This is a genomic window from Micromonospora sp. WMMA2032, from assembly GCF_002688545.1.
In the GTDB taxonomy this organism is placed as follows: domain Bacteria; phylum Actinomycetota; class Actinomycetes; order Mycobacteriales; family Micromonosporaceae; genus Micromonospora; species Micromonospora sediminicola.
On record NZ_CP024052.1, the window covers coordinates 2,816,710 to 2,872,352 of the forward strand.

Consider the following 55,643-nt stretch of genomic DNA (forward strand, 5'->3'; position numbering starts at 1 on the left):
CGGGGCGGTGAGCCGCCACAGCAACGGCACCCGGGGCCGGTCCACCCAGCGGCCGAGCTTGGCCAGCAGCGCCGGCAGCACGGTCAGCGAGCCGATCACCGCGACCGCCACCACCAGGATCGAGCCGACGGCCAGCGACGAGAAGATCGCGTCCTGTGCCAGCAGCAGGCCGCCCATGGAGATGATCACGGCGGTGCCGGAGACCACCACGGCGTGCCCGGAGGTCTCCGCGGCGATCTCCACCGCGTCCAGGCCGGACCGCCCCTTGGCCCGTTCCTCCCGTTCCCGCCGCACGTAGAACAGCGAGTAGTCCACGCCGACCGCCATGCCGATGAGCAGGATGACGCTGGCCGTGGTGTCGGTGGCGGGCACCAGGTGCGAGGCGAGCGTGGAGAGCCCCATCGCGGCGGCCACCGAGGAGAGCGCGAGCAGCACCGGCACGCCGGCGGCGATCAGCGCGCCGAACGCGATGATCAGGATCGCCAGGGTCACCGGCAGGCTGAGCAGCTCCGCCCGCTTGAAGTCCTTGCCGAGGGTGTCGTCGAGCGCCTTGTCGATGGACGGGCCGCCGACCTGCTCCACCCGTAGCTGCGGGTGCGCCTCCTGCACCCGCGCGGTGGTGTCCCGCAGCGGCTGGACCCGGTCCCCCGCGGTCTCCGGGTCGCCGGCCATGGTGATCGGCACCAGCAGCGCGCTGCCGTCGCGCGACGGCAGCGGCGTACCGACCGAGGCGACGCCGTCGACCTGCCGCAGCCGGTCCGCCGCGTCCTGCGCGGCGGCCTTGGCGGCGGCCGGGTCGAGCGCGCCCGAGCGGGCCGTGATCAGCACGTTGTCGGTGGCCGGCTGGTGGAACCCGCCGCTGTCCACGATCAGCTCGGCCTGCCCGAACTCACCGATCGCCTGGTCGGCGTCGGTGGCCTCGTTCAGCCCGGCGGCGTTGCCGCCGACGAAGCACACCGCCACGAAGACCACCCACAGCGCGATGGCCCGCCACGGATGCTCCGCACTCCACCGTGCCAACCGCACGGTCACCGGTCGCCTGCCCATATCCGGGTCCCCCTCCAGACGTCGGCCCCGTGCCGACCTCTGGTGACGCTAGGCAGCGGGCGCGGCCCGGACATCGGGGAACGGCCCCGGCTCCTCCCCGATGGCCGAAGGTGGGGCCGGACGGTCGGAACCGGCCGCGCCGATCGGGCGGAAAGGGCATTTCAGGGTACGGTCCGGCGCGCCCCCGGGCGCCCGACGGCGATGCACACCGGCGCAACCCCGAGCCGACTCGGGGTCATCCCCGGAGGCTGCCCCGGGGCCGCGGCTGGCACCGCGGGCAACTGTAGGAGGAGCGGTTCATGAATCCCTCGCGCCGGATCGGCGCGCCGCAGCGCGGGCAGGGCTCCCCCTCCCGGCCGTACGCGTTCAGCGACCGGTCGAAGTAGCCGCTCTCACCGTTGACGTTGACGTACAGCTCGTCGAAGCTGGTGCCGCCCTGCTTGATCGCCTCACCGAGCACGTCCCGCACGTGGCCGAGCAGCCGCAGCGCCGCCGGACGGGTCAGCGCGTCCGCCGGGCGGGCGCCGTGCAGCTTCGCCCGCCAGAGCGCCTCGTCGGCGTAGATGTTGCCCACCCCGGAGATCAGCGTCTGGTCCAGCAGCGCCCGTTTGACCTCCGTGCGCTTGCGGCGCAGCGCCGCCACGAACGCCTCGTCGGAGAACTCCGGGTCCATCGGGTCGCGGGCGATGTGCGCGATCTCGGCCGGCAGCTCCGCGCCGCCGTCGGACACCGACAGCCCGCCGAACGTGCGCTGGTCGACGAAGCGCAGCTCCGGCCCGTCGTCGGCGAACCGGAACCGCACCCGCAGGTGCAGCTCGTCGGCCGCGCCGACCGGTTGCAGCAGCAGCTGCCCGGACATGCCGAGGTGGCCGATCACCGCGTCGCCGCTGTCCAGCGGCAGCCAGAGGTATTTGCCCCGGCGGCGGACGTCGGTGATCGTGCGGCCGGCCAGCACGTCGGCGAAGTGCGCGCCGCCGGGCGCGTGCCGGCGTACCGCGCGGGGGTGGCGCACCTCGACGGCGGCGATCCGGCGGCCGACGACCCACTGGGCCAGCCCCTGCCGGACCGTCTCCACCTCGGGCAGCTCAGGCACGGCCGGCGCCCGCCTCGGCGTCCGCCGGGTCGGCGACCTCCGCCTCGGCGACCTCCGCCTCGGCCGCGGCCCGCGCCTCGGCCTGCTCGGTCAGCGTCCGCCAGGCCGACTCGGCGGCCCGCTGCTCGGCCTCCTTCTTGCTGCGCCCCTCCGCGCCGCCGTAGCGGTTGCCGGCCACCACGACCCAGGCGGTGAACGTCTTCAGGTGGTCCGGCCCGGTGCCCTCGATCCGGTACTCCGGCACGCCCAGCCCCAGCGCGGCGGTCAGCTCCTGGAGGCTGGTCTTCCAGTCCAGCGCCGCGCCCCGCCCGGCCGACTCGGCCATCAGCGGGTCGAAGAGCCGGTGGATCACGATGGCCGCGGTGTCCAGGCCGTACTGCAGGTAGATGGCGCCGAGCAGCGCCTCCAGGGTGTCGGCGAGGATGCTCGCCTTGTCCCGCCCGCCGGTGGCCTCCTCGCCCTTGCCGAGCAGCAGGTAGGCGCCCAGCCCGTCCGGGCCCAGGCCGCGCGCCACGTCGGCCAGGGCGCGCATGTTGACCACACTGGCCCGCAGCTTGGCCAACTGCCCCTCGGGCAGGTCCGGGTGGTTGTGGAAGAGCGCCGTGGTGATCACCACGCCGAGGACCGAGTCGCCCAGGAACTCCAGCCGCTCGTTGGTGGGCAGCCCGCCGTTCTCGTACGCGTACGAGCGGTGGGTCAACGCGCGCTCCAGCAGCTCCGGGTCGAGCGACACCCCGAAGGCCGTCTCGAGGTGGCCGACGGGAGCACGCCGCCGCTTGTCGTTGGTCATGGTGCTACCTCGGTGTCGTTGCGGTCAGGTGCGGATTCGTGCGGGATCTCGGCGAGCAGGGCGCGGACCGTCCCGGCGGCGTCGCGACGCCAGAGGTGGGCGGCCAGGGCGATGCCCGAGGCGACGTCGTCCGACCCGGCCGCGCCGTGGCACACCACCACGGTGCCGGCCACCCCGAGCAGCGCGGCCGCGCGGGGCGCACCGCCGTTCGTCGGGGGTCCGCCGGCCATGGCGTACGCGCCCTCGATGGCCTTGAGCAGGACGTTGCCGGTGAAGCCGTCGGTGACCACCACGTCGGCGCGGGCGCCGAGGGAGATGTCGTAGCCCTCGACCAGGCCGACGTAGCGGGCGCCGCAGGGCAGCGGCACGGCGGCGAGCGCGGGGTCGGCGGAGCGGCGCAGCCGGTCGCCCTTGCCCGCCTCGTGGCCGACGGAGAGCAGCCCCACCCGGGGGGCGTGGACGGCGTGGGCCACGGCCGCGTAGGCGGCGCCGAGGACGGCGTGCCGGGCCAGCGTGGCGGGGCCGGGTTCGAGCGTGCCGCCGACGTCCAGCAGCACCACCGGTCCCTCGACGGCGGGGATCGTGGCGACCAGCGCGGGTCGGCGTACCCCGGTCCAGCGACCGAGGCCGAGCGCGGCGGCGGTGACGGTGGCGCCGGTGGAGCCGGCGGAGACGACCGCGTCGGCGAGCCCGTCGTGGACGGCCTGCACCGCGGTGCGCACGGTGCTGTCGCCGCGGGCGGCGGTGGGATGGTCGGCCATGCCGACGGCGGCCCGCACCGGGCGGACCGTGACCCGGGCGCGCTGCGCCGGGTCGAGGGCACCGATCAGCCCGTCGGCGACCTCGGTCGGACCGACGAGCAGCAGGTGCAGGTCAGGGTCGGCGCGCAACGCCCGCAGAGCGCCGTCAACCACGACGGCGGGAGCATCGTCCCCGCCGAGGAGGTCGACGGCGATCCGCGCGGTGCCCGGCTCCGACGGCACGCCGGCCGATGAGCGGCCGGTGTGGGAGGGAGCCGGGGCACCGGGCGAGAGCCTTGGTGCGCGCGCCGCCCGACCGGTGGTCGGGGGCGTCACTCGGCGGCCGGGTCAGACCTCGAGGACCTGACGGCCGTTGTAGGTGCCGCAGACGGAGCAGGCGGCGTGCGGCAGCTTCGGCGACTTGCACTGCGGGCAGGCCACGGTCGCCACCACCGAGGCCTTCCAGTTCGCCCGGCGGGCGCGGGTGTTGCTGCGCGACATCTTGCGCTTGGGGACGGCCACGGTTCTTACTCCTCTGTACGGGTCAGTTGCGACAGGCCCGCCCAACGCGGGTCGATCTGCTGGTGACTGTGGTCGGCCGGCAGATCGTCCCAGTGCACCCCACACTCGGGGCACAGGCCTGGGCAGTCCTCCCGGCAGAGCGGGTTCGTCGGCAGCATGAGCACCACCGCGTCCCGCAGCGCCGGCTCCAGGTCGATCAGATCGTCCTGCATCCGGCCCACCTCGTCCTCGTCGGTCGTGGTGTCCGTGGCGCTGTTCTCGTACGCGTACAGCTCCTGGACGTTCACGACCACCGAGTCGTCGATCTCGCGCAGGCAGCGGCCGCACTCGCCCTTGACGGGACCGGAGATGGTCCCGGAGACGAGCACGCCCTCGGACACCGACTCCAGCCTCAGGTCGAGGTCGAGGTCCGCGCCCTCCGGCACGCCGATCAACTCCACGCCGAGGTCCGCCGGTGCCGGCACGACCCGCTTGTGCGTACGCAACGCGCCAGGCCGACGCGGCAGGTCCCTCGTGTCGAGGACCAGCGGCGACCTGGGGTCGAGTGAGCGTGGCGAGTGTTTGGGCATAGTCAGACTCCGGCCGGTGAGAGGCCGACAAAAAAGGTTACCTGGGAGACGGGCGGACCGTCGAACCGGGGGCGCACCCGACGGCGGCCGGCTGTCGGCGACCGGCCCGCGCGTGGTCCTAGAAGGGTAGCGGGCGCTCCGCCTCGTCCCCCGCGAAGGTGCCGATCTCGCGCAGCGCGTGCATCTTGTCCCGGCCACGCTCTATCGAGGCCAGCGCCCGGGTGAGGAACTGCTCGAAGTTGGCCAGCGCGGTGTCGACGTAGTCGTCCACCTCCTCGCGGAGGCGCTGCGCCTCGGCCCGCGCCTCGGCGATGATCCGGGCGCCCTCGTGCTCCGCCGAGACGGTGATCTCGTTCACCGAGACCAGCCGGGCGTGTTCCGCCTCACCCTCGCTGATGATCCGGTCGGCCTCCCGCTTGCCGGCCTCCATGATCTTGTCCCGCTCCTCCAGGAGCGCGGCGGCCCGACGCAGGTCCGCGGGAAGCTCGACGCGCAACTCGTCCAGCGCGGCGATCATCTCGCCGCGGTCGACCATGCAGTTGTTGCGCGACATCGGGACGGAGCGGGCCTGCTCCACCATGGCGATCAGTTCGTCGATGCGATCGAGCGGGTCCACCGGTACCTCACTCCTGTCTTCGTCGGCCGCCCTCCATGATGCGGCCTGCGCCCGGTTTCGGCGCTGCACACATCATGTCGCGCGCCGGCCACCGCCGCCCCACCCGCCCCCACCCGGCGCGTCGCCCCACCCCTCGACTCCCGTCGATCTTGCACTTTCCGCCCCGGCATTCCTCGCGGAAAGGACGAGAACCGGGCCGCAACTGCAAGATCGGCGGGATGGGGGGTGGGGGTGGGGGTGGGTGGGGGGTCAGGGGCGGAGGCGGGTCTGGAGTTGGTCGCGGACCAGGTCGGGGACGTGGGCGGAGATGTCGCCACCCCACTTCGCCACGTCCTTGACCAGGCTGGAGGAGAGGAACGAGTAGAGCGGATTGGTCGGCATGAAGAGCGTCTCCACCCCGGCCAGGCCGATGTTCATCTGGGCCATCTGCAACTCGTAGTCGAAGTCGCTGACCGCGCGCAGGCCCTTGATCAGCACGCTCGCCTGCTGGTCCCGGCAGAAGTCGACGAGCAGGCCGCGGAACGACTCCACCCGCACGTTGTCATACGAGGAGGTCACCTCGCGGAGCATCTTGATCCGCTCCTCGACCGTGAACAACCCCTGCTTCGACTGGTTGACCAGCACGCCGACGATCACCTCGTCGAAGAGCCGGCTGGCCCGGCCGATGATGTCGAGGTGACCGTTGGTGACCGGGTCGAACGAGCCCGGGCAGACCGCACGTCTCATGATCGGCGACCGTACCAAAGGGTGGTCTCGCCGTAGCGGCGACTGCGCTCCGGCGTGACGCCCTCCACCCACTCGACCGGGCCGGAACGGCTGGACCGCTCGACGATCACCAGCGCGTCCGGGGCCAGCCAGCCGCCGTCGACCAGCGCGGCCAGCATCGCGGTGATCTCCGCGCCCGGCACCGCGTACGGGGGATCGGCGAAGACCACGTCGTACGGCCCGTCGTCCGGCCCGGCGGCGAGCACGGCGGCCACCTTGCCGGTGACCAGCCGGGCGGCCGGGGCGGCCCGCAGGGCGGCGATGTTCTCCCGGACGACCCGGGCGGCCCGGGCCTCGGACTCCACCAGCAACACGTGCGCCGCCCCCGGGACAGCGCCTCCAGACCGACCGCGCCGGAGCCGGCGTAGAGGTCCGCGAAGCGCGCCCCGTCCAGGTCGAGATCGGCCTGCACCGCGCTGAACAGCGCCTCCCGCACCCGGTCCGAGGTCGGCCGGGTGCCGGCACCGGGCGGCGCGGCGATCCGCCGCCCGCCGAGCGTGCCCGCCACGATCCGGGTCACCGTCGCTCCCTGCGCATGCCCCGACGCTACGCGACGCCCAGAACGGCCCGGCGGAGCACCCGGTGCACCGCCTCGTGACCCGACGTACATCAATGATCTCAACTTCATAACGGACCCTTTACGACCCGTCGATCGCGGTAACGCCCGTCGTGTCGATCTCGCTAGGGTCTGCCCGATTGTCGTGCGGACGCGTGGCTCCGGTCCGTCCGCCGCATCCCTCTCCCATCCTCCCCTCACCAGGAGAAGACGTGAACCGTCTCCACCTCCGGCGCGCCCTCGCGGTCGCCGCCGGTGCGCTGGTCGGCCTCGCGGGCGTCGCGGTAGCGGCAGCCCCGGCCAGCGCCCACCACAGCGAAGTCAAGGTCACCGCCGAGTGCGACACCGCCAAGGGCGAGTGGGTCACGACGTGGACCGTCCGCACCTACGCGCCGGGCGGCGTGGACACCTACCGGCTCACCAAGGCCGAGGCCACCAGCAACAAGGGTGAGGTCGCCACGCCCTTCACCATCGAGGGCATCCGGACCACCGACGGGGACTCCTACCCGTACCAGGTGTCCGAGCCGCTGGTCGGCACCGCCCGCCTCGCGGGCGACGTGACCCGGGCGTCGCTGACCGTCCGCGCCCAGTGGGACAACACCTGGAAGGAGAACGACGACAAGAGCGCGACCATCCGGTTCAGCGAAAGCTGCGACAAGGTGGTCACGCCCCCGCCGGCCAAGGCCAACCCGACCGCCACGGTCACCTCCGACTGCACCGGCGACGTCGCGGTGAAGCTGGAGAACGGCGCGGAGGCCACCAGGGACGCCTCCTTCACCGTCGCCGGCAGCGGCGACTTCACCAAGACCGCCGAGGTAGCGCCGGGCAAGAGCCTGTCGATCCGCGTCCCGGCGAAGAACGCGGCCCGCATCACGGTCACCGAGGCCGCCCAGAAGCAGCCCCTCTTCGACGACAAGCCGAGCGAGGCCAAGGACTGCGTCGAGCCGGGCGAGCCGTCGGGCAGCTACCAGTCCACCTGCGACGAGCTGATCTTCCAGGTGGAGAACCCGAAGGACGGCAAGACCGTCGAGATCACCTTCACCCCCAACAAGGGCGACGCGAAGAAGCTCGTCGTGCAGCCGGGTGAGACCAAGACCGTGGCGTTCAAGGCGTTCGAGGGCCTGAAGGTGACGCCGGCGGCCGAGGGCCTCGACGACACCGAGCCGATCGCCTGGGAGAAGCCGAAGACCTGCACGCCCGGTGCCGGCGGCGGCCAGCCGGAGGGCCCGACCCTGCCGCTGACCGGTGCGGCGACCGGCGGCATCGTGGCCGGCGCCGTCGCGCTGCTGGTCGCGGGCGCGGTCCTGTTCGTGGTGGCGCGTCGACGCAAGGTGCGCTTCACCGCCTGATCCGTCCGGTCCGAGGGCGCGTCGACCAGCAGGTCGGCGCGCCCTCGTCGTACGCCGCGCCGGTGCCGCCCGCGCGGTGGGATCACGCGGCCCCGAGCAGCGACGTGACGGCGGCCGGGTCGACCTCGGCCTGGTTGGCCAGCAGCACGAGCCGCTGGTCGGAGTCGGGCAGCCAGGCCGCGAACGCCTTGTAGCCCCCGTTGTCCCCGGAGTGGTGGACCGCCCGCCGGCCGGCCAGCGGGCCGACGAACCACCCGTACCCGTACGCCTCGCCGGGCCGGCCGGTGGGCGCGTGCGGCGCGGTCATGGCCGCCACCGAGGCCGGGGTGAGCAACCGGTTGCGGCGCGGCACGTCCAGCCAGGTCAGCAGGTCCGCCGCGGTGCACCAGACGTCACCCGCGCCCATGCTCACCGTCGCCAGGTCCCAGGACGGCACGGTCCGGCTGCCCTCGTGTCCGACCGCCAGGTCCGGCCGCCCGTCACCCGCGCCGGCGAAGCTGCCGGTCATCCCCAACGGCGCGAAGACCTCCTCGGCGAGGAACCCGGCGTACGGCCGGTCGGCGGCCCGCTCGACCGCGCGGGCCAGCAGCACGTAGCCCGGGCTGCTGTAGTGCCACCCGGCCCCGGGCGGGAACAGCGGCGGCACCGCGGCGAACCGGCCGAGCAGTTCGTCCGGCTCGGCCGGCCCGCAGATGTCGACCGCCGGGTACTCCTCCCAGTGGCCCAGGCCCGAGGTGTGGGTGAGCAGGTGGTGCAGCGTCATGCCGGACCATGCCGACGGCGGGTCGGGCAGCCACCGCACGACCGGATCGGTCAGGCGCCACACGCCGCGCTCGGCGAGCAGCAGCACCGCCGCGGCGGCCATCTGCTTGCTGATCGAGGCGATCTGGAACCGCGTCGCCGGGGTGCACGGTCGGCCGGACGTCTCGTCGGCAGCCCCGACGACCCGGTCCACCAGGAGTTCGTCACCCCGGGTCAGCAGCAGCACACCGCGTTCGAGTGATGGTGTCGACATCTGCGCGAGCCTAGGCACGCGGCCCGCGTGCCGCAGCCCCGTGACCCGCGCTCGGGCGTCAGCCCTTCTCCAGGTATTCGGCCCGTTCCTCGTCGACCAGGGCGGCGACCGAGGCGGCCAGCGCCGGGTGCCGGGCCAGCTCCGGGTCGTCCCCGACCAGCTCGATCGCCTCGGCCCGCGCGTCCCGGATCAGGTCGGTGTCCCGCAGCAGCGAGAGCAGCCGCAGGTGGGAGCGCCGGCCGGACTGGGTGGCGCCGAGCACGTCGCCCTCCCGGCGCTGCTCCAGGTCGAGCTCGGCCAGCTTGAACCCGTCGGTGGTGGAGGCGACCGCGTCCAGTCGCTCCCGCGCCGACGACCCCTCGGCCGCCTCGCTGACCAGCAGGCACAGCCCGGCCGCCGAACCCCGGCCCACCCGGCCGCGCAGCTGGTGCAGCTGGGAGACACCGAACCGGTCGGCGTCCAGCACGATCATCACGGTCGCGTTGGGCACGTTGACGCCCACCTCCACCACCGTGGTCGCGACCAGCACGTCCAGGTCGCCGTCGGCGAACGCGCGCATCACCGCGTCCTTCTCGTCGGCCGGCAACCGGCCGTGCAGCACCCCGATCCGCAGCCCGTGCAACGGCCCCTCGGCGAGCAGCGGGGCCACCTCGGTCACCGCCAGCGGCGGCCGGCGGCCGTTGTCGTCCTCCCGCGGCGCCTCCTCGTCGGAGACCGGCCCCTCTCCGATCCGCGGGCACACCACGTACGCCTGGTGGCCCTTGGCGACCTCCTCGCGCAGCCGGCGCCAGGCCCGGTCGAGGAAGGCCGGCTTCTCGGCGGCCGGGACCACGTGCGAGGCGATCGGCGACCGGCCCTGCGGCAACTGGGACAGCGTGGAGGTCTCCAGGTCGCCGTAGACCGTCATGGCGACCGTGCGCGGGATCGGGGTGGCCGTCATCACCAGCACGTGCGGCGGCTGCTCGGCCTTGGCCCGCAGCGCGTCCCGCTGCTCCACCCCGAAGCGGTGCTGCTCGTCGACCACCACCAGGCCCAGGTCGGCGAAGTCGACCCCCTCGTAGAGCAGCGCGTGGGTGCCCAGCACGATGCCGGCCCGCCCCTGCGCCACCTCGGCCAGCGCCCGCCGCCGCGCCGCCGCGCCCAGCGAGCCGGTGACCAGCTCCACCCGGGTGGCGTCGTCGGCGGCGTCCAGCTCACCGGCCCGGCCGAGCGGGCCGAGCAGGTCGAGGATGCCCCGGTGGTGCTGCGCGGCGAGCACCTCGGTCGGCGCGAGCAACGCGGCCTGCCCGCCGGCGTCGACCACCTGGAGCATGGCGCGCAGCGCCACCACCGTCTTGCCGGAGCCCACCTCGCCCTGGAGCAGCCGGTGCATCGGGTGCGCGGTGGCCAGGTCGGCGGCGATCTCCCGCCCGACGACCTGCTGGCCGGAGGTCAGCTCGTAGGGCAGCCGGGCGTCGAACGCGTCGAGCAGGCCACCGGCCCTCGCCGGCCGGGCCCGGGCCGGCGACGCCGCCGCCCGGTGCTTGCGCTGCACCAGGGTGAGCTGCACGGCGAAGGCCTCGTCCCACTTCAGCCGCCGGCGGGCCCGGTAGAGCGCCTCCTTGCTGGACGGACGGTGGATCTCCCGCAGGGCGGTGCCGATGTCGGCCAGGTTGCGGGTGGCCCGCACGGTGGCCGGCAGCGGGTCCTCCGGCGGGGTGAACGTGTCCAGCACCACCCGGACGCAGCGGGCGATCACCCAGGTCGGCACCGCCGCCGCGGCCGGGTAGACCGGGATCAGCGCCCCGGCGAACTCCTCGACCTCCTCGTTGGCCGCCGCCTCACCCTCACCGCCCTCGCCGAGCAGGACGTATTCCGGGCCGTTGAGCTGCCGCTTGCCGCGGAACTCGGTCACCTTGCCGGCGAACAGCCCCCACCGCCCCGGGCGCAGCTCCCGCTCCCGCCACGCCTGGTTGCCGAAGAAGGTGCAGGTGAGCACGCCGCCGGAGCCGTCGCCGACGGTGACCTCCAGCAGGTTGCCCCGCCGCTGCCGCATCGGCCGCACGGCGGTGCGCTGCACCTGGGCGAGCACGGTGACCTGCTCCCCCACGTCCAGCGAGCGGATGTCGGTGTGCTCGCCGCGCTCGTCGTAGCGGCGCGGGAAGTGGTAGATCAGGTCGCCGGCGGTGTGCAGGTCGAGGTGGCCGGCCAGCGCCTTCGCGGTGCGCTCGCCGACCAGCTTCTTCAACGGCGTGTCCACCGTGGTCGGTTCGCTCGTCATTCGACCCCCACCAGGAGCGGATAGTGCGGCTGCCCGCCCTCGTACGCCTGCACCTCGACGAACGGCCAGGACCGCTCGACGTGCGCGCGCACCCGGTCGGCCAGCCCGGCCGGGGCGTCCGCCCCGCAGAGCAGGGTGACCAGCTCCCCGCCGCCACCGAGCATCCGGTCGACCACGGCGGTGCAGGTGTCGGTGAGATCCTGCCCGATCAGGTGCACCTCGCCCTCGACCAGGGCCAGCACGTCACCCGGGCGGCACGGTCCGGCGACGGTGAGCGCCTCCCGGCCGGCGTGGCAGACCTCGGCGTAGCGGCACGCGCCGGCCGCCTCGGCCATCGCGATCACGTCGTCCTCGAAACGCCGCTTCGGGTCGCGGACGGCGAGCGCCGCGAGCGCCTGCACCGGGGAGCGGGTGGGCACCACGCTGACCTTGACGCCGAGGCCGTGCGCCTCCTTGGCCGCCGCGCTCGCCACCGACTGGGTGTTGGGGTCGTTCGGCAGCACCACCACCCGGGCCGCGCCGGTGGCCCGGATCGCGTCGAGCAGCTCGCCGGTGGACGGGTTGGCCGGCACGACGACGGCGCCCTCGGCGGCGAACAGCTCGGCGATGCCGGCGCCGGTGGCCACCACCACGGCGGCCCGGCCGTCGGGCCGGGCCACCGCCGGCGCGGGCGCCGGGGCGGTCTGGTCGGCGAACCGGGTCACGGTGATCCGGTGCGGCCGGCCGGCGACCACGCCCGCCTCGACCGCCGCACCGACGTCGTTGACGTGCACGTGCACGTTCCAGGTGCCCGAGCCGTCGCCGACGACCGCCAGCGAGTCGCCGAGCGCGGCCAGCTCGGCGCGCAGCCGGGTCACCGCCTCGTCGGTGGCGTCGAGCAGGTACTGCACCTCGTAGGCGTACGCGTCGGAGCCGGTCTCCCGCGCGGCGGTGGCGGCCGGGCGGCGGACGGGCGGCGCGGAAGCCGGCTGGCCGGGGCTCTCCCCGGTGATCACCTCGACCAGCGCGTCGAGCAGCAGGCACAGCCCGCGCCCGCCGGCGTCGACCACGCCGGCGCGGGCCAGCTCCGGCAGTTGCTCAGGGGTGCGGGCCAGCGCGTGGGCGGCGGCCTCGGCGGCGGCCCGGGCCACCGTCCGCAGGTCGTCGCTGTCCGCCCGCTCGGCCGCCCGGGCCGCCGCCGCGACCACGCTGAGCAGGGTGCCCTCGACCGGCCGGGCGACCGCGGCGTAGGCGGCGGCGGTGGCGTCGGCCAGCCCGGCGGCGAGCTGCCGGCCCCGGACCGCCGGCGCGGCGGCGAGCGCGTCGGCGAGGCCGCGCAGGATCTGCGACACGATCACCCCGGAGTTGCCCCGCGCGCCGAGCAGGGCGCCCCGGGCCATCAACCGCAGCGCGTGCCCGTGCGGGGTGTGCCCGTCGTCGGGCAGGGTGCCGAGGTCCATGGCCAGGGCCTGCTGGGCCGAGGTGAGCGTCAGCACCAGGTTGGTGCCGGTGTCGCCGTCGGGCACCGGGTAGACGTTGAGGCCGTCGATCTCGCCCTGGTGGCGCTGGAGCGTGGCGAGGCCGCTCGCGCACCAGCGGCGCACCGCGGCGGCGTCGAGGGTGTCCAGCACGTCGGGAAGCCTACTGGCGCACACCGACACGCGCCGGGGTCGTCCGGGTCCGCCCGGCGTGTCCCCGGGCCGGCGCGGCCGGTACGCTGGCCCGGCCCGCGACGGGCCGGTTGGGCATGCCCGGCCGTCATCGGGTAACCTGACCAGGTTGCCCGGGCAGCGCCTGGCGGCGACTTCATGAACGTTTCAATCCCAGGAGTATCCCGTGGCTAGCGTGTGCGACGTCTGTGGCAAGGGACCGGGCTTCGGCCACAACGTGTCCCACTCGCACCGGCGGACCAACCGCCGCTGGAACCCGAACATCCAGTCGGTGCGGACCCCGGCCGGTGGCGGCACCACCAAGAAGTTGCAGGTCTGCACCTCGTGCATCAAGGCCGGCAAGGTCACCCGCGCCTGACGCGGCAGCGCCACCGGAACATCGTCGGTCGCCGGCGGACCCATCGGGTCCGCCGGCTTCTGTCGTGCCCGCCGGCCCGCGCGGGCCGGCGGCGGTGACCGGCGCTCAGAGGGTACGGCCGAACGACAGGCAGCCGGGCTCGTCCTTGTAGAAGCCGAAGTTCGGGATCGGCTCGTAGCCGGCCGAGGTGTACATGGCGATCGCCTCGGGCTGCCTGTCGCCGCACTCCAGCACGATCCGCTTGCGGCCGTGGTCGCGGGCGGACCGCTCGACGGCGGCGAGCACCGAGCGGGCCACGCCCCGCCCGCGGGCGGCCGGCGCGGTGTACATCCGCTTCAGCTCCGCCGTGTCGCCGTCCTCGCCGTGACTGCGCCAGCCGCCGCAGCCCACCGGCCGCCCGTCCAGGTAGGCGACCAGGAAGGCGCCGGCCGGCGGGGTGAACTCGGCCGCGTCGACGGGCGTCTCGTCGCCACTGCCGCCGTACCGCTGCCCGAGGTCGGCCAGCGCCGCCCGGATCAACGCCTGTGACTCGGGCGCGTCGAAGCGCCGTTCCCGGATCTCGATCTCGCTCACGATGCCCAGGCTACGACCGGGCCCGACCCCCGCCCCGCCCCGGCGGCCGGGGTCGGACGCAGATCACTCCGTCGGTCGTGCCGGCTCAGCGGAAGTGGTCCCAGCCACGCGGTCCCTCGGGCTCGGCGCCGTCGACGGTGACCCCGGCGCCGTCGCCCACCCGCCCCACCGGACGCCAGCCGTCGGGCAGCGCGACCCCGTCCGGGAACGTGGCCGCCAGCGCGTGGTCGTCCCCGCCGGCCAGGATCCACGAGTACGGGTCCACGCCGAGCGCCTGCGCCGCGTCGCGCATCTGCCGGGGCACCTCGAACGCGTCCCGGGTCAGGTCGATCGCCACCCCGCTGGCCGCCGCCACGTGGCCGAGGTCGGCGAGCAGCCCGTCCGACACGTCGATCATGGCGGTCGCACCGGCCGCGGCGGCCGCCGGCCCCGCCGCGTAGGGCACCTCGGGGCGGCGGAACGCCTCGACCAGCAGGCGGGGCGTCCGGAAGCCCCGGGACAGGACCGTGTAGCCGGCCGCCGCCCAGCCGGTGCGCCCGGCGAGCGCCACCACGTCGCCCGGACGGGCGCCCGACCGGACCACCGGGGCCCGCCCGGCCAGGTCGCCGAGCGCGGTCACCGCGACGGTCAGCGTCGGGCTGGCCGACATGTCCCCACCGACCACGCTCGCGCCGACCAGCGCCGCCTCCGCGCCCAGCCCGTCGGCCAGTTCCTCGGCCCAGGCCGGGTCCAGCTCGGTCGGCATGCACAGGGCCACCAGCAGGGCGGTCGGGGTGGCGCCCATGGCGGCGATGTCGGCCAGGTTGGCCGCCGCCGCCCGGTGTCCCACGTCCCGCGCCCCGGACCAGTCCCGCCGGAAGTGCCGTCCCTCGACCAGCACGTCGGTGGAGGCGACCACCCGCCGGTCCGGCGCCGCCACCACCGCGGCGTCGTCGCCGGGGCCGAGCAGGCAGCTCTCCCCGTACGACAGCCGGGCGGTCACCCGGTCGATCAGCCCGAACTCCCCGACACCCGCGACCGTCATGCCGTCCCCTCGTCCCGCTCCGCCGTCCCGCACGTCCCGACCCCTCCCCGCGCCCACGTGTGCTCGCTCACCGCGTCCGCCCGGCGACCGATAGGGATCACGGCCGCTCAGTACGGTAGTTTCACCCTTCGGGCCGCCCCAGGCGGCGACGGACGGAGGTCGAGTCGTGGTACAGGCGTACATCCTCATCCAGACGGAGGTCGGCCGGGCGCGTGACGTGGCCGGTCTGATCGGGGACCTTGCCGGCGTGGTACGGGTCGACGCCGTCACCGGGCCGTACGACGTGGTCGTGCTCACCGAGGCGAACACCGTCGACGAGCTCGGCAAACTCATCGTCAGCAAGGTGCAGATGGTGCCCGGCATCACCCGCACCCTCACGTGTTCGGTGGTGCGGCTGTAAGTGGAAGAGAAGGACAGCTCCCCGCGCGCGGACGGCTCCACCCGGCGCGCCGCGCTCTGGGCGACACTGATCGCGGTGCCGGTGACGCTGGCCGTGGCCGGGTTCACGTTCGCCAAGCTCGCCCCGGACTCCCCCGACGCCGCGCCGAGCGCGTCGGCCAGCCCCCGGGCGCAGTCGAGCGCACCGGTCGAGCTGCCGGCCCCGGCCCTGGCCGAGCGCCCGGCGGTGCTCTGCCGCGCGCTGGTGTCGCAGCTGCCGGACAGCGTGCGTGACCTGCGGCAGCGCCCGGTCACCGCAGGCCCGGAGCAGAACGCCGCGTACGGCGACCCGGCCCTGACCGTGTCCTGCGGCGGGAGCGCCCCGCTGGTGCAGCCCACGGACGAGGTGTGGACGGTGAACAAGGTCTGCTGGCACCCGGTGCAGGAGGCCGACGCCACGGTGCTGACCACGGTCGACCGGGAGACCCCGGTGCGGGTCCGGGTGCCGAGGACCTACGAGCAGCCGTTGCAGTGGGTGACGCCGATCTCCGACGCGATCGTCAGCGCGGTGCCCTCGGCGAAGACGGCGCCCTCGGGCTGCTCCGCGTGACGTCCGCGCCGGCCGCTCAGCGGCCGGCGCCCCGGTGCAGGGCGGTCCGGATCAGGCGGTTGACCAGCTTCGGATACTCCAGCCCGCTGGCCGCCCACATGCGCGGGAACATCGAGGTCGGGGTGAAGCCCGGCATCGTGTTGATCTCGTTGAGGTAGACGTCCAGCTGCGGGGTGACGAAGAAGTCGACCCGGGCCAGGCCGGAGCAGTCCAGCGCGGTGAACGCGCGGGTGGCGTAGTCGCGCACCTGCCGGGTCACCGTCTCGGGCAGGTTCGCCGGGACGTCGTACTCGCAGACCTCGTCGGCGAAGATGTACTTGGCCTCGAAGTCGTACCAGTCGCGGTCGCCGATCATCCGCACCTCGGCGAGCACGGAGGCCTCCGGCGCGCCGCCGGCCTCGCCCTCCAGCACGCCGCACTCGATCTCGCGCCCGACCACGGCGCCCTCGACCAGCACCTTGCTGTCGATCTCGCGCGCGGTGGCGAGCGCGGCGTCCAGCTGGGCCCAGTCGTCGACCTTGGTGATGCCGAACGAGGAGCCGGCCCGCGACGGCTTGACGAAGACGGGCAGCCCGAGGCGCTCCTTGTCCTCCTCGCTCAGCGACATGCCGGCGCGCAGCACCGCGTACGGGCCGACCGGGATGCCCTCGGCCGCGCAGAGCTTCTTGGTGAACTCCTTGTCCATGGCCGCCGCGGAGGCGAACACGTTGGCTCCGACGTAGGGGATGTCGGCCATCTCCAGCATCCCCTGGATGGTGCCGTCCTCCCCGTACGCGCCGTGCAGGACCGGGAAGACCACGTCCACGTCGGCCAGCGCCACCGGGCCCTGGGCCGGGTCGAGCACCATCAGGCCGCCGACGGCCGGGTCGGCGCGCAGCACCAGCTCGGCGCCGGAGCCGGCGGTGATCTCCGGCAGCTTGCGGTCGGCGATCGCGAGCCCGCTCGGGTCGCCGCTGGCGAGCACCCACTGGCCCTGTCGGGTGATGCCGACCGGGACGACCTCGAACTCGTCGGGGTCGAGCGCGCCGAGCACGCTGCCGGCGCTGACGCAGGAGATGCCGTGCTCGGGGCTGCGGCCGCCGAAGACGATCGCCACACGGGTCTTGCCTGGGGTGGTCATGGTCACCTCATCGTTCGCGACTGCGGCTGGCCGTGCTCGCCGGTGGCGCTCACCCGGTTGACCTTACTGTGCGTCGTCGGCGGGGGTGGCCGATACCCGGGGAGACGCGGAGCAGCATGGCAACCGGTCAAGGTGACATATACGGGGAGTAACGGTGCGGCGTGTCGGGGTCGAGCCCGGGCGGCCGGCGGCGGGACCTGCCGCCGGCCGCCCGGCTCCCCGCCCTCGCCGCCGCGTCCGCGAGGTCGGGCCCGGTATGGCTCAGAAGGCCGGGTGCCGGGGTCGGCGACCGACCGCGATGACCTTGACCCGTTGCCGGCCGGCCCGCACCATGCCCAGCGCCATGAAGGCGCCGGCGATCCGGTCGGCCGCCTCCCGGCTGCTCGCGCCGACGACCTGCCGGCGCCGCTCGGGGCTGGTCCGCTCGTCGCGCTCGGCGCCGTCGCCCGGGCGCACGTCGGTGAGGACCACGAGGAACCGGGTCATTCCCGGCCACCCCCGTTCCCGGAGTGGCAGGCCGTCACCGTCATCGCGAGATTCCTCCCCGTCTGGTGGACCGGTACGGGCACGCGGCGATCGGGTCGTGGGGGAGAAAAACCCGATCGCCGCGCGCCCCATCCCCTCCGGTCGCTCACCACCACCGTCGCCACGACAACCGGCGGTGAGGACGCCGTCACAGATTGACAGGTGGACACGCGTGAATGCAACTCTCATCGACTTTCTCTCACGCCCGTTTTCCCACTCGATGTGCGACCATCGATGCATGGCGCCGAAGACCGCCCGGGCCCGACGGCTCGGCATCGCCCTGCGAACCCACCGGGAGGCCGCCGGCCTGACCCTGGAGACCGCGGCCGACGAGATCAACAGCACCCGGAGCACCCTGTCCCGCTACGAGAACGCGCAGACGCTGATCAACCCGGCCACCGTGCGCGCGTTGCTGACCAGCTACGGCGTGGGCCCCGACGAGATCGCGGCGGCGGTCCAACTGGCCAAGGACGCGCGCAAGCCGGGCTGGTGGGTGTCCTACTCCTACCTGCTGGACCGGCGCACCATCGACTTCATCGCGCTGGAGGCCGAGGCCACCGGCATCGCGAACTTCGAACCGTCGGTGGTGCCCGGGCTGCTCCAGACCGCCGACTACATCCGTGGCGTCATGCGCGGCGGACCGCACACGCTCAGCGACGAGCAGGTGGAGCAGCGCGTCCAGCTACGGCTGGACCGCCAGCAGCGGATCTCCGGGCAGGACCCGCCGATCCTCGACGCCATCATCGACGAGGGCGCGCTGCTGCGCCCCGTCGGTGACCGTTCGGTGATGGCCGGCCAGCTCCAGCACCTGCTGAAGATGGCCGAGCTGCCCAACATCACCGTGCAGGTCATCCCCCTCGCCGCCGGCTACCACCGGGGCACCCGGGGATCGCTGCACATCCTGGAGTTCGCCGACCCCGAGGACCCGATCATCGCCTCGGTGGAGACGGTCGCCGGGCAGATGGTCCTCGACCGGCCGGGCGACCTGCGTACCTGCACCAAGATCATGGAGCACCTGCGGACCGTGGCGCTGAGCCCGGCGGCCAGTCGGGACCAGCTCCTCAATCTGCTGAACGAGAGGTGACCGCATGAACGGCACGAACCGCCCCCACCCGACGCCGGTCGGCTGGCGCAAGAGCAGCCACAGCGGCGACGAGGGCGCGTGCGTGGAGATGGCCCCGCTGCCCGAGGCGGTCGCGGTCCGCGACTCCAAGGACCCGGCCGGCCCGGTGCTGGTCTTCCCGCCGGCCGCCTGGGCCGCCTTCACCGCCGCGCCGCCGCGCGCCTGACCGCACGCGCCGGACGCGTCGAGCAGGGGCCCCCGCTCTGCCGAAGACGTCAGGCGGGGGCCCCGCCCCGCGCGAGTGGCGCGGTGGCGCCGCGGACCGCCTCCAGCGCCGCGATGGCCACCCCGCGGGCGCCGGCCATGTCCCGGTCCGGCACCAGCGCGAAGGTGGCCACCGCGCGCTGCTCGTCGCGGAGCACCGTGTGCCCGGCGACGGTGGCGAGGAACCAGTCCCGGAACTCCGGCGCGGCCTCCACCACGCCGCCACCGACGAAGTACGCGTGCGGGTCGGTGAAGTTGGCCGCGATGGTGAACAGCCGTCCCAACGCCGCCGCCTGCTGGCCGAACACCTGACGGGCCATCGGGTCGCCCCGCTCGCCGTAGCCGCGGACCAGCTTCGCCGCCCGGGCCGGCTCCTCGGCGGCCAGCGGGTGCCCCGGATAGCGGGCCAGCCAGTAGGGCAGCAGGTTGCGCCGGATGGCGGTGAGCGAGGCGAGGCTCTCGGCGTCGCCGGTGAAGCCGCAGGCGCAGACCGGCGCGGGCTGGTCCGGCTCGACCAGCCCGTCCAGCGGGATGTGCACGTGCCCGAACTCCCCCGCCATGCCGGCCGCGCCGCCCACCACCCGGCCGCTCTCCACCACGCCCCCGCCGAGACCGGTGCCGACGATGGCGGACACCGACGACCGGGCCGCCGCGTCCGCGCCGAAGTGCACGTGGTGGGCGTAGAGCGCGGCGGCATTGCCGTCGTTGGCGTAGACCACCGGCAGGCCGAGCCGCCGTTCCAGCGCGCCGCGCACGTCGAAGCCCCGCCAGGCCGGCTGGGAGAAGTTGGTCGAGCCACGCGAGGAGATCACCCCGGTGGCGCTGGCCGGGCCGGGCGTGTCCAGCCCGACCGCGCGCACCGCCTCCCGGGGCGCCCCGGTGTGCGCCAGCACGCCGTCGAACGCCCGGGCGAGCGCCTCGACCGCCGCCTCCGGGCCGGCGCCGACCTCGCTGGGGATCTCCAGCAGCCCGTCCACCAGGAACCGGCCGTCGACGGTCAGCACGGTGGCGTTGTTGCTCGTGCCGCCGTTGTCCAGCCCCACCACCACCGGCACCCCTGCGCTGCCCACCCGCCACCGCCTCCCGCCGAGCCTGACCTGAGGTTAGTTCTCGGCGGGCCCACCCGCCACGCGTGTCAGCCGGGACGGCGGGCGGTCACCGCGGTCGCCTCCCACTCCTCGTCCCGCACCACGGTCGGGTCGAGGCCGGCGGCGGCGAACACCGCGCAGAGCACCGGCGCCTGCCCGGCGCTCACCTCGACCGCGACGTGTCCGCCCGGCGCCAGCCACTCGGCCGCCCCGGCGGCCACCCGACGCAGCACCGCGAGCCCGTCCGCGCCACCGTCCAGCGCCACCGGCGCCTCGTGCAACCGGGCCTCGGCCGGCAGCATGGCCACCGCACCGCTCGGCACGTAGGGAGCGTTCGCCACCACCAGGTCCAGCCGGCCGCGCCAGCCGACGGGCACCGGGTCGAACAGGTCGCCCTGGTAGACCGGCACCCCCAGCGGGTCGAGGTTGCGTCGTGCGCAGGCCACCGCGACCGGGTCGATGTCGGCGGCGGCCAGCCAGCGCGGGGACAACCGGTCGTGCAGCACCAGCGCGGCGGCGCCGGAGCCGCAACACAGGTCGAGCACGGCCGGGGTCGGCCCGGCCACCGACGCCGCGGCGTCGACCAGCAGCGCGGTACGCGCCCGGGGCACGAAGACGCCCGGGTGCACGGCGACCCGCCGGCCGCAGAACTCGGCCCAGCCGAGCAGGTGCTCCAACGGCAGACCGGCGACACGGCGGTCGACCAGGCGGGTCAGCGCGTCGGCCGAATCGGCGGCGGCGATCAACAGGTCCGCCTCGTCCTCGGCGAAGACGCAACCGGCGGCACGCAGCCGGCGGACGAGGGCGGGACGGTCGGGAGTGAACACGGTGGGTGCCATGGCAAGCCTTTCGGGGAACGCTCGTCGGCGCCCCCGGCGTCGCCTCAGCCCGGGGGCGACACGGACTCGGAGGGAGCGCCGGTCCTCTGCTGGTGGATCGGACTCACCTCCTCGGGTCGGGGCCGCACGGGCCGTGGCTGCCGTCACGATAGCCCAGCGGCCGGTGTGCCGTCAGCCCGCGGCGTCCAGGGCCGAGGCCACGTCGGCGACCAGGTCGGCGCTGTCCTCGATGCCGCAGGAGAACCGGACGAAGCCCGGCGCCGTGTCGTCGCCCCACTGGGCCCGCCGGTCGGCCGTGGTGTGCACCCCGCCGAACGAGGTGGCGGCGGCCACCAGGCGGGACGCGTCGAGGAACCGGGCCACCCGGTCGGCGTCGCCGAGGTCGAACGAGAGCACCCCGGGGATGCGCCGCATCTGCGCCGACGCGACCGGGTACGCCGGGTCCTCCGGCCGCCCGGGCCAGCGCAGGCCGGTGACGTCCGCCCGGCCGGCGAGCAGCCCGACGAGCGCCTCGGCGTTGGCGCTCTGCCGGGCCAGTCGCAGGTCGACGGTGGCCAGCGAGCGGTGGGCCAACCAGCAGTCGAACGCGCCCGGCACCCCGCCGGTGGCGTTGCGCCAGGTGGTCGCCGCGTCCCGCAGCCCGGCGTCGCGCGTCGCCAGGTAGCCCAGCAGCAGGTCGGAGTGGCCGGTCAGCGCCTTGGTGCCGGAGGCGACCACCACGTCCGCGCCGAGGTCCAGCGGACGCTGCCCGAGCGGCGTGGCGGTGGTGTTGTCCACCGCCACCAGCGCCCCGGCGGCACGCGCGGCGGCGGCCACCGCCCGCACGTCGGCGACGTCGAGGCCGGGGTTCGCCGGGGTTTCCAGCAGGACCAGCCGGACACCGTCGAACGACGGGTACGGCCCGGCGGTCGGCACGAGCACCACCCGCACCCCGAGCTGCTCCAGGGTGTCGGTGGCGAACGCCCGCACCGAGAAGTAGCCGTCGGCCGGCAGCGCCACGGTGTCCCCTGGGCGCAGCACGGTCAGCAGCAGCCCGGTGATGGCCGCCTGCCCGCTGGCGAAGACCAGGCAGTCGCCGCCCTCCAACTCGCCGATCGCCGTCTCCAGCAGCCGCCGGGTGGGGTTGTCCGGCCGCCCGTACCCGTCCCGGGCGGCCGACGGGCCGCGCGACGGGTCGAGGTGGTACGGCGCGGCGAACACCGGACCGGGCAGGAACGGCTGCCCGGGTACGGCGTCCGGCAGGCCGGCGTGCACGCTGCGCGTGCCGTCTCCCCAGTGCGGCGACGTCATGCCCGCTCCGCTCACTCGTACGACTCCGGCTTGGCGGTCCGGCTCATCAGCGCGTCCACGGCGAGGCGGGGGTCCATCCCCTCGTGACAGATCCGCTCGATCTGCTCGGTGATCGGCATCTCCACCCCGTGCGCCCGGGCCAGGTCGCGGATGGCCAGGCAGCTCTTCACACCCTCGGCGGTCTGCCGGGTGGCCGCCTGCGCCTGCTCCAGCGTCTCGCCCCGGCCCAGGTGCTCGCCGAAGGTGCGGTTGCGGGCCAGCGGGGACGAGCAGGAGGCGACCAGGTCGCCCATGCCGGCCAGGCCGGCGAAGGTGATCGGGTCGGCGCCGAGCGCCACGCCCAGCCGGGCGGTCTCGGCCAGGCCACGGGTCATCAGCATGGCCCGGGTGTTGTCGCCGAAGCCCATCGCGGTGGCGATCCCGTACGCCAGCGCGATCACGTTCTTCACCGCCCCACCCAGCTCGCAGCCGATCACGTCGTCGTTGGTGTACGGGCGGAAGTAGGGCGTCCGGATCGAGGCCTGCACCAGCGCCGTCCGGCGGCTGTCGGTGCCGGCGACCACGGTGGCGGCCGGCTGCTCGGCGGCGATCTCCGGGGCCAGGTTGGGCCCGGAGACGACCACCACCCGGTCGGCCGGCACCCCGGCCGTCTCGGTGATCACCTGGCTCATCCGCTTCGTGGTGCCCAGCTCGATGCCCTTCATCAGGGACACCAGCGTGGCGTCGGGGGCCAGGTGGGGCGTCCAGTCGGCCAGGTTTCCGCGCAGCGTCTGCGACGGCACCGAGAGCACCACCACCTCGGCGCCCTCGATCGCCTCGGCGGCGTCGCCGGTGGCGGTGACCCGCTCGGGCAGGCGCACGTCCGGCAGGTAGTCCGGGTTGTGCCGTCCGGTCCGGATCGCCTCGGCCACGGCGGCGCGGCGGGCCAGGACGGTGACGTCCCGCCCGGCGTCGGCGAGGATCTTGGCGAACGCGGTTCCCCAGGACCCGGCGCCGAGGACCGCGACGTGCCCGCTCATTCGGAGACCTCCCGGGTGCCGGTGCGGGCCGGCCGCTGCCAGAGCGGTGGCGGGGTGCCACCGCGGATCTCGGCGACCAGGTCACGGATCCGCAGCATGATCGTGTCCGTCATCTCCTCCAGGATCGCCCGGGTCGGCGTGGCGTCCGCCCACCGGCTCAGGTCGACCGGCGGCCCGGCCACCACCGTCACCGGGGTGCGCGGGCGCAGCCCGATCCGCGCCGTCCGGGGGTCGAACATCCGCTCCGGGCCGACCATCGCCACCGGGATCACCGGGGCGCCGGTGGCCAACGCCAGCCGGGCCGCGCCGGTCTTGCCCTTCATCGGCCACAGCTGCGGCTCCCGGGTCGTGGTGCCCTCCGGGTAGATCACCACGGCGCCTCCCTCGTCCAGCGCGGCGACCAGCTTGTCCAGCGACTTGACCGCCTCGACGCTGCCCCGCTCGACCGGGATCTGCCTGCACCGGTGCAGGATCCAGCCGATCACCGGGACCCGGAAGACGCTGGCCTTGCCCAGGAACTGCGGCCAGCGCCCGGCGTCGTAGATGAAGTGCGCGGAGACCAGCGGGTCGGCGTGCGAGATGTGGTTGGGCACGATGATGATGCCGCCGTCGCGGCGCAGGTGTTCCATCCCCCGCCAGGTGCGCCTGGTCCACACCGTCAACACCGGCTTCACCAGCACCACGGCGAACCGTTGCCAGAATCCCAGCCTCCGCGGTGCCACAGTGCCTCCTCGTTCCGCCCCACGCGCCCCGGGAGAGAATCATGCCTGCTCGCCCCCGGTCCGGCCAGTGCGGGTACCGCCACCGGCGCTGGCAGGATGGTCGGCGTGCCTGAGCCGAGCTGGACCGTGGTGATGCCGGTGAAGCGCCTCGGCGCCGCGAAGAGCCGGTTGCGGGGCGCGCTGCCCGGCGTACCCCACGAGGAACTGGCGCTGGCCCTGGCGGCCGACACGCTGCGCGCGGTGCGGGCGTGCCCGGCGGTCGCCCGGGTGCTGGTGGTCACCGACGACCCCCGGGCGGGCGCGGCGGCGACCGCCGCGGGCACCCGGGTCGTTGCCGACCCGGGCGGCGGGCTCAACGCGGCCTTCCGGCACGGCGCGGCCCTCGCCGGGCCCGGGGAGGCGGTGGCCGCCCTCACCGCCGACCTGCCGGCGCTGCGCCCGGCCGAGCTGGCCGCGGCGCTGCGCGCCACCGAGGGGGTACGCGGGTTCGTGGCCGACGCCCCGGGCGGGGGCACCGTGCTGCTCGCCGCGCCGGCCGGGCTGCCGCTGGCCCCCCGCTTCGGCCCCGGCTCGGCCGCCGCGCACGCCGCCGGCGGCGCGCTACCGCTGGCCGGCGACTGGCCCAGCCTGCGCCGGGACGTGGACACCCCGCCCGACCTGGCCGCCGCCGCCGGGCTGGGCGTGGGCCCCCGCACCGGGGCGCTGCTGGCCCGGGTCGCCGGTGCGGTCCGGTACGGTGCTGGCATGCAGGGCACGGTGGCCACCTACGACGCGTCGACCCGCAGCGGGGTGCTGCTGCTCGACGACGGCACCGAGCTGGCCTTCCCGGCCCGCGCGTTCGACGCGTCCGGGCTCCGGCTGCTGCGGCTCGGCCAGCGGGTGCGCGTGGAACGCGACGCGGCCGGCGAGGTGGTCCGCGTGACCTTGCCGACCATGGCGTGAACAACCTGGCCGGAGTTCATTTTCTGTTCACCCTCGTCAGGGAATCATGAGGTGGTGAGCACCCCTCGCGAGCACTCCGACCCGCCGCCCCTCCTCGACCCCGGCACGCCCCGCAACGGCCGCCCCACGCGCGGACCCGACGGGCGGTTCCGGCAGACCCGGCCGCCCGAGGAGCGCCTGGGCGCCGACCCGGACGCGGCCGGCGCCACCGGCCTGGACGAGCCGCTCGACCCGGTGGAGGGACCCGGCCCGGCCGACGGCGCCGACCCGGACGCCGGCCCGCCGACCGCGCAGCCGCTGCCGGAGGACCGCTTCCTCAACCGCGAGCTGTCCTGGCTCGACTTCAACGCCCGGGTGCTGGCGCTCGCCGAGGACCCCCGCACGCCGCTGCTGGAGCGCGCGAAGTTCCTGGCGATCTTCGCCAGCAACCTGGACGAGTTCTTCATGGTCCGGGTGGCCGGGCTCAAGCGCCGGCTCTCCGCCGGCCTGCCGGTGCGCGGCGGTGACCGGCTGCCGCTGCGCACCCAGCTCGAACTGATCACCGAGCGGACCGCCGACCTGGTCGCCCGGCACGCCGCCTGCTTCGTCGACGACGTGCTGCCCCGGCTCGCCGAGGAGGACATCCGGGTCCTGCGGTGGAGCGACCTCGACGACGCCGAGCGGGAGCGGCTGCGCACCTGGTTCCGCGAGCACATCTTCCCGGTGCTCACGCCGCTCGCGGTCGACCCGGCGCACCCGTTCCCCTACATCTCCGGCCGGTCGCTGAACCTGGCCGTCTCGGTCCGCGACCCGGACGGCGGTTCGGAGCTGTTCGCCCGGGTCAAGGTGCCGAACAACGTCCCCCGGTTCGTCCGGGTGGCCAAGGACCGGCCCGGGGTGCGTTTCCTGCCGGTGGAGGACCTCATCTCCGTCCACCTCGGCCAGCTCTTCTCCGGCATGCAGGTGGTCGAGTGCCACCTGTTCCGGGTCACCCGCAACGCCGAGGTGGAGGTCGACGAGGACCGCGACGAGGACCTGCTCCAGGCGCTCGAGCGGGAGCTGGCCCGGCGCCGGTTCGGCCCGCCGGTGCGGCTGGAGGTGGCCGCCTCCATCTCCGACCACATGCTGGAGCTGCTCGTCCGCGAGCTGGACATGGACGGACACGACGTGCTGCGGGTCCGGGGGCTGCTCGACCTGTCCGCCCTGTGGCAGGTCTACGGCGAGGCCGACCGACCCGACCTCAAGGACCCGCCGTTCGTGCCGGCCACCCACCCGCGCCTGGCCGAGGGTGAGGTGCCGCGCAGCGTGTTCGCCACGTTGCGCGACGGCGACGTGCTGGTGCACCACCCCTACCACTCGTTCGCGACCAGCGTGCAGCGCTTCGTGGAGCAGGCCGCGGCCGACCCGAACGTGCTCGCCATCAAGCAGACGCTCTACCGCACCAGCGGCGACTCCCCGATCGTCGACGCGCTGGTCGACGCGGCCGCCGCCGGCAAGCAGGTGGTGGTGCTGGTGGAGCTGAAGGCGCGCTTCGACGAGGTGGCCAACATCGGCTGGGCCCGCACCCTGGAGCGGGCCGGCTGCCATGTGGTCTACGGCCTGGTGGGGCTCAAGACGCACTGCAAGACCGCGCTGGTGGTGCGCCAGGAGGGCAACCAGATCCGGCGCTACTGCCACATCGGCACCGGCAACTACCACCCGAAGACCGCCCGGCTCTACGAGGACTTCGGCATGCTCACCGCCGATCCGGAGATCGGCGCCGACCTGACCGACCTGTTCAACGTGCTCACCGGCTACAGCCGGCAGACCGCCTTCCGCCGGCTGCTGGTCGCCCCGCAGGGCATCCGCAGCGGCCTGATCGAGCGGATCGACCGGGAGATCGAGCACGTCCGGCTCGGCATGCCGGGGCTGGTGCAGTTCAAGGTGAACTCCCTGGTCGACGAGGAGATCACCGACGCGCTCTACCGGGCGTCGCGGGCGGGCGTCCACGTCGACCTGCTGATCCGGGGCATGTGCACGCTGCGCCCGGGCGTGCCCGGGCTGTCGGAGAACATCCGGGTCCGCTCGATCCTCGGCCGGTTCCTGGAGCACTCGCGCGTCTTCCGGTTCGGCAACAACGGCGACGCGGAGTTCTGGATGGGTTCGGCCGACCTGATGCACCGCAACCTGGACCGCCGGGTGGAGGCGCTGGTGCAGGTGAGCGACCCGGTGGCCCGGGCCGAGCTGGACCACGTCCTGGCCACCGCGTTCGACAGCGACGTGGACGCGTTCGAGCTGGCCGCGGACGGCAGCTGGCACCGGCGTACCGGCACCGACGACGCGCCGCTGACCCACCTGCAGGACCTGCTGTTGCGCCGGGTCGGCGGTCGGGCGGACTGAGCGGGCCGTGCCGGGCGACGGGCGGGCATACGGTGAGCGGATGAGCGACGACGAACCGGTGCGGATCCGGGCGGCGGGTGGCGTCGTCTGGCGTCCGGGTCCCACCGGCGTCGAGATCTGCCTGGTGCACCGTCCCCGCTACGGCGACTGGTCACTGCCCAAGGGCAAGCTGGACGCCGGCGAGCACCCGCTGGTCGCCGCCGTGCGGGAGGTGGCCGAGGAGACCGACGTGCGGGCCGTGCCGCAGGTCCGCCTGCCCACGGTCCGCTACCGCAGCGAGGGCCGACCCAAGGCGGTCGACTGGTGGTCGATGCGGGCCGTCGGCGCCGGCGGCTTCCAGCCCGGCACCGAGGTCGACGAGGTGGCCTGGTACGCGGTGGACGACGCCGCCCGCCGGGTCAGCTATCCGCACGACGCCGAGGTGATCGCCGCGTTCGCGGCGCTGCCGCCGGTCACCGCCACGCTGCTGCTGGTCCGGCACGCGCACGCCGGCAAGCGGGGCACGTGGACCGGCCCGGACACCGGCCGCCCGCTGGACGCCGAGGGGCGGGCGCAGGCGCGGGCGCTGGTCCCGCTGGTGTCCCTGGTCCGCCCGGTGCGCCTGCTCTCCGCGTCGGCCCGCCGCTGCGTGCAGACCCTGGACCCGGCGGCGACCCACCTGGACCTGCCGATCGAGGTCTGCGGCGACCTGGACGAGCCGGCGCCGGGCCAGCAGGCCGAGGAGTGCGCGCTCGCCGCCGCCGCGCGGCTGACCGCGCTGGCCGCCGCCGGCGAGCCGGTCGCGGTGTGCAGCCAGGGCAAGGTGATCCCGGGCGCGCTGGAACGGCTCACCGGCCGCGCCGACGACTTCACCACCGCCAAGGGGGGCGGCTGGCTCCTCCCCTTCGCCGGCGACCGACTGGTGCTCGCCGACCGCCTGTAGGCGGGCCGGGTTCACGGGAACGCGACGGTGAGCGTCACCGGGAGGTGGTCGCTGGCCTCGGTACGCGGCGCGCGCACCTCGGCGGCGGTCAGGCCCGGCGAGACGAGGACGTGGTCGATCTGGGTACGCGGGTCGTCGGCGGGGCTCGTCCGCAGCGGCCGGGCGGCGGCCAGCGCGTCCACCAGACCGGCCCGGGTGAACTCGGCGAACGCCGGATCGTCCGGCTCGGTGTTGAGGTCGCCGCCGAGCACCAGCGGCCGGCCGGCCGCGTATTCGCCGGCGAACGCGGCCACCTCGCGGGCCTGTTCCACCGGATCCCGGCCGGGCGGCGGTTGCAGGTGGGTGGCGACCACGGCCAGCTCGCGCCCGCCGAGGTCGAGCGTCACGCCGAGCGCCTGCGCCCCGGTCGGCGCGCCGTGCGCGGTCAACGGCCGGGTCCGGCCGGAGCGCAGCGGGAATCGGGTGAGCACCGCGTCGCCCCACACCGGGTCGGCGGCGGGCGCGAAGACGTACGGCATCCCCAGCCGACCGGCCAGCAGCGCCACCGTGTCGTGCCCGCCGTTGAGCCACCAGCCCCGGTCCACCTCGCTGAGCAGCACCACGTCCGCCCCGCGCAGCTGTCCGGCGACCGCGTCGAGGTCCAGCCGGCCGTCGATGCCGAAGCCCATCCGGATGTTGTAGGCGGTGACCCGCACCGTCCCCGGCGGGCCGCCCGGCCGGGGGTCCGACGGCGGGGCGTGCAGGTGGGCGGCGAGCCCGGCCGACGCCGTCAGGCCGAGGAGGAGCCAGGTCCGCGCCGGATCGGGCAGGGTCGGGGCGGACCACGGTGGCCCGGTGAACGCCACCAGAGCGACCAGGACGGCCGCGGCGACCGGCACCCACTCGTTGGGGTACCCGAGGTCGTAGGCGGCGTAGTAGGCCACCGTGGCCACCGCGAAGACCAGCATTCCGACGACGGCGGCCCGACCGCGCCGCGCCGCCGCCCGTCCGTCCGGGTCGGCGCCGGCCACCGCGTCGTCGGTCGTCGAGTCGGTCAGCGCCAGGCAACCGCCGAGCCCGGCGGCGGTGAGCAGGTACGCCGGGACCAACCGCCCGGTCGCGAACAGCACCGCGCCCGCGACCAGCGCGACCGGCCAGAGCACCCGGGCGAGTCGGGCCGGCATCCGGAGCAGCACGGCCGCCAGGAACAGCAGGACCGCGTACCCGCCCAGCACGGGGACGGCGGGACGGGCGAGGCCGGGGAAGTCGGGGGAACCGGCGCCGGCGGCGGCGCTCCAGACCGCCGGGGCGAGCGCGATCTGGTTGGCCAGCAACAGCGCCGGACCGCAGAGCAACCAGGCCCGCCGCCCGGCGGACGGCGTCGCCGGCCGTCGTGTCGCGGAGAGCCCGGCCGCGGCGAGGAACGCCAGCACCAGCGGGACGCTCAGGCTCCACCCGAGCACACCACCGCGCCAGACCAGGTCCTCGGTGCCGAGCAGGGCGTGCCCGACCGCGTTGCCGGCCAGGCCGAGCGCCAGCCCGGCGACCGGCCGGTCGACGAGCGCGGCGGCCGCGGCGAGCCAGACCAGGCCGGCGAGCAGCCCGGCGCACGCCAGCCAGAGCTGGGCCGTGCCACCGGGACCGGCGGTCAGGAGCAGGCGTACGGCGGCCAGCACGCCGGCCGCCGCGAGGCCGACCGGGCGGACGCCGAGCCGGCGTACCAGGCCGGGCGCGGCCAGCGCGAGCACGAACCAGCCGAGCGCGAACGCGCCGAGCAGCTCGGCGGGCGTCTCGGCGGCGCGGCCGAAGAGCGTGATGACCGACGGGAGCCAGACCCGAAGCACGTCCAGCAGGACCGTGACGCCCAGGGCGAGCGCGAGGGTGCAGAGGTGACGGTGCCGCACGGGCGCCTCTTCTCGTGACCGACGGGGGTTTCGGCACGGCGATTCTGCGCGGCGGCGCGGCGGCGCGGCGGGCGGTCAACGCGTACCCACGGACGAGGGCGCCCACCGCGAACGGTGGGCGCCCCCGGTGGGACGGTCCGGTCAGCGCCGGGTGGCGGCCTTCTTGGCCGGCGCCTTCTTCGCGGGCGCCTTCTTGGCCGCCGTGGTCTTCTTCGCCGTGGCCGACTTGGCCGCGGTCGTCTTCTTGGCCGCGGTGGTCTTCTTGGCCGTGGCGGACTTCGCCGCGGTCGTCTTCTTCGCCGCCGCGGTCTTGGTCGCGGTGGCCTTCTTGGCCGGTGCGGCCTTCTTGCTCGCGGCCGTGGTCTTGGTGGCCTTCGCCGCCGTGGTCTTCTTCGCGGCCCCGGTGGTCTTCGCCGCCGTGGTCTTCTTCGCCGCCGCGGTGGTCTTGGCGGCCCCGGTGGTCTTCTTCGCGGCGGCGGTGTCCTTCGGCACCTTGCCGCTGGCCACCATCTCCTTGAAGCCCGCGCCCGCCCGGAAGGTCGGGACGGAGGTCTTCTTGACCTTCACCGCCTCGCCGGTCCGCGGGTTGCGCGCTGTTCGGGCTCCCCGGACGCGCTTCTCGAACGCTCCGAATCCGGTGATCGCCACCTTCTCGCCCTTGGTGACCGCCGCCTGGACCTCAGCGAGAACCGCGTCGAGCGCGGCCGTCGCCGTCTTCCGGTCCCCCAGGCGAACGGCGAGCGCCTCGATGAGCTCGGCCTTGTTCACGACTTCCTCCCGATTGTGCAACTGACTCGACGCGAGCCATTCTGCGCGCACGGTATGCCCTGTGCTGCCTGGACACAAACATTCGGTGGAAAAAAGCCCTTGTGTCGCAACGGATTCGCCCCCACCGGCCGGGCCGGTGGGGGCGAAAAGGGGGTACGGGTCAGGCGATCGAGGGCAGGAACACCGGTCGGGAGGCCTCGTACGTGGCGATGTCGGCCTCGTGCCGGAGGGTGAGTCCAATGTCGTCCAAGCCCTCCATCAGCCGCCACCGACTGTGGTCGTCCAGCGGGAAGGCCCAGGTGGCATCCCCGGCGCGGACCTCGCGGGCGTCGAGATCGACGGTGACCGGAGTGGTCGGATCGGATTCCGCGAGCGCCCAGAGTTGCTCCACGGCACTCAATTCCAGCTCGACCGGAAGGAGCCCTTCCTTCAGCGCGTTGCCGCGGAAGATGTCGCCGAAGCGGGGCGACACGACGGCCCGGAACCCCCAGTCCCGCAGCGCCCAGACGGCATGCTCCCGGGACGACCCGGTGCCGAACTCCGGACCGGCCACAAGAATCGACGCTCCCGAATAAGCGGGATCGTTGAGAACGAATGACGGGTCCTCCCGCCACGCATTGAACAGGCCGTCGGCGAAACCGGTCCGGGTCACCCGCTTGAGGTACACGGCGGGGATGATCTGGTCGGTGTCCACGTTGGACCGCCGCAGCGGCACCACGGTGCCGGTGTGGGTGGTGAACTTGTCCATCTCTCGGCTGCCCTTCTACAGGTCGGCGGGGGCGGCCAGCCGGCCGACCACGGCGGTGGCGGCGGCGACCGGCGGGGACACCAGGTGGGTACGCCCGCCCCGGCCCTGGCGGCCCTCGAAGTTGCGGTTGGAGGTCGAGGCGGAGCGCTCCCCGGGCCTGAGCGTGTCGGGGTTCATCCCCAGACACATGGAGCAGCCGGCGAACCGCCACTCGGCGCCCGCGTCGGTGAAGACCTGGTCCAGCCCCTCGATCTCGGCCGCCTCCCGGACCGCGGCGGAGCCGGGAACCACGAGCATGCGTACGCCGTCGGCGACCCGCCGCCCGCGCAGCACGTCGGCGGCGGCCCGCAGGTCCTCCAACCGGCCGTTGGTGCAGGAGCCGACGAAGACCACGTCGACGGCGAGGTCGCGCAGCGGGGTGCCGGGGCTGAGGTCCATGTATTCCAACGCCCGCCGGGCGGCGACCCGCTCCGGCTCGGTGTCGAACGCCTCCGGGTCCGGCACGGTCGCGCCCAGCGGCACGCCCTGACCGGGGTTGGTGCCCCAGGTGACGAACGGCGTGATCCGGCTCGCGTCCAGCGTGACCTCGGTGTCGAACGTCGCGCCCTCGTCGGTGGGCAACGTCCGCCAGTATTCCAGCGCCGCGTCCCAGTCGGCCCCCTGGGGCGCGTTCGGCCGCCCCTTCAGGTACGCGAACGTGGTCTCGTCCGGCGCGATCATGCCGGCCTTGGCGCCCCACTCGATGGACATGTTGGCGATCGTCATCCGCCCCTCCATCGACAGGTCGCGGATGGCCTCGCCCCGGTACTCGACGATGTGGCCGCGACCGCCGCCGGTGCCCACCTGCGCGATCAGCGCGAGCACCAGGTCCTTGGCGGTGACGCCGGGCGCCAGTTCGCCGACCACGTTGACCGCCATGGTGCGCGGGCGGGCCTGCGGCAACGTCTGGGTGGCGAGCACGTGCTCGACCTCGCTGGTGCCGATGCCGAACGCGAGCGCGCCGAACGCGCCGTGGGTGGCGGTGTGCGAGTCGCCGCAGACGATCGTCATGCCGGGCTGGGTGAGACCGAGCTGCGGGCCGATGACGTGCACGATGCCCTGGTTCTCGTCGCCCAGCGGGTGCAGCCGCACCCCGAACTCGGCGCAGTTGCGGCGCAGCGTCTCGATCTGGGTGCGGGAGGTGGGGTCCGCGATCGTGAGCAGGTCGCCGCGCCGGGAGCGGAACGCCGGGTCGTCGTACCCGGTCGGGGTGTTGTGGTCCTCGGTCGCGATCGTCAGATCGGTCCGGCGCACCCCGCGCCCGGCCAGGCGCAGCCCGTCGAACGCCTGCGGGCTGGTCACCTCGTGCAGCAGGTGCAGGTCGATGAAGAGCAGGTCCGGCTCGCCGGCGGCGGAGCGGACCACGTGCGCGTCCCAGACCTTCTCGGCCAGGGTCCTCGGTTGAGTGACTCCCACCATCTGGACATCCTAAATTCTGGGAGGTAAATTTCGGCTTGTGGGACACAGTATGAGCGGTGTCGGCGTTCTCGACAAGGCGGTGGTCATCCTGGCCGCCTGTGTCGACGGCGCCAGCCTGGCCGAACTCGTTGAACGCACCAAGCTGCCCCGGGCCACCGCGCACCGGCTGGCACAGGCGCTGGAGATCCACCGGATGCTGGTCCGGGACACCCAGGGCCGATGGCGCCCGGGTCCACGCCTGGGCGAGCTGGCCAACGCGGCCCCGGACGTGCTGCTCACCGCCGCCGAGCCGCTGCTCGCGGCGCTGCGCGACGCCACCGGCGAGAGCGCCCAGCTCTACCTGCGCCGCGCCGACGAGCGCATCTGCGTGGCCGCCGCCGAGCGCGCCAGCGGTCTGCGGGACACCGTCCCGGTCGGCTCGGTGCTGCCGATGACCGCCGGCTCGGCGGCCCAGATCCTGCTCGCCTGGGAGCCACCGGAGGCGGTCATGCCGCTGCTCCCCCGCTCCAAGTTCACCGGCCGCACGCTGGCCGAGGTGCGCCGGCGCGGCTGGGCGCAGAGCGTCGCGGAGCGGGAGGCCGGCGTGGCGAGCGTCTCCGCCCCGATCCGGGACCGCACCGGGCGGGTGATCGCCGCGATCAGCATCTCCGGTCCGATCGAACGCCTCGGCCGCCGCCCCGGCGAACGCCACGCCATGGCCGTCGTCCGCGCCGGCCAACGCCTCTCCGGCCTCTGACCCCCGGCTGCCCGGCTGCCCGGCTGCCCGGCTGCCCGGCTGCCCGGCTGCCCGGCTGCCCGGCTGCCCGGCTGCCCGGCTGCCCGGCTGCGAGATCTTGGTACGAAACGGCCCCTCCAGGGGCCGTTTCGTACCAAGATCTTCGCTGTTCCAGGCGGCGGCAGCCGTCCCGCTCCGTCGATCAAGGAGTTTGCGTCGGCTCGGGGCAGCGCGGGTGACGCGAACTCCTTGATCGACGAGGAGCGACCGGGCCGGAGGGGACGCGGAGCGACCAGGCCGGAGGGAAGGCAGAATGTCGAACGGCCCGTCTCGCGGGAGCGAGACGGGCCGTTCGATGACGTAGCCCCGACCGGATTCGAACCGGCGCTACCGCCTTGAGAGGGCGGCGTCCTGGGCCGCTAGACGACGGGGCCAGGCACTTTTCCTGCTTCACCACCCTGCCGGGCGGCGTGGCAGTAGTCTAGCGGCACCGCGTCCGGCACCGCCGCCGGGGGTCACCCCCTGCGCGGGGAGCCGAACAGCAGAACAGCCCGCCCCCGGGAAGTGGGACGGGCTGACGGTGCTGTAGCCCCGACCGGATTCGAACCGGCGCTACCGCCTTGAGAGGGCGGCGTCCTGGGCCGCTAGACGACGGGGCCAGAACCTTCTTGCACTCCGGCAGCGGTGAACTGCCGGAATCCAGCGACCGAGGTTCTTGCGAACCCGCGGCTGCGCTGGGGTACCAGGACTCGAACCTAGACTAACTGAACCAGAATCAGTCGGGCTGCCAATTACCCCATACCCCATTGGCCCCTTGCGGCGCCGGGAATGAACTTTACCCTCCCGGTGCCGACAGGCCAAATCCAACCCCCCGAACCACCCTTGACCTGCGGAAACGGGGCGTCGGACGGATCAGGCGACGGGGACGACGGGGTTGCTGAGTTCCCCGATCCCCTCGATCCGCACGGTGACCGTATCCCCCTCGGTGAGCGGGCTAACCCCCGCCGGCGTGCCGGTGAGCACCACGTCGCCGGGAAGCAGCGTCATCACGTGCGAGATGTAGGACACCAGGCCCGGCACGTCGAAGACCATGTCCTTGGTCCGGCCGAGCTGGCGGACCTCCATCTCCTCCGGGTTGCGGCCCACCTCGCACCGGATCTCCAGGTCGGCCACGTCCAGCCCGGTGGTGATCCACGGACCGATGGGGCAGAACGAGTCGAAGCCCTTGGCCCGGGTCCACTGGCCGTCGGACCGCTGGAGGTCCCGCGCGGTGACGTCGTTGGCGCAGGTGTAGCCGAAGATGGCCCGCTCGGCGGCGGCCCGGTCGGCGCGGCGGGCGCCCGGCGCCCCGATCACCACGGCCAGCTCCGCCTCGTGCTCCACCTGCTTCGAGAAGATCGGCAGGCGGATGGCGTCCCGCGGACCGATCACCGAGGTGGACGGCTTGAGGAAGAGCAGCGGCTCCTTGGGCACCTCGCTGCCGTGCTCGGCGGCGTGCTCGGCGTAGTTACGCCCGACACAGACCACCTTGCTGGGCAGGATCGGCGACAGGAGCCGGACGTCGGAGAGCGCCCAGCGGGCGCCGGAGAACTGGATCTGCCCGAACGGGTGCCCCTCGATCTCGGCGATGGTCAGGCCCTGCGGCCCGGCCTCCGGTTCGCCCTCGACGACTCCGAACGACATTCCCTTGGCATGAGCGAAACGAGCGATACGCACCTGGCCAATCTATCCCCGACACCGGCGGGTGGCAGCCGGTCCGGCCCGGCGCGGCCGGCCAGGGTACGCCGGATCACACCGGCCGGGGCGGGATTGCCGGCTTCGTACCCGCCCGGCGGGCCCCGGACCATAGCTTCGGGTCCGGAGGTTCGTTGGTATGCCTGCATCGAGACGACACCACAGGACCCTGGCAGTGCTGGTGAACTGCCTCGGCGTCATCGCCGCCGTGCCCGCGCTGCCCCCGGCGGCGCCCCGGGCGGCCGCCGCTCCCGCCCGACCGGCCCCACCGCCGGCCGCGGTCGCGGCGCCGGCCCGCCCGGCCGAGGCGGCCACCCCGATCCCGACCGGCGTCCCGGCGGTGCCGCCCGCGGTGCCGACCACCGGCCCGGCTCCGGTCCCGGCGTCGATGCCACCGGTGAGCGTGGCGGTGGGCGCGGCCGGCACGCCGGCGCCGGGTTACCGGATCGAGGTGCGCAACGCCGGTACGACGCCGGTCGAGACGCTGGTGCGGCAGGAGCTGCCGACCGGCTCCCGCGCCACCACGGTGACCGGCGGGGGCCGGGCCACCGGCCCGGTCGGGGCGACGGCCGGCGAGGTCACCTGGCGGCTGCGGCTGCCGGCGCGGAGCACCACCACCCTGCACACCGCGCTCGCGGTCACCGGCCCGGGCCGTTCGGTGACGGCCCCCACCTGCGTCTACGGCACCGACGGCACCCGTCCGTACGACTGCGCCACGGCGACCTGGGTGGGCGCGGCCACGGCGCCGGCGGCGCAGGTGACGGCGGCCCCGGCCTGGCGTCGTCCGCCGGTGCTGCTGGCCGCGTTCGCCGCGCTGCTGGTGCTCACCGGCGGCCTGCTCTGGTGGGCGGCGGCCCGGCGACGCCGCCGGCCCGCCACGACGAGCGGGGGCACGATCGGGGCGTCGGGCGCGACCGGGACTCGACCGGCCGAACCGGTCGCCGCGAGCGGGGCGGGCGGCCCGGAGGACCGGAGCACCGTCTACCCGCGCCCCGCGCTGCCCACGCCCGCCGTCCGACGTCGCCGGCCGCCGGTCTGGCTGGTGGTCGGCGTGGCCGCCGCGGTGCTGGCCGGCGTGGTCGGGGCGGCGGCGTGGACGGCCACGCAGCGGGTCGCCGCGATGGACACCACCAAGCAGCCGACCAGCGGCGCCTGGGTGGGCAGCAGCGTCACCGGCGCGCTGGGGGTGCCGTTGCGGGAGACCGCGTTCGAGTTCACCGTCTACCGGATGAGCTGCGGGACGGGGGTGCTGCCGGCGGCGCCGGGCGGCGGGCGGCCGTGCCTGGCCACCGTGGGCGTGCGCAACCTCACGTCCGAGCAGCAGACGTGGCACGGTCAGTTGCAGCGCGCGTACCTGCCCGGCGGCAACTGGGTGGCCGCGGACGAGAACGCCACGCGGGTGGCGAACCTCGGCCGGGACGTGTTCGCCCAACCGGTGGCCGCCGGCCGGCGGGTGCTGCTGCCGCTGGTCTTCACCGTGCACGGCGGCGAGCCGCCGAAGCAGTTGGAGCTGCGCAGCGGGGTGTTCTCCGCCGGCGTGCGGGTGGACGTGGACTGACCGGGGTGCGGGCGGCGGTCGTACCCTGGGGTCCGTGACCGCCGCCCTCGCCCCCGCCGCCGTGCTCGACGCGGCCGACTGGCAGGCCCGCCGGCGCGCCCACGAGGAGCGGGTCGACGCCTGGCTGGCGCCGCACCTGGCCCGCCGCCGCACCGGGGTGAAGCATCCGGTGGAGGACTTCCTGTTCACCTACTACTCGCACCGGCCGGCGCAGCTGCGCCGGTGGCACCCCGGCGCGGGCGTGGCGCTGCGCGACGCCGACCCGGCCGGGTTCGGCCCGGACTACACCGCCGGCGCCGCCGGGCTCACCCTCGACACCGAGCGGGTACGCGCGCGGCGCGCCGAGTCGATCGACTGGATCCGTACGCTGCTGGCGGCCACCGCCGGTCGCCCGGCGCACCTGGGCTGCTTCGGCATGCACGAGTGGGCGATGGTCTACCGGCAGACGCAGGAGCAGGTGCGGCACAACGCCTGGCCGTTGCGCCTGAGCCCGGAGGCGACCGCGGCGGTGGTCGAGGAGCGTGGCGTGCGGTGCAGCCACTTCGACGCGTTCCGGTTCTTCACCGGTCCGGCCCGGCCGCTCAACGTGCTCCAACCGACCCGGGAGAGTCAGCACGCGCTGGAGCAGCCGGGCTGCCTGCACGCCAACATGGATCTCTACAAGTGGGCCTACAAGCTCTCGCCGCTGGTGCCGTCGGAGCTGGTCGCGGACGCGTTCGCGCTGGCCCGGGAGATCCGCGTGCTGGACATGCGGGCCAGCCCGTACGACCTGGCGGATCTGGGCCACCCGCCGGTGCGGGTGGAGACCCCGGAGGGCCGGGCCGAGTACGCCGCCGCCCAGCGCGGCTTCGCCGAGCGGGCCGCCGGGCTGCGGTCCCGCCTGCTGGCCGCGCTGGACCGGTCGGCGCCCGCCGGCCCGGCCTGAGCCGGGCCGCGGCGGGTCAGCCGAGCGCGCAGGCCGGCGTCGGCGAGCACGGACGCGGGTCGACGCCTCCGGCTCAACCCTCCGGATGCCCCCGGTGTCGGGCCCACTCCGGCGCGAGGATCGACATGACGGTGGCGTCCACCCAGCCGTCGCCGTCGCGCAGCACCTGCCGCAGCGTCCCCTCGGCCACGAAGCCGACCTTCTCGTAGGCCCGCCGGGCGCGCGGGTTGAACGCGAACACCTCCAGCCCGACGCGGTGCAGGCCGAGCTGCTCGAAGCCGTGGCCGACGATCAGCCGGACCGCCTCGGTGCCGAGGCCCCGGTCCCGTCCGGTCGGCCCGATGAGGGTGCGGAAGTTGCAGCTCGCGTTGGCGCGGTCCCACTCGTTCAGCACCACCTCGCCGACGCAGCGCCCACTGGCGCGGTCGACCACGGCCAGGTCGAGCCGGTCGGTCTGGCTGTTGCGGGTGCCGTACCAGGCCCGCAGCCGGGTGTCGGGGAAGCCTTCCCCGGGCGGGCTCCCGGTCAGCCGGGCCACCTCCGGGTCGGTCAGGATCTCCGCCAGCGCGGGCAGGTCGTCGTCGTGGAACGGGCGCAGCAGCACACGCTCGCCGGTGAGCGTGGGCTTGACGGAGAAGTCGGTCGGCACGGGATGGATTCTGGGCAGCCGCGCAGCGGGCCGCAAACTTTTAAACCGCTGCCAGCCGGCCCGATCGGGCAATCCCCGACGCCCGAACCTCGGGCCTTGGCACAGTGGGGAAATGGGCGGGGTCGGTCGGATCCAACTGGCCGACCAGGCCGGCGGGGTCAGCCGGCTGGAGTTGTTCCTCGACCTGATCTTCGTGTTCGCCTTCCTCAACGTCACCGGGTTGACCGCCGAGCAGCTCAACCCGGCCGGTCTGCCCCGTGGACTCCTGCTCCTCGTGCTGCTCTGGTGGTGCTGGACGCCGTTCGCCTGGCTCGGGACGATGGTGCGACTGGATCGGGGCGTCCTGCCGGTGGCGATGTTCGGGCTCAGCGCCGCCCTGTTCGTGATGAGCCTGACGGTGCGGGAGGCGTTCCTGGATCGTCCGGGCGGGCTGTCCGGTCCCGTGGTCTTCGCCCTGGGTTACCTCGTCGTGCGGGGCACCGCGCTCGCCGTGGCCACGGTGGCCACGACGGACCGGACCGGGGTCCGGCACCTGATCCGGAGGGTCTGGCCGCCCGCCGCGGTGGGTGCGCTGTTCCTGCTCGCGGCGGCGGTGGCGCCGACCTACGTCCCGGATGCCGTCACCCGGGAGTGGGTCCGATTCGCCCTGGTCGGTTGTGCGGTCGTCGTCGAGTACGGCGGCGTCCTGCTGGTCGGAGCCCAGCGGTGGCGGATCGCCTCCATACCGTACTGGGCGGAGCGACACGCGCTGATCATCCTGATCGGGTTCGGCGAGACGATCATCTCGATCGGGCTCAGCCAGGGCATGGCGGTGGCGCAGCCGCTGACCCCGGCCGTGGTGATCGGGACTCTGCTCGGTGTCGTGCTCGCCGGCGCGCTCTGGTGGACGTACTTCGACATCGCCCGGTTCGCGGCGGAGAAGGCGCTCCAGCGGGTCGCGAGCGACCGGCGCGCGGCACTCGGACGGGACGCGTACAGCTTCCTGCACCTGCCGATGATGGCCGGACTGATCCTCGTGGCGCTGGGACTCAAGAAGGCACTCGGCGAGCTGCGGGTGCACAGCGGGGAGAGTGATCCGCTCCTCGGGGTGGCGACGCTCTACGGCGGGGTGGTGCTGTACCTGGTCGGACTGGTGCTGTTCGAGCTGCGGACGCTACGCATCCTGGGCCGCTCGCCGCTGCTCGGCATCGTGCTGGTGCTGGCGGCCGCGCCGGTCGCCCCGCGCCTGCCGGTGCTCGCCGAACTGGCCGTGCTGGCGGCTGCCGTGGGCGCGACCGCGTTGGCCGACGCGACGATCTTCCGGCACCGTCACCGGCGCCTGCACGTGGCCATCGGCGGCGCCCACGAGCACGCCGGCGTCACACCGAAGGAGCTCTTCTTCGACCTCGTCTTCGTGTACGCCTTCCTCCAGGTGGCGGCGCTGATGGCCGACGACCCGACGGTGAGCGGCGTCGTCCGCGGCCTGCTCGTGCTCACCACGCTCTGGCTGGCCTGGTGCGCCTACGCCTGGCTGGCCTCGGTGGTGCGTTCGGAGAGTCCCCTGGTACGCCTGGTGATGGTGCTGGTCGTGGCGGTCACCGCGGTGATCACGCTGGCCGGCCCGCAGGCGTTGGCGGACGCGCTGGGCGGCATGTCCGGGCCGCTGGTCTTCGTAGCCTGCTACGCCGTGATCCGGCTGCTGGTGCTCGTCTCGTTCGCCGGTGCGGCACGACAGCACCCGGGGATGTGGCCGCCGCGGCCGGCCCTGGCCACCGTGCCCAGCCTCGTCGCGCTCGGCCTGCTGCTGATCGCGGCGCTGGTGCCCGAGCCGGTGGGTGACATCCGAGCGCTCCCTCCGGTGCGGGTGGGCCTGTGGATCGCGGCGATCCTGGTCGACGTCCTCGGCAACGCCCGGGTCCTGCGCGTGCTGCGGATCGAATCCGCCGCGCACTGGGCCGACCGGTTCAGCCTGATCGTCATCATCGCGCTCGGCGAGGCGGTGATCTCGATGGGCACCGCGCTCGCCTACACCCCGATCTCGGCCCGGATCATCGTGGCGGTCCTGCTCGCCACCGGGCTGCTCGCCGCATTGTGGTGGGCTTACTTCGGCTGGGACAGCGCCGAGGGGGAACGGGCGTTGGAGGCCGCCGACGGAACGGTCCGGACGCGGATCGCCCGGAACGCGTACATGTTGCTGCACCTGCCCATGGTCGCCGGGATCGTGCTGGTCTCCCTGGGCCTGCGGAAATCCATGTCGGTGTTGGGCAGCGCCGGTCTCCTCACGTTGGGACCGCCGCCGTACCTGTTGGGGCACGCCGCGCTCTTCGGCGGGGTGCTGCTCTACCTGGTCGCCGTGCAGGCGTTCCACTCGCGGACCGTCGGACGCCGCCGGCCGCTCCGCGTGGCGCAGGCCGGGCTCGTGGCCGCGTTGCTGCCGCTGACGGCGGGGCTTCCGGCGCTGGTGTCACTGGCCCTGCTCACCGCGGTCTGCCTGGCCGTCACCGCCATCGAGGCGACCCGTGGCCGGCCCGTACCCGCCGTGCAGCCGGTGGTCTCGCACTGACCACCGGAGGATCAGTCGCCGTCCACCCGACGGTCGCGCTTGCGCTGCGACTGCCGCTTCTTCTCGGCCAACCGGCGCTCCTTGGCGCCCCGCGACGGTCGGGTCGGGCGGCGCGGCTTCGGCGGCGGGGCGACCGCCTCGCGCAGCAGGGCGGCCATCCGCTCCCGGGCCGCTTCCCGGTTGGCCAGTTGCGCGCGGTGCTCGCTGGCCGCGACGGTCAGCACGCCGTCGACCAGCCGGCCGGCGAGTCGGGTCAGGGCCCGTTCCCGCAGTGACTCGGGCACGCTCGGCGAGCCGGCCAGGTCGAAGCTCAACTCGACCCGCGAGTCGGTGGTGTTGACCCCCTGTCCGCCCGGCCCGGACGATCGGGAGAACCGCTCCCGCAGCTCGGCGGCGGGCACCACGAGCCGGTCGGTCACCCGCAGTCCGTCGTCCACGCCCCCGAGGCTAGCGCCCCGGACGGTGGCTCGGGGTGGGGGTTCCGGTCGGGGTGGGACTGGCCCGCTCCTCGTCGGAGCCCGACGCCGCGTACGCCGCCGCGCCGACCGTCAGCAGGGCGATCACGGCGATCTTGACGACCACGCCACGGATCGCGGTCCAGGCGTTGCGCCGGGCGCCGGGCACGCTGGTCCGGATCGTCTGGTAGTCCTTCCAGCCGCGCTGGGCACGGGCGTACGACGCGCCGACACCGGCGCCGATGACCAGGCCCACCACGAGGAGGGCCGCGATGACAGCTTGCTCCACCTCCGCCAGTATCCATACTCAGCGTAATATTTCCATTGTCCGATGCTCCCACGCCGGATATCCGACAGTTCCGCGGCGTCTGCGCAGCTCAGCCGCCACGACCGATGATGGTGTCGGCAGTCTGCTGGACCTGGTCGATCGGGATGGCGAAGCCGATGCCGATCGAGCCGTTCCCGTCGATGGTGGCGATGGCGGTGTTGACCCCGACCACCTCGCCGCGCGCGTTCACCAGCGGCCCACCGGAATTGCCCGGGTTGATGGAGGCGTCGGTCTGCACCGCCGTGTGCCGGCCGTTGCCGATCCGCACCTGCCGGTTGAGCGCGCTGACGATACCGGCGGTGACGGTGCCGGCCAGCCCGAGCGGCGAGCCGACCGCGAGCACCGGCTCCCCCACCCGGGTCGAGTTCGCCTTGGCCAACGGCAGCGGCGGCAGCCCGGCGGACGCCGGCACCTTGAGCACCGCGAGGTCGCTGCCCGGCTCCCGGCCCACCACCTCGGCGGGGAACCGACGCCCGTCCGAGGTCTCCACCGTCACCGGCCCCGAGCCACCCCGGGCGAGGATGTGGTCGTTGGTGACGATGTGCTGCTCGTTGTCGATGGCGAAGCCGGACCCGGAGGCCCCCGCGCCGGACTTCCCGGCGACCATCACCGACACCACGCCGGGCACGGTCCGGCCGGCGGCGGTGACCAGCTCCGCCGGCACCGGCGCGGCCGAGGCCGCGGACGGGCCGGGCGCACCCCGGTCGGCGGCCCAGGTGCCGGCCGCCGCGCCGGAGACGGTGGAGAGTGCCACCACCGCCGCCGCGCCCAGCAGCCGGCTCTGCCAACTCCGCCGCCCCGCCCCCTGGTCGGGGCCTGCCCCGTCCCGGTGCCCGCGCCCGTCCGGGTCCAGCTCCGGCGAGACGAACCACGGACCGCGCGGCTCGCCGAGTCCGGTCTGCACTGCCATGCCTGGCTCCTCACGTGTCGTGCCGTCGTCCGGTCGTGGTGTGCGGGTCAGGGCAGCCGGGAGAACCACCGCAGCGACCCGGCGGCGGCGCCCATGGCCAGGACCAGCCCGAGCCCGATGAAGCGGGCCGAGACGTCCTGCCGTTCCGTGCGGTAGCCGACCGACGTGCCGATGTCCTCGTAGACGTCCTTCAGCTCGGCGGTGGTGGACGCCTCGTGGAAACCGCCGCCGGTCTGGTCGGCCACCGCCTTGAGCGTCTGCCCGTCCACCGGCACCTGGATCGCCCGGCCGCCCCGGTCGACCGAGCCGCCGGGCGTGCCGAAGGAGATCGTGTGCACCGGCACCTTGGCGGCGACCGCCTGGTCGGCGGCCTCCATCGGGTCCATCCCGGAGGTGTTGGCGCCGTCGGAGAGGATGATGATCCGGGCCGGCGGGGGGTCCTTCGCGGCGGTGGCGTCCAGGCTCTTCACCGCGCCCAGCGAGGTGCTGATCGCCTCGCCGATCGCGGTCCCCTGCACGCCGGTGATCCCCTCGGCGAGCCGTTCGATCCCCTCGTGCAGCGCCTCCCGGTCGGTGCTCGGGGGCACCAGCACCGCCGCGCTGCCGGCGAACGCGACCAGGCCGACGTTGAACTCGTCGGGCAGCCCGTCGACGAACTTCCGGCCGGCCTCCTTGGCCGCGGTCAGCCGGTCCGGGTCCACGTCGGAGGCGAGCATCGAGGTGGAGACGTCCACCGCGACCATCACGGTGGCCCGCTCCCGGGGCACCCGCACCTCCGCCTCCGGCCGGGCGAAGCCGACCACCAGCAGCGCCAGCATGGCGAGGAAGAGTCCGGCCGGGACGTGTCGTCGCCAGGCCGGCCGGCGCGGGGCCACCCGGTCCAGCAGGCGCAGGTTGGTGAACCGGACCGCGTAGCGGCTCTGCCGGCGTTGCAGCACGAGATAGCCGGCGACCAACGCGGCGACGGCGAGCAGCAGCCACAGGCGGGCGGGCGACTGCCAGGTCATGCGGCACCTCCCCGGGCGCCGGCCGGCGCCGTCGCCAGCCGGCGCTGCTCGTGCACGTGCCGGACGACATCCGCGCACCAGTCCCGGTCGGTGCGCAGCTCCAGGTGGGTCGCGCCGGCCCGGCGCAGCGTGCGGCGGACCTGGTCGCGCTGCTCGGCGGCGGCCCGCGCGAACCGCTCGCGCAGGGCCGGGTCGCCGGTCCACACCTCGCGGTGGCGACCGCTCTCCGGGTCGACCAGCGTGATCAGGCCGACGTCGGGCAGTTCCAGCTCGCGCGGGTCGGTCACCTCCACGGCGAGCACCTGGTGCCGGACCGCCAGCCGGCGCAGCGCGGCCGCCCAGGGCGGCGGCGGGCCGTCCGGGTCCTCGGGCAGTTCGTCGAGGAAGTCGGAGACGACCACCACGAGGCCTCGGCCGGTGGCGACCCGGTGCAGGCCGTCCAGCCCGTCGGCGAGGCCCGGCGCGGCGCCCGCCCGGGCGCCGCCGGCCGGACCGGCCGCGCGCGGGTCCGGTCCGTCGTCGGTACGCGGGGCGCCGAGCAGCGCACGGAGCAGCCCGAGCAGATGGGTACGCCCGCTGCGGGCCGGGAACCGGCGCAGCCCGTCCGGGGCGAGCACCTGGGCGCCCAGCCGGTTGCCGACCCCGGCGGTGAGGAAGCCGACGCAGGCCACCGCCGCCACCGCGAGTTCCCGCTTGTCCAGCGCCGCGGTTCCGTACTCCATGCTGGCGCTGGCGTCGACGACCATCCAGGTGGTCAGCTCCCGGTCGGCGTCGACCTCGCGCACGTGCGGGACGGTGGTGCGCGCGGTGACCGCCCAGTCCATCCGGCGGACCTCGTCCTCGCCGGGGCGGTACTCGCGACTGCCGGCCGCCTCACTGCCGGGCCCGGGCAGCAGCCCCCGGTACCGGCCGTGCAGCAGACCGTCCAGCCGCCGGGTCACGGTCAGCTCCAGTCGGCGTACCCGCTGGTCGGGAGCGAGGTCGGCGAGGCCGGGAGCGGCGGCGCCGAGATCGGGCCGGGCGGGCGCGGGCGGGGCGGGGACGGCCCGGCGGGTCATGCCGCCGCCAGGTCCGGCGCCGCCTCCGCGGGCCCGGTCACCAGCCGGGGCGGGGGCACCGCCTCGACCAGCCGGCGCACCACGTCCTCCCCGGAGATGCCGTCGGCGACCGCGTCGAAGGAGAGCACCAGCCGGTGCGCCAGCACGTCCACCGCCAGGTCCCGGATGTCCTCGGGCAGCACGTAGTCCCGGCCGTGGATCAGGGCCTGTGCCCGGGCCGCCGCGACCAGACCGAGCGTGGCCCGGGGGCTCGCGCCGTACGCCAGCAGCGGGGCGACGTCGGGCAGCCCGAACCGCCCGGGGTCGCGGGTGGCGAGGATGAGCCGGACCACGTACTCGGCCAGCGCGTGGTGGACGAAGACGTCGGTCGCGCGGCGCTGGAGTTCCCGCAGCCGGGCCGGGTCGAGAACCGGGCGCGGGGTGGGCCGCTCGGTGCTCATCCGGTAGAGGATGGCCAGTTCGTCGGCGTCGCTGGGGTAGTCGACCACGACCTTCATGAGGAACCGGTCGCGCTGCGCCTCGGGGAGCTGGTAGACCCCCTCCGACTCGATCGGGTTCTGGGTGGCCAGCACCAGGAACGGGTCGGGCACCGGCCAGCTCCGCCCGGCGATCGAGACCTGCCGGTCGGCCATCGCCTCCAGCAGTGCCGACTGGACCTTGGCCGGGGCCCGGTTGATCTCGTCGGCGAGGACCAGGTTCGACATGATCGGTCCCAGCTCCACGTCGAACGTCTCGGTGGAGGCGCGGTAGATCCGGGTGCCGACGATGTCCGACGGGACCAGGTCGGGCGTGAACTGGATCCGGGCGAAGGTCCCGCCGACCACTGTGGCGAGCGTCTGCGCGGCCAGCGTCTTGGCCACCCCCGGTACGCCCTCCAGCAGGCAGTGACCGTCGGCGATCAGGGCGGTGAGCAGGCGGTCGACGAGCCGATCCTGCCCGACGATCACGCGTTTGACCTCGAAGAGGGTCTGTTCCAGCTCGACGCCGCTCGCATCGGCATCGACCGGGCTGGGCACGCTGGCCAGGGTGTCCGAGATGTCCGTCACGGTGCTTGCTTCCCGGGCCGGACGCGCGACAAACGTCGGATTATCGGCCCCTGTCCGGCCGTCGACGGGCCGGACCGGGAGGACCTCCCCGATCGGGCGGCAACGGCGTGAACCGGCGCTGTGAGGCCCGGACGGACACGGAACACGACATCGACCCCCGCCGGAGCGGGGGTCGACGCGCGGGCGGGTGGGTCAGTTGGCGATCACGATGTGGAACGGCCGGTCCGCGTAGCCGCCGGTGGAGTTGCGGGTCTGCACGAACACTCCGGTCGGCGTCAGGGTCCGCGGCGCGGCCCCGACCTCACCGCCCGGGGGCACGTTCGCCGTGTCGTTCGTGCCGATGGACACGTGGTACGACTTCGCGGAGACGTTGTAGTCCAGCAGCACCAGGTACTGGCCGGCGAGGACACCCGGCCCGGGCGCGAACTTGGACGAGGAGACGACGTTGCCGGAGTGCTGGAGCAGCGTGCCATTCTGCGCGACGACCGCCCAGGCCACCGTGCCCGGCGCCGGCGGGGCCAGGGTGGCGCGCAGGGCGGCCCGGGCGGCCCGCTGCTCGGCGGCGGTCACCGGCGGCTGCTGCGGAGCGTTCCGGACGGCGGGCTGCGGGACCTTCGCCTCCGGCTGGGCGGCGATCGCGACGCCTCCGCCCGCCACGGTGAGGGACAGGGCGGCGAGTGCCACCACCGTCGCCTTTCGCTTGAAGAATGTGGCCATGACAGATCTCCCTTTTGTGGACCGTGGTGATACGGCCGACCCGCGAATTGCCGCGCGGGCCGGATGCTTTCGAACACGGGCGATCGGGCGCGAACAATTGCGGACCATCGGGTATCCGCGTCGGGAGCGCACCGCTGCTGAACTGGCCTTACTACAGAGAGTCGCGACTTCTCAACCAGGTGGAACCTAGCACCGGAAAATGCGGCGGGTCAATAGTTCTCATTGCGTGTCCGCGACCCGCCTGAATTGCGAGTGCGCAGCGCTCGACCATTCACGAAATTGCTTCACGGGATGCGACGCGACGGCCGGTAGCCTGACCGTCGTGATCACGACGGAAGCGCCGACGCGCGGCGGCGCCCGGGGCGGGCGATGGGTCACGGCGGCGTGCTGGTCGGCCGCCGCGCCGGTGGCCGCCGGGGCGGTGCTGCGCCTGACCGGGCTGGAGCGGGGTCCGCTGGTGCTGACCACCGCCTTCACGCCGTACGTCGCGGCCCTGGCCTGGGTCGTGGCGGTGCCGGCGCTCGCGCTGCGGCGCCGGGCGCCCGCGGCGGTGGCGGCGCTCGCCGCGCTGGCGCTGCTCGGCGCGGTGGCCCCCCGCGCGCTGCCCGACGACCGGCCCCCGGCCGCCGGCCCGACGCTGCGGCTGCTCACCGCCAACCTGCGCCTGGGCTCGGCCGACCCGGCGGGCCTGGTGGAGCTGGTCCGCGCCCGGCGGGTGGACGTGCTCACCGTGCAGGAACTGACCCCGCGGCTCGCCGCCGACCTGGACCGGCTCGGCCTGGCCACGCTGCTGCCGCACCGGTCGCTGAGCCCTGAGGTGGGCGCCACCGGCTCCGGCCTGTACGCCCGCCACCCGCTGAGCGACACCGGCCACCGGCGCAACCGGGGCTTCTTCTTCACCCAGGCGTACGGGACGGTGGCGGTGCCGGGCGCGCCGCCGCTGCGGGTGGAGTCGGCGCATCCGGCCGCGCCGTACGCGGTCGACGTGGTGCCGGACTGGTGGACCGACCAGCGGGCGCAGCCGCCGGCCACGCCGACCGGCGGGCTCAGCGTGCTGGCCGGGGACTTCAACGCCACCCTGGACCACGCCGCGCTGCGCGACCTGATCGCGACCGGCTACACCGACGCGGCCGACGCGACCGGCACCGGCCTCGGTGGCACGTGGGGCCCGTACGACGGGGATCCGATCCCGCCGGTCACCATCGACCACGTGCTGGTCGACCGGCGGATCGCGGTCCGCGCCGCCGGCACCTGGCCGGTGCCCGGCAGCGACCACCGGGCGCTGCTGGCCGAGCTGCGCCTGCCGGCGGCGTGAGCCCTCCGTCTCAGGCGGGTGCCCCGTCCTGCGCCCGGGCCCGGTCCAGCCCGTAGGTGAGCGCGTCGACCAGGGCGTGCCAGCTGGCCTCGACCACGTTGGGGTGCACGCCGACCGTGGTCCAGTCGCGGCCGGCGCCGGCGGTCTCCACCAGCACCCGGGTCACCGCGCCGGTGCCGTGGCTGCCCTCCAGGATGCGGACCTTGTAGTCGGCCAGCTCGAACTCGCGCAGCTCCGGGTAGTGCCGGGCCAGCCCCACCCGCAGCGCCTCGTCCAGCGCGTTGACCGGGCCGTTGCCCTCGGCGGTGGCGATCACGCGCTCACCGCGTACCCGGATCTTGACGGTCGCCTCGGAGACCACCGCCCCGTCCTCGCGGTGCTCGACCAGCACCCGGTACGACTCCAGCGCGAACGGCCGGGCCGGCGCGGCGTCCGGCAGCTCCGAGCGGACCAGCAGCTCGAACGACGCGTCGGCGGCTTCGAACGACCAGCCGCCCGCCTCCAGCTCCTTCACCCGGGCGGTGACCGACGACAGCGCGTCCGGATGGCCGGCCAGGTCCAGGCCGAGCTCGCGACTCTTGAGCTCGATGCTGGCCCGGCCGGCCATCTCGGTCACCAGGATCCGCATGTCGTTGCCCACCACGGCCGGGTCGACGTGGTTGTAGAGCAACGGGTCGACCTTGATCGCGCTCGCGTGCAGCCCCGCCTTGTGGGCGAAGGCGGCGGCCCCGACGTAGGCCTGGTGGGTGTCGGGGGCGATGTTGGCGATCTCGGCGATGGCGTGCGCGACCCGCACCATCTGTTCCAGGCAGCCCTCCGGTAGGACGGGCATGCCGAGCTTGAGCTGGAGGTTGGCCACGATCGCGAACAGGTCCGCGTTGCCGGGGCGCTCGCCGTAACCGTTGGCGGTGCCCTGCACGTGCCGGACGCCGGCCTCGACCGCCGCGATGGTGTTCGCCACCGCGCAGGCGGTGTCGTTCTGGGCGTGCATGCCGAGCCGCTCGGGCGCGACGCCGGTGCGCGCGACCAGCTCCTCGATCGCGGCGGTGACCTGGGAGGGCAGCATGCCGCCGTTGGTGTCGCACAGCACGAACCGCTCGGCGCCGGCGGCCAGCGCGACCTCCACCACCGCGGCGGTGTAGCCGGGGTCGTGGCGGAAGCCGTCGAAGGTGTGCTCCCCGTCGACGAAGACGCGCCGCCCCTGCGCCACCAGGTACGCCACGGTGTCGCGGACCATCGCCAGGTTCTCCTCGGCGGTGGTGCGCAGCGCCCGCTCGACGTGCCGCAGGTCCGCCTTGGCGACCAGCGCCACGGCCGGGGTCCGGGCGTCGAGCAGCCCGCGTACCTGCGGGTCGTCCTCGACCGCCAGGCCGGCCTTGCGGGTGGCCCCGAAGGCGACCAGGACCGCGTGCCGCAGGTCCAGCTCGGTGCGGGCCCGGCGGAAGAACTCGGTGTCCTTGGGTACCGCCCCCGGCCAGCCGCCCTCGATGAAGCCGACTCCGAGGTCGTCGAGCAGGCGGGCCACCGCCAGCTTGTCGACCACCGAGTAGCTGAGCCCTTCACGCTGGGCGCCGTCGCGCAGCGTCGTGTCGTACACCTGGAAGGTCATCGGAGTCCTCTTCTCGTGCCTGGGGGAGCAACAAAAAGACCCCCCGCGGATGCGGGAGGTCTGCGCGCTCGGCGGAGGGGAAGGCCGGCGCGCTAGCTGCCAATGATCAGGACAGAGCTGGTCACGACGAGCACTCTGCCACCTCCGCCGGTTTTTGGGAGGCGAAATCCACATCCCGGGACGGCTGTGTCGCTGGTGATCGTCTTCACACGGGCGACCACCGCCCACGAGCGGAAACGGCGCTACGGAAGTATCTGGAACTGATCCAGTTACTGGCCGGGCCACCCGCACCCGGCCACTGTCAAGGAGGACCCGTGCTCACTGTCGGTGACCACTTCCCCGAGTACGAACTCACCGCCTGCGTCTCGCTCGACGCCGACAAGGCGTTCGAGACGATCCACCACAAGTCCCACGAGGGCCAGTGGCGCGTCGTCTTCTTCTGGCCGAAGGACTTCACCTTCATCTGCCCGACCGAGATCGCCGAGTTCGGCCGCCTCAACGGCGAGTTCGCCGACCGGGACGCCCAGGTGCTCGGCGTCTCCGTGGACAACGAGTTCGTCCACTACGCGTGGCGCAAGGACCACCCGGACCTGCGCGAGCTGCCCTTCCCGATGCTGAGCGACATCAAGCGCGAGCTGACCGAGGCCTGCGGCGTGCTCGGCGCCGACGGCGTCGCGCAGCGGGCCACCTTCATCGTGGACCCGAACAACGAGATCCAGTTCGCCATGGTGACCGCCGGTTCGGTCGGCCGTAACGTCTCCGAGGTGCTGCGGGTGCTCGACGCGCTGCAGACCGACGAGCTGTGCCCGTGCAACTGGAACAAGGGCAGCGCGACGCTGGACGCCAACGCGCTCCTCGCCGGCGCCGGGGCCTGACGATGGGTCTGGACGCGGTCAAGGCGGCCCTGCCCGACTACGCCAAGGACATCCGGCTCAACCTGAGCTCCACCATCACCACCTCGACGCTCAAGCCGGAACAGGCCTGGGGCACGGCCCTGGCCTGCGCGGTGGCGTCCCGCAACCCGGTGGTGCTGCGGGAGATCGCCGCCGAGGCGGCCGGTCACCTCACGCCCGAGGCGGTCGAGGCCGCCAAGGGCGCGGCGGCGGTGATGGCCATGAACAACGTCTACTACCGGGCCAAGCACCTGATCGGCGACGACCAGTACGCGTCGCTGCCGGCCCGGCTGCGGATGCAGATCATCGCCCGCCCGGGCGTGGAGAAGACCGACTTCGAGCTGTGGTGCCTGGCCGTCTCCGCGATCACCGGCTGCGGCGTCTGCCTGGAGTCGCACGAGAAGACGCTGCGCGCGGCCGGCTTCAGCCGCGACCAGGTGCACGAGGGGCTGCGGATCGCCGCCGTCGTGCACGCCGCCGCGGTGACCCTCGACGCGGAGGCCGCGCTGGCCTGACCGGCCGTACGACCGCCACTCCGAGGGCCGGCGCCGCGAGTCGCGGCGCCGGCCCTCGGCGGTTCCGGAGGGTTGGCAAGCCGGCCAACGGGTAGGAATTCGCGGGACAGCATGACTTTCACTCCCTTGACGACTGGGACAGTCGGGACAGGAGTTACCCCTATGGACAGGCTCGACCCGCACACCACGCACGGCGCCACCGACCCGGTCCTCGACGGCGGCCAGGGCGCCCACGCCGGCGGCGCGCCCGCCGGCGCGTTCGACCCGTGGCGCTACCGCGACGAGGCCGGGGTGGCCAGCGCGGACCTCACCGGCTACAAGGTGGAGGCCACCGACGGCAGCATCGGCAAGATCGACAAGGCCAGCCACGAGGTGGACGACAGCTACCTGGTGGTCGACACCGGCCCGTGGATCTTCGGCAAGAAGGTCATGCTGCCGGCCGGCACCGTGAACCACGTCGACCACGACGAGCGGAAGGTCCACGTCGACCGGGACAAGGACCAGATCAAGGCCGCCCCGGAGTACGACGAGGCCAACCACGCCGACCCGGCCTACCGGGACAGGCTCGGCGGCTACTACGGCGAGAACCACTCCGCGCTGCCGCCGGACGGCCCGGCCCGGATCTGACACCCGGTGCACGGCCGGCGGGGGCTTCCAGACGCCCCGCCGGCCGTTACCGTGTCAGGGGTGGATGCCCCGGAGACACCCTTCCCCGCGTTGTTCAACTTCCGCGACGTCGGCGGCTACCGCGCCCGCGACGGGCGCACCGTCCGGCGCCGCCGGCTCTACCGCTCCGACTCGCTGCACCGCATCGACGAGACCGACCGGGCCGCGTTCACCGCGCTCGGCATCCGCACGGTGATCGACCTGCGCCGCCCGACCGAGGTGGAACGCGACGGCCGGGTGCCGGCCTACGACGGGCTCGCCTACCGGCACATCCACCCCGAGCACGAGGACTGGGCCGCGCGGCAGTTCGAGTCCTCCGGCGTCAGCCTGGCCCGCTACCTCGCCGACCGCTACGCCGACCTGGCCCGCACCGGCACCGCCGGGCTGGCCGAGGCGATCGGCCTGATCGCCGACAGCGCCAACGCGCCGGTGGTGGTGCACTGCGTCGCCGGCAAGGACCGCACCGGCATCGTCTGCGCGCTGACGCTCGCCGTGCTGGGCGTGCCGGACGACGACGTCGTCGCGGACTACGCGTTGAGCACCGCCGCGTCCGAGCGGTTCAGCGCCTGGGTCCGGGCCACCCTGCCGGACGCGGAGGAGGTCCCACCGCCGTTCCTGGCCTCCCCGGCCGAGGCGATGGAGCTGTTCCTGGCCGAGCTGCGCGCCGGCTACGGCTCGATCGAGGGCTACCTGACCCACGCCGGCGTCACCGAGGCCCAACTGGCCGCCCTCCGCACCCACCTCCTGGAGTGACCCTCCCCGCCCGGTAGGAAGGGGAACGGCCGGCGCCCGTCGGGAGACGGGGCCGGCCGTGGTGGTGGGTCGGGCGGTGGGTGGGTCAGAGGACCCGGGTGACCCAGCCGTGGCGGTCCTCGGCGCGGCCGCGCTGGATGTCGACGAGCTTCTGCCGCAGCGCCATGGTGGTCCGGCCCGGCTCACCGCCGCCGATGAGGAACTCGCCGTCCGGGAAGCGCACGCCGCCGATCGGGGTGATCACCGCGGCGGTGCCGCAGGCGAAGACCTCGCGCAGCCGGCCGCTGGCGGCGTCCGCCTGCCAGTCGGCGAAGCCGACCGGCTGCTCCCGCACCTCGTGCCCGGCCTCGGCGGCCAGGGTCAGGACCGCGTCGCGGGTGATGCCCGGCAGGATCGTGCCGCCCAGCGGCGGCGTGACCAGCGTGCCGTCGTCGTAGACGAAGAAGACGTTCATGCCGCCCAGCTCGTCGACGAACCGCCGCTCCACCGCGTCCAGGAAGACCACCTGGTCGCAGCCGGCCTCGATCGCCTCGGCCTGGGCCGCCAGCGAGGCGGCGTAGTTGCCGCCGCACTTGGCCGCGCCGGTGCCACCGGGCGCCGCCCGGGTGTAGTCCGGGGAGACCCACACCGTCACCGGCTTCACCCCGCCGGCGAAGTAGGCGCCGGCCGGCGAGGCGATGACGCAGTAGAGGTATTCGTTGGCCGGGCGCACCCCGAGGAAGACCTCGCTGGCGAACATGAACGGGCGCAGGTAGAGGCTGGCGTCCTCGTGCTCCGGGATCCACTCCTGGTCGATCTCGACCAGCCGGCGCAGCGACTCGACGAACGTCTCCGGCGGCAGTTCCGGCATGGCCAGGCGGCGGGCGGAAGCGGCGAACCGGGCCGCGTTGGCCTCCGGACGGAACATCGTCACCGCGCCGTCGCCGGTCCGGTACGCCTTCAGGCCCTCGAAGATCTCCTGCGCGTAGTGCAGCACCGCGGCGGCCGGGTCCATCGGGATCGGCGCCCGCGCCTCGATGCGGGCGTCGTACCAGCCCTTGCCCTCGGCGTAGCGCACGATCACCATGTGGTCGGTGAACACCCGGCCGAAGCCCGGGTTCGCCAGCAGGGCGGCCCGGTCGGCGGCGGATACCGGCGCGGGATTCGGACGGATCTCGAAATCGAGCTTGTCACCACCGCTCATCGCGCTGACCTCCCTGCGGGTCCCACGGCGTACGGGATCGCACGCCGCCGTCACTGGTGCCAGAAACTTACCCCGAACGGTCGTTCAGCGGATAGTTCCGCCCCGGCACATCGACGATGCCAATCGGCCGGAGCTGGCCCGGAAACGGGTCTGGCGGCCCGGAACCGGGCCGCCACGGGAACGGCCCGGTCAGGCTACGGCGTACCCGGCGAGCCGGTCGCCGACCTCCTCGGTGCGCAGTGGCGCGCCGGGCGTGCGCCCGGCCAGCTCGGTGGCGACGGCGGCGGTGACCCGCGCGGCGGCGTCGGCGTGGCCGAGCTGGTCGAGCAGCAGCGCGGCGGAGAGCACGGCGGCCACCGGGTCGGCGACGCCCTTGCCGGCGATGTCCGGCGCGGAGCCGTGCACCGGCTCGAACATCGACGGGTAGCGCCCCTCCGGGTTGATGCAGCCGCTGGCGGCCAGCCCGATGCCGCCGGTCACGGCGGCGGCGATGTCGGTGAGGATGTCGCCGAACAGGTTGTCGGTCACCACCACGTCGTAGCGGGACGGGTTGGTCACCAGGAACATCGCGGCGGCGTCGACGTGCTGGTACTCCGTGGCCACGTCGGGGTGCTCGGCGGCCACCTGGGCGAAGGCCCGCGACCAGAGCGAGCCGGCGTGGGTGAGCACGTTGGTCTTGTGCACCAGGGTGACCTTGCGGCGCTCGCGACGGCCGGCCCGGGCGAACGCGTCCCGGATCACCCGCTCGACGCCGTGCCGGGTGTTCAGGCTCTCCTCGGTGGCCACCTCGGCGGGGGTGTCCCGGTGCAGCGTGCCGCCGGCGCCCGCGTACAGCCCCTCGGTGCCCTCGCGGACCACCACGAGGTCGACCTCGCCGGGCTTGACCGCGGCCAGCGGGCCGGTCACGCCGGGCCAGAGCCGGGACGGGCGGAGGTTGACGTACTGGTCGAAGGCGAAGCGGAGCTTGAGCAGCAGCCCCCGCTCCAGCACGCCCGGCGGCACGGTCGGGTCGCCGACCGCGCCGAGCAGGATGGCGTCGTGCCCGGCCAGCTCGCCGAGGACCGCGTCGGGGAGCACCTCGCCGGTGCGGTGCCAGCGGGCGGCGCCCAGGTCGTACTCGGTCGCCTCGATCCCGGGCAGCACCGCGTCGAGGACCTTGCGGGCCTGCCCGACCACCTCGGGACCGATGCCGTCGCCGGCCACCACCGCGATGCGTGCCACCTGACGCTCCTCACCTCGACGTTCTGCGCAACCGTACGTCGGCGTCCCGGCCCCCGGTACGAGTCTTCCACCATCCGGGACGAGCCGATGCACAGCAGGCTCCCAGCCGGCATTCATGGTGCGGTCATCTCCACTGCTTATGGTCGGGTCGACCGGGTCGACGGGGGTCCGGGACCGGCATCGCCGCACCGCGGCGGCGGCCAGCGAGGGGGCGGGTGTCATGCGGATCGACCAGCGGCGGGCCCACTGGGCGGACGAGCAACCCCGGACCCGCTGGGTCGACCAGACCGCGTTCCACCACCCCCGCCCGGACCTGCGCCTGGGGGCGCGCAGCCACCGGGTGGAGCGGGCCGGCGGCGGCGCGTACGACCGGATCAGCGTCCGGCACACCGTGCACACCTCCACCGCCGAGTACACCCTGCTGATCAACGCGCCCGACTGGCTGGGCCACCGGATCGTCGGCGAGGCGCTCCGGGACGCCGTCGCGGAACTGCGCGCCGTCGACCTCACCTACGGTCCGAACCAGCCGGACAGCCTGGTCTCGCGGCTGCGCCGGGACGAGATCAGCCCCGACTCGTACCCGCCGTTGGCCGATCTGGTGGACCGCTGCGCCGCGATGCGGGCGGCGACCGACGGCTGGTTCGACGCCTGGGCGGTGCCGGGCGGCTTCGATCCCGGCGGCCTGCTCGGCGGCTGGACGGTGGAGCGGGCCGCGGCGCGGCTGCGCGCCGCCGGCATCCACGACTACGCCGTGCTCAGCGGCGCCGACCTGACGGTACGCGGGCACGCCGCGCACGGCGGACCGTGGCGGGTCGCGGTGCACCACCCCACGGACACCCGCCGGGCGCCGCTGGTGCTGGAGATGACCGCCGGCGCGGTCGGCACGTCCGGGGTCACCGGCCGGCGCGGGCACGTCGTCGA

General features: G+C 74.3%; 55 protein-coding genes, 3 tRNA genes and 2 pseudogenes (2 of these 60 only partly in view). 20 read left to right on the top strand and 40 right to left on the bottom strand.

Annotation, left to right across the window (positions count from 1 at the left end; all coding sequences use genetic code 11):
• From CO540_RS12410 to rsmD, 9 genes and pseudogenes are all read right to left on the bottom strand, one after another.
• On the bottom strand, positions 1-1,047 hold the 5' end (the start) of the coding sequence (locus CO540_RS12410) for an MMPL family transporter (RefSeq protein WP_099162159.1). Its footprint begins 1,176 nt before the window's first position; only the first 1,047 of its 2,223 coding nucleotides appear in the window; its start codon is at positions 1,045-1,047; the stop codon falls past the left edge of the window.
• Between the two features lie 235 nt (positions 1,048-1,282).
• Complete coding sequence (mutM, locus tag CO540_RS12415; RefSeq protein ID WP_099162160.1) at positions 1,283-2,140, bottom strand: bifunctional DNA-formamidopyrimidine glycosylase/DNA-(apurinic or apyrimidinic site) lyase; 858 nt, start codon at positions 2,138-2,140, stop codon at positions 1,283-1,285.
• Positions 2,133-2,930 carry a ribonuclease III gene (rnc, locus tag CO540_RS12420; protein ID WP_091580384.1) on the bottom strand — a complete coding sequence of 266 codons (798 nt, stop codon included), beginning with the start codon at positions 2,928-2,930 and terminating at the stop codon, positions 2,133-2,135. The genes mutM and rnc overlap by 8 nt, the downstream gene beginning before the upstream one ends.
• The gene (locus CO540_RS12425) at positions 2,927-3,913 is read right to left on the bottom strand and encodes a phosphate acyltransferase PlsX (RefSeq protein WP_253866637.1); all 987 of its coding nucleotides are present in this window, start codon (positions 3,911-3,913) and stop codon (positions 2,927-2,929) included. Before CO540_RS12425 ends, rnc begins: the two co-directional genes overlap by 4 nt.
• A gap of 105 nt (positions 3,914-4,018) precedes the next feature.
• Positions 4,019-4,192 (bottom strand): 50S ribosomal protein L32, encoded by a 174-nt coding sequence (gene rpmF, locus CO540_RS12430; protein WP_089156974.1) that lies wholly within the window; start codon positions 4,190-4,192, stop codon positions 4,019-4,021.
• A 5-nt stretch (positions 4,193-4,197) separates the two neighbouring features.
• The gene (locus tag CO540_RS12435) at positions 4,198-4,761 is read right to left on the bottom strand and encodes a DUF177 domain-containing protein (RefSeq protein WP_091580392.1); all 564 of its coding nucleotides are present in this window, start codon (positions 4,759-4,761) and stop codon (positions 4,198-4,200) included.
• A 118-nt stretch (positions 4,762-4,879) separates the two neighbouring features.
• Positions 4,880-5,377, bottom strand: coding sequence for a hypothetical protein (locus tag CO540_RS12440; RefSeq protein WP_091580397.1), 498 nt, complete (start codon positions 5,375-5,377; stop codon positions 4,880-4,882).
• Positions 5,378-5,626: 249 nt separating this feature from the next.
• Positions 5,627-6,103: a pantetheine-phosphate adenylyltransferase gene (gene coaD, locus CO540_RS12445; protein ID WP_099162162.1), complete on the bottom strand. Its 477-nt coding sequence runs from the start codon at positions 6,101-6,103 to the stop codon at positions 5,627-5,629.
• A pseudogene (gene rsmD / locus CO540_RS12450) lies at positions 6,100-6,662 on the bottom strand (16S rRNA (guanine(966)-N(2))-methyltransferase RsmD). The gene coaD and the pseudogene rsmD overlap by 4 nt, the downstream one beginning before the upstream one ends.
• 248 nt (positions 6,663-6,910) lie before the next feature.
• Between rsmD and CO540_RS12455 the strand changes: the two are divergent.
• Complete coding sequence (locus CO540_RS12455) at positions 6,911-8,047, top strand: LPXTG cell wall anchor domain-containing protein (protein ID WP_099162163.1); 1,137 nt, start codon at positions 6,911-6,913, stop codon at positions 8,045-8,047.
• 82 nt (positions 8,048-8,129) lie between these two features.
• Here the strand turns inward: CO540_RS12455 and CO540_RS12460 are convergent, their stop codons facing one another.
• From CO540_RS12460 to CO540_RS12470, 3 genes are read right to left on the bottom strand one after another with little or no spacing between them, the layout of a single operon-like run.
• Positions 8,130-9,062: a serine hydrolase gene (locus CO540_RS12460; protein WP_099162164.1), complete on the bottom strand. Its 933-nt coding sequence runs from the start codon at positions 9,060-9,062 to the stop codon at positions 8,130-8,132.
• A gap of 58 nt (positions 9,063-9,120) precedes the next feature.
• Positions 9,121-11,322, bottom strand: a complete 2,202-nt coding sequence (gene recG / locus CO540_RS12465; protein ID WP_099162165.1) for an ATP-dependent DNA helicase RecG — start codon at positions 11,320-11,322, stop codon at positions 9,121-9,123.
• On the bottom strand, positions 11,319-12,932 hold the full coding sequence (locus tag CO540_RS12470) for a DAK2 domain-containing protein (protein ID WP_099162166.1): 1,614 nt from the start codon (positions 12,930-12,932) through the stop codon (positions 11,319-11,321). The genes recG and CO540_RS12470 overlap by 4 nt, the downstream gene beginning before the upstream one ends.
• Before the next feature lie 205 nt (positions 12,933-13,137).
• Here CO540_RS12470 and rpmB point away from each other — a divergent pair, with 205 nt between their 5' ends.
• Positions 13,138-13,329: a 50S ribosomal protein L28 gene (gene rpmB / locus CO540_RS12475; protein ID WP_013284551.1), complete on the top strand. Its 192-nt coding sequence runs from the start codon at positions 13,138-13,140 to the stop codon at positions 13,327-13,329.
• 105 nt (positions 13,330-13,434) lie between these two features.
• Here rpmB and CO540_RS12480 read toward each other — a convergent pair whose 3' ends face one another.
• Positions 13,435-13,902 (bottom strand): GNAT family N-acetyltransferase, encoded by a 468-nt coding sequence (locus tag CO540_RS12480; RefSeq protein ID WP_099162167.1) that lies wholly within the window; start codon positions 13,900-13,902, stop codon positions 13,435-13,437.
• Positions 13,903-13,987: 85 nt separating this feature from the next.
• Positions 13,988-14,926, bottom strand: coding sequence for a thiamine-phosphate kinase (locus CO540_RS12485; protein WP_099162168.1), 939 nt, complete (start codon positions 14,924-14,926; stop codon positions 13,988-13,990).
• Between the two features lie 166 nt (positions 14,927-15,092).
• Between CO540_RS12485 and CO540_RS12490 the strand changes: the two genes are divergently transcribed.
• Positions 15,093-15,326: an Lrp/AsnC ligand binding domain-containing protein gene (locus tag CO540_RS12490; RefSeq protein WP_007075177.1), complete on the top strand. Its 234-nt coding sequence runs from the start codon at positions 15,093-15,095 to the stop codon at positions 15,324-15,326.
• Positions 15,327-15,914, top strand: coding sequence for a DUF3515 family protein (locus CO540_RS12495; RefSeq protein ID WP_099162169.1), 588 nt, complete (start codon positions 15,327-15,329; stop codon positions 15,912-15,914). It abuts the gene before it with no gap.
• A gap of 16 nt (positions 15,915-15,930) precedes the next feature.
• On the opposite strand, the gene CO540_RS12500 is transcribed toward CO540_RS12495, so the two are convergent.
• Both CO540_RS12500 and CO540_RS12505 read right to left on the bottom strand, forming a co-directional pair.
• Positions 15,931-17,034, bottom strand: a complete 1,104-nt coding sequence (locus tag CO540_RS12500; protein ID WP_099164733.1) for a D-alanine--D-alanine ligase family protein — start codon at positions 17,032-17,034, stop codon at positions 15,931-15,933.
• A 261-nt stretch (positions 17,035-17,295) separates the two neighbouring features.
• Positions 17,296-17,520, bottom strand: a complete 225-nt coding sequence (locus CO540_RS12505) for a hypothetical protein (RefSeq protein ID WP_091580438.1) — start codon at positions 17,518-17,520, stop codon at positions 17,296-17,298.
• Between the two features lie 277 nt (positions 17,521-17,797).
• On the opposite strand from CO540_RS12505, the gene CO540_RS12510 reads away from it, so the two are divergent.
• On the top strand, positions 17,798-18,643 hold the full coding sequence (locus CO540_RS12510; protein ID WP_098743355.1) for a helix-turn-helix transcriptional regulator: 846 nt from the start codon (positions 17,798-17,800) through the stop codon (positions 18,641-18,643).
• A gap of 4 nt (positions 18,644-18,647) precedes the next feature.
• Positions 18,648-18,848, top strand: a complete 201-nt coding sequence (locus CO540_RS12515) for a DUF397 domain-containing protein (protein WP_099162170.1) — start codon at positions 18,648-18,650, stop codon at positions 18,846-18,848.
• 49 nt (positions 18,849-18,897) lie between these two features.
• Here the strand turns inward: CO540_RS12515 and CO540_RS12520 are convergent, their stop codons facing one another.
• The 5 genes from CO540_RS12520 to CO540_RS12540 form a co-directional block, all read right to left on the bottom strand.
• Positions 18,898-19,956 (bottom strand): ROK family protein, encoded by a 1,059-nt coding sequence (locus CO540_RS12520; protein WP_099162171.1) that lies wholly within the window; start codon positions 19,954-19,956, stop codon positions 18,898-18,900.
• 65 nt (positions 19,957-20,021) lie between these two features.
• Complete coding sequence (locus CO540_RS12525) at positions 20,022-20,813, bottom strand: putative protein N(5)-glutamine methyltransferase (protein ID WP_099162172.1); 792 nt, start codon at positions 20,811-20,813, stop codon at positions 20,022-20,024.
• Between the two features lie 171 nt (positions 20,814-20,984).
• On the bottom strand, positions 20,985-22,103 hold the full coding sequence (locus CO540_RS12530; RefSeq protein ID WP_099162173.1) for a cystathionine gamma-lyase: 1,119 nt from the start codon (positions 22,101-22,103) through the stop codon (positions 20,985-20,987).
• A gap of 11 nt (positions 22,104-22,114) precedes the next feature.
• A complete protein-coding gene (locus tag CO540_RS12535) occupies positions 22,115-23,122 on the bottom strand; it encodes an NAD(P)H-dependent glycerol-3-phosphate dehydrogenase (RefSeq protein ID WP_091580459.1) in 1,008 nt (335 codons plus the stop codon).
• Positions 23,119-23,844: a 1-acyl-sn-glycerol-3-phosphate acyltransferase gene (locus tag CO540_RS12540; RefSeq protein WP_099162174.1), complete on the bottom strand. Its 726-nt coding sequence runs from the start codon at positions 23,842-23,844 to the stop codon at positions 23,119-23,121. The genes CO540_RS12535 and CO540_RS12540 overlap by 4 nt, the downstream gene beginning before the upstream one ends.
• A gap of 96 nt (positions 23,845-23,940) precedes the next feature.
• Here CO540_RS12540 and cofC point away from each other — a divergent pair.
• The 4 genes and pseudogenes from cofC to CO540_RS12555 form a co-directional block, all read left to right on the top strand.
• Positions 23,941-24,564 (top strand): annotated as a pseudogene (gene cofC, locus CO540_RS30905) (2-phospho-L-lactate guanylyltransferase); the annotation flags it as partial.
• 24 nt (positions 24,565-24,588) lie between these two features.
• Positions 24,589-24,786 (top strand): cold-shock protein, encoded by a 198-nt coding sequence (locus CO540_RS30910; RefSeq protein WP_174528381.1) that lies wholly within the window; start codon positions 24,589-24,591, stop codon positions 24,784-24,786.
• Positions 24,787-24,840: 54 nt separating this feature from the next.
• Positions 24,841-27,144 carry an RNA degradosome polyphosphate kinase gene (locus tag CO540_RS12550; RefSeq protein ID WP_172967836.1) on the top strand — a complete coding sequence of 768 codons (2,304 nt, stop codon included), beginning with the start codon at positions 24,841-24,843 and terminating at the stop codon, positions 27,142-27,144.
• A 40-nt stretch (positions 27,145-27,184) separates the two neighbouring features.
• Entirely contained in the window at positions 27,185-28,066 is an 882-nt protein-coding gene (locus CO540_RS12555) for an NUDIX hydrolase (protein WP_172967837.1), read from the top strand.
• An 11-nt stretch (positions 28,067-28,077) separates the two neighbouring features.
• Here CO540_RS12555 and CO540_RS12560 read toward each other — a convergent pair whose 3' ends face one another.
• The 4 genes from CO540_RS12560 to leuC all read right to left on the bottom strand — a co-directional run bounded on the left by CO540_RS12560 (position 28,078) and on the right by leuC (position 32,923).
• Positions 28,078-29,949 (bottom strand): endonuclease/exonuclease/phosphatase family protein, encoded by a 1,872-nt coding sequence (locus tag CO540_RS12560; RefSeq protein WP_099162178.1) that lies wholly within the window; start codon positions 29,947-29,949, stop codon positions 28,078-28,080.
• Positions 29,950-30,090: 141 nt separating this feature from the next.
• The gene (locus CO540_RS12565; RefSeq protein WP_098743362.1) at positions 30,091-30,717 is read right to left on the bottom strand and encodes an HU family DNA-binding protein; all 627 of its coding nucleotides are present in this window, start codon (positions 30,715-30,717) and stop codon (positions 30,091-30,093) included.
• Between the two features lie 160 nt (positions 30,718-30,877).
• Positions 30,878-31,465, bottom strand: a complete 588-nt coding sequence (gene leuD / locus CO540_RS12570) for a 3-isopropylmalate dehydratase small subunit (protein ID WP_091580488.1) — start codon at positions 31,463-31,465, stop codon at positions 30,878-30,880.
• A 15-nt stretch (positions 31,466-31,480) separates the two neighbouring features.
• Positions 31,481-32,923 carry a 3-isopropylmalate dehydratase large subunit gene (gene leuC, locus CO540_RS12575; RefSeq protein WP_099162179.1) on the bottom strand — a complete coding sequence of 481 codons (1,443 nt, stop codon included), beginning with the start codon at positions 32,921-32,923 and terminating at the stop codon, positions 31,481-31,483.
• 49 nt (positions 32,924-32,972) lie between these two features.
• On the opposite strand from leuC, the gene CO540_RS12580 reads away from it, so the two are divergent.
• Entirely contained in the window at positions 32,973-33,659 is a 687-nt protein-coding gene (locus CO540_RS12580; protein ID WP_013284529.1) for an IclR family transcriptional regulator, read from the top strand.
• Positions 33,660-33,999: 340 nt separating this feature from the next.
• Here the strand turns inward: CO540_RS12580 and CO540_RS12585 are convergent.
• The 4 genes from CO540_RS12585 to CO540_RS12600 form a co-directional block, all read right to left on the bottom strand.
• Positions 34,000-34,072 (bottom strand) — tRNA-Glu (locus CO540_RS12585).
• Positions 34,073-34,224: 152 nt separating this feature from the next.
• Positions 34,225-34,297: transfer RNA gene (locus tag CO540_RS12590), tRNA-Glu, on the bottom strand.
• Between the two features lie 75 nt (positions 34,298-34,372).
• Positions 34,373-34,444, bottom strand: a tRNA-Gln gene (locus tag CO540_RS12595).
• Between the two features lie 106 nt (positions 34,445-34,550).
• Entirely contained in the window at positions 34,551-35,354 is an 804-nt protein-coding gene (locus CO540_RS12600; RefSeq protein ID WP_098743366.1) for a fumarylacetoacetate hydrolase family protein, read from the bottom strand.
• A 157-nt stretch (positions 35,355-35,511) separates the two neighbouring features.
• Between CO540_RS12600 and CO540_RS12605 the strand changes: the two genes are divergently transcribed.
• Both CO540_RS12605 and CO540_RS12610 read left to right on the top strand, forming a co-directional pair.
• Positions 35,512-36,930, top strand: coding sequence for a hypothetical protein (locus CO540_RS12605; RefSeq protein WP_099162180.1), 1,419 nt, complete (start codon positions 35,512-35,514; stop codon positions 36,928-36,930).
• A 34-nt stretch (positions 36,931-36,964) separates the two neighbouring features.
• On the top strand, positions 36,965-37,855 hold the full coding sequence (locus CO540_RS12610) for a 3-methyladenine DNA glycosylase (RefSeq protein ID WP_099162181.1): 891 nt from the start codon (positions 36,965-36,967) through the stop codon (positions 37,853-37,855).
• A 73-nt stretch (positions 37,856-37,928) separates the two neighbouring features.
• Here CO540_RS12610 and CO540_RS12615 read toward each other — a convergent pair whose 3' ends face one another.
• Positions 37,929-38,504: a GNAT family N-acetyltransferase gene (locus CO540_RS12615; RefSeq protein WP_099162182.1), complete on the bottom strand. Its 576-nt coding sequence runs from the start codon at positions 38,502-38,504 to the stop codon at positions 37,929-37,931.
• A 112-nt stretch (positions 38,505-38,616) separates the two neighbouring features.
• On the opposite strand from CO540_RS12615, the gene CO540_RS12620 reads away from it, so the two are divergent.
• Entirely contained in the window at positions 38,617-41,046 is a 2,430-nt protein-coding gene (locus tag CO540_RS12620; protein WP_099162183.1) for a low temperature requirement protein A, read from the top strand.
• An 11-nt stretch (positions 41,047-41,057) separates the two neighbouring features.
• Here the strand turns inward: CO540_RS12620 and arfB are convergent, their stop codons facing one another.
• The 7 genes from arfB to CO540_RS12655 all read right to left on the bottom strand — a co-directional run bounded on the left by arfB (position 41,058) and on the right by CO540_RS12655 (position 46,567).
• The gene (gene arfB / locus CO540_RS12625) at positions 41,058-41,483 is read right to left on the bottom strand and encodes an alternative ribosome rescue aminoacyl-tRNA hydrolase ArfB (RefSeq protein WP_091580508.1); all 426 of its coding nucleotides are present in this window, start codon (positions 41,481-41,483) and stop codon (positions 41,058-41,060) included.
• Between the two features lie 10 nt (positions 41,484-41,493).
• The gene (locus CO540_RS12630) at positions 41,494-41,790 is read right to left on the bottom strand and encodes a hypothetical protein (RefSeq protein WP_098743372.1); all 297 of its coding nucleotides are present in this window, start codon (positions 41,788-41,790) and stop codon (positions 41,494-41,496) included.
• A gap of 88 nt (positions 41,791-41,878) precedes the next feature.
• Positions 41,879-42,739 (bottom strand): S1C family serine protease, encoded by an 861-nt coding sequence (locus CO540_RS12635; protein ID WP_098743373.1) that lies wholly within the window; start codon positions 42,737-42,739, stop codon positions 41,879-41,881.
• A gap of 47 nt (positions 42,740-42,786) precedes the next feature.
• Entirely contained in the window at positions 42,787-43,746 is a 960-nt protein-coding gene (locus CO540_RS12640; RefSeq protein WP_098743375.1) for a VWA domain-containing protein, read from the bottom strand.
• Positions 43,743-44,804, bottom strand: coding sequence for a DUF58 domain-containing protein (locus CO540_RS12645; RefSeq protein WP_099162184.1), 1,062 nt, complete (start codon positions 44,802-44,804; stop codon positions 43,743-43,745). Before CO540_RS12645 ends, CO540_RS12640 begins: the two co-directional genes overlap by 4 nt.
• Positions 44,801-45,850: a MoxR family ATPase gene (locus tag CO540_RS12650; RefSeq protein WP_091580527.1), complete on the bottom strand. Its 1,050-nt coding sequence runs from the start codon at positions 45,848-45,850 to the stop codon at positions 44,801-44,803. Before CO540_RS12650 ends, CO540_RS12645 begins: the two co-directional genes overlap by 4 nt.
• 192 nt (positions 45,851-46,042) lie before the next feature.
• Entirely contained in the window at positions 46,043-46,567 is a 525-nt protein-coding gene (locus CO540_RS12655; RefSeq protein ID WP_099162185.1) for a hypothetical protein, read from the bottom strand.
• A 322-nt stretch (positions 46,568-46,889) separates the two neighbouring features.
• Here CO540_RS12655 and CO540_RS12660 point away from each other — a divergent pair, with 322 nt between their 5' ends.
• Positions 46,890-47,882, top strand: a complete 993-nt coding sequence (locus CO540_RS12660) for an endonuclease/exonuclease/phosphatase family protein (RefSeq protein ID WP_371682279.1) — start codon at positions 46,890-46,892, stop codon at positions 47,880-47,882.
• A 10-nt stretch (positions 47,883-47,892) separates the two neighbouring features.
• Here CO540_RS12660 and cimA read toward each other — a convergent pair whose 3' ends face one another.
• Positions 47,893-49,491 carry a citramalate synthase gene (gene cimA, locus CO540_RS12665; RefSeq protein ID WP_099162187.1) on the bottom strand — a complete coding sequence of 533 codons (1,599 nt, stop codon included), beginning with the start codon at positions 49,489-49,491 and terminating at the stop codon, positions 47,893-47,895.
• A gap of 314 nt (positions 49,492-49,805) precedes the next feature.
• On the opposite strand from cimA, the gene CO540_RS12670 reads away from it, so the two are divergent.
• The 4 genes from CO540_RS12670 (at position 49,806) to CO540_RS12685 (ending at position 52,318) form a co-directional block, all read left to right on the top strand.
• Complete coding sequence (locus tag CO540_RS12670; RefSeq protein WP_099162188.1) at positions 49,806-50,366, top strand: peroxiredoxin; 561 nt, start codon at positions 49,806-49,808, stop codon at positions 50,364-50,366.
• Positions 50,367-50,368: 2 nt separating this feature from the next.
• The gene (locus CO540_RS12675) at positions 50,369-50,899 is read left to right on the top strand and encodes a carboxymuconolactone decarboxylase family protein (protein ID WP_091580544.1); all 531 of its coding nucleotides are present in this window, start codon (positions 50,369-50,371) and stop codon (positions 50,897-50,899) included.
• Between the two features lie 162 nt (positions 50,900-51,061).
• Positions 51,062-51,526, top strand: a complete 465-nt coding sequence (locus CO540_RS12680; protein WP_098743379.1) for a PRC-barrel domain-containing protein — start codon at positions 51,062-51,064, stop codon at positions 51,524-51,526.
• A 60-nt stretch (positions 51,527-51,586) separates the two neighbouring features.
• The gene (locus CO540_RS12685; protein WP_172967838.1) at positions 51,587-52,318 is read left to right on the top strand and encodes a tyrosine-protein phosphatase; all 732 of its coding nucleotides are present in this window, start codon (positions 51,587-51,589) and stop codon (positions 52,316-52,318) included.
• Between the two features lie 85 nt (positions 52,319-52,403).
• On the opposite strand, the gene CO540_RS12690 is transcribed toward CO540_RS12685, so the two are convergent.
• Complete coding sequence (locus CO540_RS12690; protein ID WP_099162189.1) at positions 52,404-53,501, bottom strand: branched-chain amino acid aminotransferase; 1,098 nt, start codon at positions 53,499-53,501, stop codon at positions 52,404-52,406.
• A gap of 189 nt (positions 53,502-53,690) precedes the next feature.
• Positions 53,691-54,722 (bottom strand): 3-isopropylmalate dehydrogenase, encoded by a 1,032-nt coding sequence (locus tag CO540_RS12695; protein ID WP_099162190.1) that lies wholly within the window; start codon positions 54,720-54,722, stop codon positions 53,691-53,693.
• Between the two features lie 220 nt (positions 54,723-54,942).
• Between CO540_RS12695 and CO540_RS12700 the strand changes: the two genes are divergently transcribed.
• Positions 54,943-55,643: the 5' portion of an FAD:protein FMN transferase gene (locus tag CO540_RS12700; protein WP_099164734.1), read on the top strand. It continues 172 nt past the right edge of the window; only the first 701 of its 873 coding nucleotides appear in the window; the start codon lies at positions 54,943-54,945; its stop codon lies beyond the right edge, outside the window.

Excerpts from the sequence above, each read along its gene's own strand:
- rnc (WP_091580384.1), bottom strand. The coding sequence starts at position 2,930 with ATGACCAACGACAAGCGGCGGCGTGCTCCCGTCGGCCACCTCGAGACG.
- CO540_RS12435 (WP_091580392.1), bottom strand. The coding sequence starts at position 4,761 with ATGCCCAAACACTCGCCACGCTCACTCGACCCCAGGTCGCCGCTGGTC.
- coaD (WP_099162162.1), bottom strand. The coding sequence starts at position 6,103 with ATGAGACGTGCGGTCTGCCCGGGCTCGTTCGACCCGGTCACCAACGGT.
- CO540_RS12460 (WP_099162164.1), bottom strand. The coding sequence starts at position 9,062 with ATGTCGACACCATCACTCGAACGCGGTGTGCTGCTGCTGACCCGGGGT.
- recG (WP_099162165.1), bottom strand. The coding sequence starts at position 11,322 with ATGACGAGCGAACCGACCACGGTGGACACGCCGTTGAAGAAGCTGGTC.
- CO540_RS12485 (WP_099162168.1), bottom strand. The coding sequence starts at position 14,926 with ATGACGGTCGCGGGTGTCGGGGAGTTCGGGCTGATCGACCGGGTGACC.
- CO540_RS12500 (WP_099164733.1), bottom strand. The coding sequence starts at position 17,034 with ATGACCACCCCAGGCAAGACCCGTGTGGCGATCGTCTTCGGCGGCCGC.
- CO540_RS12505 (WP_091580438.1), bottom strand. The coding sequence starts at position 17,520 with ATGACCCGGTTCCTCGTGGTCCTCACCGACGTGCGCCCGGGCGACGGC.
- CO540_RS12510 (WP_098743355.1), top strand. The coding sequence starts at position 17,798 with ATGGCGCCGAAGACCGCCCGGGCCCGACGGCTCGGCATCGCCCTGCGA.
- CO540_RS12515 (WP_099162170.1), top strand. The coding sequence starts at position 18,648 with ATGAACGGCACGAACCGCCCCCACCCGACGCCGGTCGGCTGGCGCAAG.
- CO540_RS12525 (WP_099162172.1), bottom strand. The coding sequence starts at position 20,813 with ATGGCACCCACCGTGTTCACTCCCGACCGTCCCGCCCTCGTCCGCCGG.
- CO540_RS12530 (WP_099162173.1), bottom strand. The coding sequence starts at position 22,103 with ATGACGTCGCCGCACTGGGGAGACGGCACGCGCAGCGTGCACGCCGGC.
- CO540_RS12535 (WP_091580459.1), bottom strand. The coding sequence starts at position 23,122 with ATGAGCGGGCACGTCGCGGTCCTCGGCGCCGGGTCCTGGGGAACCGCG.
- CO540_RS30910 (WP_174528381.1), top strand. The coding sequence starts at position 24,589 with ATGCAGGGCACGGTGGCCACCTACGACGCGTCGACCCGCAGCGGGGTG.
- CO540_RS12555 (WP_172967837.1), top strand. The coding sequence starts at position 27,185 with ATGAGCGACGACGAACCGGTGCGGATCCGGGCGGCGGGTGGCGTCGTC.
- leuD (WP_091580488.1), bottom strand. The coding sequence starts at position 31,465 with ATGGACAAGTTCACCACCCACACCGGCACCGTGGTGCCGCTGCGGCGG.
- leuC (WP_099162179.1), bottom strand. The coding sequence starts at position 32,923 with ATGGTGGGAGTCACTCAACCGAGGACCCTGGCCGAGAAGGTCTGGGAC.
- CO540_RS12580 (WP_013284529.1), top strand. The coding sequence starts at position 32,973 with ATGAGCGGTGTCGGCGTTCTCGACAAGGCGGTGGTCATCCTGGCCGCC.
- CO540_RS12605 (WP_099162180.1), top strand. The coding sequence starts at position 35,512 with ATGCCTGCATCGAGACGACACCACAGGACCCTGGCAGTGCTGGTGAAC.
- CO540_RS12620 (WP_099162183.1), top strand. The coding sequence starts at position 38,617 with ATGGGCGGGGTCGGTCGGATCCAACTGGCCGACCAGGCCGGCGGGGTC.
- CO540_RS12635 (WP_098743373.1), bottom strand. The coding sequence starts at position 42,739 with ATGGCAGTGCAGACCGGACTCGGCGAGCCGCGCGGTCCGTGGTTCGTC.
- CO540_RS12640 (WP_098743375.1), bottom strand. The coding sequence starts at position 43,746 with ATGACCTGGCAGTCGCCCGCCCGCCTGTGGCTGCTGCTCGCCGTCGCC.
- CO540_RS12645 (WP_099162184.1), bottom strand. The coding sequence starts at position 44,804 with ATGACCCGCCGGGCCGTCCCCGCCCCGCCCGCGCCCGCCCGGCCCGAT.
- CO540_RS12655 (WP_099162185.1), bottom strand. The coding sequence starts at position 46,567 with ATGGCCACATTCTTCAAGCGAAAGGCGACGGTGGTGGCACTCGCCGCC.
- cimA (WP_099162187.1), bottom strand. The coding sequence starts at position 49,491 with ATGACCTTCCAGGTGTACGACACGACGCTGCGCGACGGCGCCCAGCGT.
- CO540_RS12675 (WP_091580544.1), top strand. The coding sequence starts at position 50,369 with ATGGGTCTGGACGCGGTCAAGGCGGCCCTGCCCGACTACGCCAAGGAC.
- CO540_RS12680 (WP_098743379.1), top strand. The coding sequence starts at position 51,062 with ATGGACAGGCTCGACCCGCACACCACGCACGGCGCCACCGACCCGGTC.
- CO540_RS12690 (WP_099162189.1), bottom strand. The coding sequence starts at position 53,501 with ATGAGCGGTGGTGACAAGCTCGATTTCGAGATCCGTCCGAATCCCGCG.